The organism is Kitasatospora sp. NPDC059648 (assembly GCF_042734825.1).
Lineage (GTDB): Bacteria > Actinomycetota > Actinomycetes > Streptomycetales > Streptomycetaceae > Kitasatospora.
In genome coordinates, this window is sequence record NZ_JBHWDU010000033.1 from 1 (window position 1) to 56,585 (window position 56,585).

At 73.0% G+C, this 56,585-nt stretch carries 46 protein-coding genes, 1 tRNA gene and 4 pseudogenes; 13 read left to right on the forward strand and 38 right to left on the reverse strand.

All coding sequences use genetic code 11. From position 1 onward, the window contains the following. Positions 1–198: 198 nt before the first annotated feature. The 3 genes from ACFV1W_RS20615 to ACFV1W_RS20625 form a co-directional block, all read right to left on the reverse strand. A complete protein-coding gene (locus ACFV1W_RS20615; protein ID WP_380418502.1) occupies positions 199–702 on the reverse strand; it encodes a metallophosphoesterase family protein in 504 nt (167 codons plus the stop codon). A gap of 21 nt (positions 703–723) precedes the next feature. Next, positions 724–1,542 carry an SDR family NAD(P)-dependent oxidoreductase gene (locus ACFV1W_RS20620; protein WP_380418504.1) on the reverse strand — a complete coding sequence of 273 codons (819 nt, stop codon included), beginning with the start codon at positions 1,540–1,542 and terminating at the stop codon, positions 724–726. 116 nt (positions 1,543–1,658) lie between these two features. Then, positions 1,659–2,363, reverse strand: a complete 705-nt coding sequence (locus ACFV1W_RS20625) for a metal-dependent hydrolase (protein WP_380418506.1) — start codon at positions 2,361–2,363, stop codon at positions 1,659–1,661. 190 nt (positions 2,364–2,553) lie between these two features. Here ACFV1W_RS20625 and ACFV1W_RS20630 point away from each other — a divergent pair, with 190 nt between their 5' ends. Continuing rightward, positions 2,554–3,471, forward strand: a complete 918-nt coding sequence (locus ACFV1W_RS20630; RefSeq protein WP_380418507.1) for a hypothetical protein — start codon at positions 2,554–2,556, stop codon at positions 3,469–3,471. 241 nt (positions 3,472–3,712) lie between these two features. On the opposite strand, the gene ACFV1W_RS20635 is transcribed toward ACFV1W_RS20630, so the two are convergent. The 18 genes from ACFV1W_RS20635 to ACFV1W_RS20720 all read right to left on the reverse strand — a co-directional run bounded on the left by ACFV1W_RS20635 (position 3,713) and on the right by ACFV1W_RS20720 (position 21,383). Next, on the reverse strand, positions 3,713–5,389 hold the full coding sequence (locus ACFV1W_RS20635) for a DUF885 domain-containing protein (RefSeq protein WP_380418509.1): 1,677 nt from the start codon (positions 5,387–5,389) through the stop codon (positions 3,713–3,715). A gap of 329 nt (positions 5,390–5,718) precedes the next feature. Further along, a tRNA-Met gene (locus tag ACFV1W_RS20640) sits at positions 5,719–5,795 on the reverse strand. A gap of 147 nt (positions 5,796–5,942) precedes the next feature. Then, on the reverse strand, positions 5,943–7,025 hold the full coding sequence (gene hypE, locus ACFV1W_RS20645) for a hydrogenase expression/formation protein HypE (RefSeq protein WP_380418511.1): 1,083 nt from the start codon (positions 7,023–7,025) through the stop codon (positions 5,943–5,945). Further along, the gene (gene hypD, locus ACFV1W_RS20650) at positions 7,018–8,142 is read right to left on the reverse strand and encodes a hydrogenase formation protein HypD (protein ID WP_380418513.1); all 1,125 of its coding nucleotides are present in this window, start codon (positions 8,140–8,142) and stop codon (positions 7,018–7,020) included. Before hypD ends, hypE begins: the two co-directional genes overlap by 8 nt. Further along, positions 8,139–8,432 carry a HypC/HybG/HupF family hydrogenase formation chaperone gene (locus ACFV1W_RS20655; protein ID WP_380418515.1) on the reverse strand — a complete coding sequence of 98 codons (294 nt, stop codon included), beginning with the start codon at positions 8,430–8,432 and terminating at the stop codon, positions 8,139–8,141. The genes hypD and ACFV1W_RS20655 overlap by 4 nt, the downstream gene beginning before the upstream one ends. A 6-nt stretch (positions 8,433–8,438) precedes the next feature. Beyond that, the gene (gene hypF / locus ACFV1W_RS20660; protein WP_380418517.1) at positions 8,439–10,745 is read right to left on the reverse strand and encodes a carbamoyltransferase HypF; all 2,307 of its coding nucleotides are present in this window, start codon (positions 10,743–10,745) and stop codon (positions 8,439–8,441) included. Then, positions 10,742–11,506, reverse strand: a complete 765-nt coding sequence (gene hypB / locus ACFV1W_RS20665; RefSeq protein ID WP_380418519.1) for a hydrogenase nickel incorporation protein HypB — start codon at positions 11,504–11,506, stop codon at positions 10,742–10,744. Before hypB ends, hypF begins: the two co-directional genes overlap by 4 nt. A 5-nt stretch (positions 11,507–11,511) precedes the next feature. Beyond that, complete coding sequence (locus ACFV1W_RS20670) at positions 11,512–11,892, reverse strand: hydrogenase maturation nickel metallochaperone HypA (protein ID WP_380418521.1); 381 nt, start codon at positions 11,890–11,892, stop codon at positions 11,512–11,514. 116 nt (positions 11,893–12,008) lie between these two features. Next, positions 12,009–12,113: a DUF6893 family small protein gene (locus ACFV1W_RS20675; protein WP_380418523.1), complete on the reverse strand. Its 105-nt coding sequence runs from the start codon at positions 12,111–12,113 to the stop codon at positions 12,009–12,011. After that, positions 12,107–12,631, reverse strand: coding sequence for a hydrogenase maturation protease (locus tag ACFV1W_RS20680; protein ID WP_380418525.1), 525 nt, complete (start codon positions 12,629–12,631; stop codon positions 12,107–12,109). Before ACFV1W_RS20680 ends, ACFV1W_RS20675 begins: the two co-directional genes overlap by 7 nt. Further along, positions 12,628–13,998: a hypothetical protein gene (locus ACFV1W_RS20685; RefSeq protein WP_380418527.1), complete on the reverse strand. Its 1,371-nt coding sequence runs from the start codon at positions 13,996–13,998 to the stop codon at positions 12,628–12,630. Before ACFV1W_RS20685 ends, ACFV1W_RS20680 begins: the two co-directional genes overlap by 4 nt. A 73-nt stretch (positions 13,999–14,071) precedes the next feature. Continuing rightward, the gene (locus ACFV1W_RS20690; protein ID WP_380418529.1) at positions 14,072–14,716 is read right to left on the reverse strand and encodes a DUF6084 family protein; all 645 of its coding nucleotides are present in this window, start codon (positions 14,714–14,716) and stop codon (positions 14,072–14,074) included. Then, the gene (locus tag ACFV1W_RS20695) at positions 14,713–15,360 is read right to left on the reverse strand and encodes a DUF5947 family protein (protein WP_380418531.1); all 648 of its coding nucleotides are present in this window, start codon (positions 15,358–15,360) and stop codon (positions 14,713–14,715) included. The genes ACFV1W_RS20690 and ACFV1W_RS20695 overlap by 4 nt, the downstream gene beginning before the upstream one ends. Beyond that, complete coding sequence (locus tag ACFV1W_RS20700) at positions 15,357–15,824, reverse strand: thioredoxin (RefSeq protein ID WP_380418533.1); 468 nt, start codon at positions 15,822–15,824, stop codon at positions 15,357–15,359. Before ACFV1W_RS20700 ends, ACFV1W_RS20695 begins: the two co-directional genes overlap by 4 nt. After that, entirely contained in the window at positions 15,821–17,608 is a 1,788-nt protein-coding gene (locus tag ACFV1W_RS20705; protein ID WP_380418535.1) for a nickel-dependent hydrogenase large subunit, read from the reverse strand. The genes ACFV1W_RS20700 and ACFV1W_RS20705 overlap by 4 nt, the downstream gene beginning before the upstream one ends. Before the next feature lie 69 nt (positions 17,609–17,677). Beyond that, a complete protein-coding gene (locus ACFV1W_RS20710; protein WP_380418537.1) occupies positions 17,678–18,760 on the reverse strand; it encodes a hydrogenase expression protein HypE in 1,083 nt (360 codons plus the stop codon). Positions 18,761–18,892: 132 nt separating this feature from the next. Beyond that, entirely contained in the window at positions 18,893–20,584 is a 1,692-nt protein-coding gene (locus ACFV1W_RS20715) for an enoyl-CoA hydratase-related protein (RefSeq protein ID WP_380418538.1), read from the reverse strand. A 385-nt stretch (positions 20,585–20,969) separates the two neighbouring features. Further along, positions 20,970–21,383: a cupredoxin domain-containing protein gene (locus ACFV1W_RS20720; RefSeq protein WP_380418540.1), complete on the reverse strand. Its 414-nt coding sequence runs from the start codon at positions 21,381–21,383 to the stop codon at positions 20,970–20,972. Between the two features lie 290 nt (positions 21,384–21,673). Here ACFV1W_RS20720 and ACFV1W_RS20725 point away from each other — a divergent pair, with 290 nt between their 5' ends. From ACFV1W_RS20725 to ACFV1W_RS20735, 3 genes are all read left to right on the forward strand, one after another. Next, on the forward strand, positions 21,674–22,096 hold the full coding sequence (locus tag ACFV1W_RS20725) for an SsgA family sporulation/cell division regulator (RefSeq protein WP_380418542.1): 423 nt from the start codon (positions 21,674–21,676) through the stop codon (positions 22,094–22,096). Positions 22,097–22,200: 104 nt separating this feature from the next. Continuing rightward, positions 22,201–22,575 (forward strand): cupin domain-containing protein, encoded by a 375-nt coding sequence (locus ACFV1W_RS20730; protein WP_380418544.1) that lies wholly within the window; start codon positions 22,201–22,203, stop codon positions 22,573–22,575. Between the two features lie 274 nt (positions 22,576–22,849). Continuing rightward, positions 22,850–23,602, forward strand: a complete 753-nt coding sequence (locus tag ACFV1W_RS20735) for a maleylpyruvate isomerase family mycothiol-dependent enzyme (protein ID WP_380418546.1) — start codon at positions 22,850–22,852, stop codon at positions 23,600–23,602. Between the two features lie 2 nt (positions 23,603–23,604). Here the strand turns inward: ACFV1W_RS20735 and ACFV1W_RS20740 are convergent, their stop codons facing one another. Further along, positions 23,605–24,774, reverse strand: coding sequence for a TIGR03364 family FAD-dependent oxidoreductase (locus ACFV1W_RS20740; RefSeq protein WP_380418548.1), 1,170 nt, complete (start codon positions 24,772–24,774; stop codon positions 23,605–23,607). Between the two features lie 162 nt (positions 24,775–24,936). Here ACFV1W_RS20740 and ACFV1W_RS20745 point away from each other — a divergent pair, with 162 nt between their 5' ends. The 3 genes from ACFV1W_RS20745 (at position 24,937) to dnaE (ending at position 30,085) form a co-directional block, all read left to right on the forward strand. Beyond that, positions 24,937–25,698 carry a GntR family transcriptional regulator gene (locus tag ACFV1W_RS20745; protein WP_380418550.1) on the forward strand — a complete coding sequence of 254 codons (762 nt, stop codon included), beginning with the start codon at positions 24,937–24,939 and terminating at the stop codon, positions 25,696–25,698. Between the two features lie 4 nt (positions 25,699–25,702). After that, entirely contained in the window at positions 25,703–26,392 is a 690-nt protein-coding gene (locus tag ACFV1W_RS20750) for a phosphonatase-like hydrolase (protein ID WP_380418552.1), read from the forward strand. Positions 26,393–26,518: 126 nt separating this feature from the next. Continuing rightward, complete coding sequence (gene dnaE, locus ACFV1W_RS20755) at positions 26,519–30,085, forward strand: DNA polymerase III subunit alpha (protein ID WP_380418554.1); 3,567 nt, start codon at positions 26,519–26,521, stop codon at positions 30,083–30,085. Between the two features lie 105 nt (positions 30,086–30,190). Here the strand turns inward: dnaE and ACFV1W_RS20760 are convergent, their stop codons facing one another. From ACFV1W_RS20760 to ACFV1W_RS20785, 6 genes and pseudogenes are all read right to left on the reverse strand, one after another. Further along, positions 30,191–32,941: a bifunctional YncE family protein/alkaline phosphatase family protein gene (locus ACFV1W_RS20760; RefSeq protein ID WP_380418556.1), complete on the reverse strand. Its 2,751-nt coding sequence runs from the start codon at positions 32,939–32,941 to the stop codon at positions 30,191–30,193. A gap of 106 nt (positions 32,942–33,047) precedes the next feature. Continuing rightward, positions 33,048–34,427: pseudogene (locus tag ACFV1W_RS20765) on the reverse strand (ABC transporter permease). Then, positions 34,424–35,386, reverse strand: a complete 963-nt coding sequence (locus ACFV1W_RS20770) for an ABC transporter ATP-binding protein (RefSeq protein ID WP_380418558.1) — start codon at positions 35,384–35,386, stop codon at positions 34,424–34,426. The pseudogene ACFV1W_RS20765 and the gene ACFV1W_RS20770 overlap by 4 nt, the downstream one beginning before the upstream one ends. 294 nt (positions 35,387–35,680) lie before the next feature. Further along, positions 35,681–36,466 (reverse strand): MerR family transcriptional regulator, encoded by a 786-nt coding sequence (locus tag ACFV1W_RS20775; protein WP_380418560.1) that lies wholly within the window; start codon positions 36,464–36,466, stop codon positions 35,681–35,683. Positions 36,467–36,951: 485 nt separating this feature from the next. Then, the gene (locus ACFV1W_RS20780; RefSeq protein ID WP_380418562.1) at positions 36,952–37,410 is read right to left on the reverse strand and encodes a hypothetical protein; all 459 of its coding nucleotides are present in this window, start codon (positions 37,408–37,410) and stop codon (positions 36,952–36,954) included. Between the two features lie 134 nt (positions 37,411–37,544). Continuing rightward, positions 37,545–39,422, reverse strand: coding sequence for a putative Ig domain-containing protein (locus tag ACFV1W_RS20785; protein WP_380418564.1), 1,878 nt, complete (start codon positions 39,420–39,422; stop codon positions 37,545–37,547). 873 nt (positions 39,423–40,295) lie between these two features. On the opposite strand from ACFV1W_RS20785, the gene ACFV1W_RS20790 reads away from it, so the two are divergent. Next, positions 40,296–41,846 (forward strand): RICIN domain-containing protein, encoded by a 1,551-nt coding sequence (locus tag ACFV1W_RS20790; protein ID WP_380418566.1) that lies wholly within the window; start codon positions 40,296–40,298, stop codon positions 41,844–41,846. 76 nt (positions 41,847–41,922) lie between these two features. Here the strand turns inward: ACFV1W_RS20790 and ACFV1W_RS20795 are convergent. Both ACFV1W_RS20795 and ACFV1W_RS20800 read right to left on the reverse strand, forming a co-directional pair. After that, a pseudogene (locus ACFV1W_RS20795) lies at positions 41,923–42,224 on the reverse strand (glycosyl hydrolase family 18 protein); the annotation flags it as partial. A gap of 108 nt (positions 42,225–42,332) precedes the next feature. Beyond that, complete coding sequence (locus ACFV1W_RS20800; protein ID WP_380418568.1) at positions 42,333–43,493, reverse strand: citrate synthase/methylcitrate synthase; 1,161 nt, start codon at positions 43,491–43,493, stop codon at positions 42,333–42,335. Between the two features lie 151 nt (positions 43,494–43,644). Between ACFV1W_RS20800 and ACFV1W_RS20805 the strand changes: the two genes are divergently transcribed. Continuing rightward, on the forward strand, positions 43,645–44,907 hold the full coding sequence (locus ACFV1W_RS20805; RefSeq protein ID WP_380418570.1) for a citrate synthase: 1,263 nt from the start codon (positions 43,645–43,647) through the stop codon (positions 44,905–44,907). 58 nt (positions 44,908–44,965) lie between these two features. Here the strand turns inward: ACFV1W_RS20805 and ACFV1W_RS20810 are convergent, their stop codons facing one another. Both ACFV1W_RS20810 and ACFV1W_RS20815 read right to left on the reverse strand, forming a co-directional pair. Then, positions 44,966–45,691: a hypothetical protein gene (locus tag ACFV1W_RS20810; RefSeq protein ID WP_380418572.1), complete on the reverse strand. Its 726-nt coding sequence runs from the start codon at positions 45,689–45,691 to the stop codon at positions 44,966–44,968. A 155-nt stretch (positions 45,692–45,846) separates the two neighbouring features. Next, entirely contained in the window at positions 45,847–47,640 is a 1,794-nt protein-coding gene (locus ACFV1W_RS20815; protein WP_380418573.1) for a serine/threonine-protein kinase, read from the reverse strand. Between the two features lie 195 nt (positions 47,641–47,835). Between ACFV1W_RS20815 and ACFV1W_RS20820 the strand changes: the two genes are divergently transcribed. Then, the gene (locus ACFV1W_RS20820) at positions 47,836–49,050 is read left to right on the forward strand and encodes a saccharopine dehydrogenase family protein (protein ID WP_380418575.1); all 1,215 of its coding nucleotides are present in this window, start codon (positions 47,836–47,838) and stop codon (positions 49,048–49,050) included. Positions 49,051–49,136: 86 nt separating this feature from the next. On the opposite strand, the gene ACFV1W_RS20825 is transcribed toward ACFV1W_RS20820, so the two are convergent. Then, on the reverse strand, positions 49,137–49,523 hold the full coding sequence (locus ACFV1W_RS20825) for a YybH family protein (protein ID WP_380418577.1): 387 nt from the start codon (positions 49,521–49,523) through the stop codon (positions 49,137–49,139). A gap of 111 nt (positions 49,524–49,634) precedes the next feature. Between ACFV1W_RS20825 and ACFV1W_RS20830 the strand changes: the two genes are divergently transcribed. Next, complete coding sequence (locus ACFV1W_RS20830; RefSeq protein ID WP_380418579.1) at positions 49,635–50,522, forward strand: helix-turn-helix domain-containing protein; 888 nt, start codon at positions 49,635–49,637, stop codon at positions 50,520–50,522. Between the two features lie 87 nt (positions 50,523–50,609). Here the strand turns inward: ACFV1W_RS20830 and ACFV1W_RS20835 are convergent, their stop codons facing one another. After that, positions 50,610–51,710: an alanine racemase gene (locus ACFV1W_RS20835; RefSeq protein WP_380418580.1), complete on the reverse strand. Its 1,101-nt coding sequence runs from the start codon at positions 51,708–51,710 to the stop codon at positions 50,610–50,612. A gap of 466 nt (positions 51,711–52,176) precedes the next feature. Between ACFV1W_RS20835 and ACFV1W_RS20840 the strand changes: the two genes are divergently transcribed. Then, positions 52,177–52,677 carry a hypothetical protein gene (locus ACFV1W_RS20840; protein WP_380418582.1) on the forward strand — a complete coding sequence of 167 codons (501 nt, stop codon included), beginning with the start codon at positions 52,177–52,179 and terminating at the stop codon, positions 52,675–52,677. 81 nt (positions 52,678–52,758) lie between these two features. Then, positions 52,759–53,067 (forward strand): annotated as a pseudogene (locus ACFV1W_RS20845) (cytochrome P450); the annotation flags it as partial. Positions 53,068–53,169: 102 nt separating this feature from the next. On the opposite strand, the pseudogene ACFV1W_RS20850 reads toward ACFV1W_RS20845, so the two are convergent. The 4 genes and pseudogenes from ACFV1W_RS20850 to ACFV1W_RS20865 all read right to left on the reverse strand — a co-directional run. Beyond that, a pseudogene (locus ACFV1W_RS20850) lies at positions 53,170–53,424 on the reverse strand (flavodoxin family protein); the annotation flags it as partial. A 128-nt stretch (positions 53,425–53,552) separates the two neighbouring features. Then, on the reverse strand, positions 53,553–54,335 hold the full coding sequence (locus ACFV1W_RS20855) for a hypothetical protein (RefSeq protein ID WP_380418584.1): 783 nt from the start codon (positions 54,333–54,335) through the stop codon (positions 53,553–53,555). Positions 54,336–54,468: 133 nt separating this feature from the next. Continuing rightward, positions 54,469–56,040: a CATRA conflict system CASPASE/TPR repeat-associated protein gene (locus ACFV1W_RS20860; protein WP_380418586.1), complete on the reverse strand. Its 1,572-nt coding sequence runs from the start codon at positions 56,038–56,040 to the stop codon at positions 54,469–54,471. Next, positions 56,030–56,362 carry a CATRA system-associated protein gene (locus ACFV1W_RS20865; RefSeq protein ID WP_380418588.1) on the reverse strand — a complete coding sequence of 111 codons (333 nt, stop codon included), beginning with the start codon at positions 56,360–56,362 and terminating at the stop codon, positions 56,030–56,032. The genes ACFV1W_RS20860 and ACFV1W_RS20865 overlap by 11 nt, the downstream gene beginning before the upstream one ends. Positions 56,363–56,585: the final 223 nt, after the last annotated feature.

Below are 56,585 nucleotides of genomic sequence, written 5' to 3' on the forward strand. Positions count from 1 at the left end.
TGGCTTCTTCTTCCCCATGCTCTCCATGATGGACATCATCCTTACCGGGGCCGAAGCCCCTGATCAGGGGTGTCCGTCAAAGCGAATCAAGCCCAGTCGAACGGTCACTGGAGGACAGCCTGGCCCGGCTGGAGGAGCAGGTCCGCCTACGGACCGACTCCAGCGGCTGACCCCACCCGGGCCCCACCCGGGCAGGGGTCAGGAGCGCGGCGGCAGCCGGTGGAGCCGCACCTCGGTGAGGTGTCCGTCGTCCGCGCGGGCGGTCAGGTAGGTGGCGAAGGGCTGGCGGCGCCGGTCGGTCGGGGAGCCGGGATTGAGCAGCCGCGGGCCGCCGGGGGCGTGGCTGTCCCACGGGATGTGGCTGTGTCCGAAGACCAGGACGTCCGTGTCGGGGAAGCGCGACCGGCACCGCTGTTCGCGCCCCCGGGCGGGGCCGGTCTCGTGGACGACCGCGAACCGCAGGCCCGCCAGTTCGACCCGGGCCACTTCGGGCAGCCGTTCGCGCAGCTCCTGCCCGTCGTTGTTGCCGTGGACGGCGACCAGTTGCCGGGCCCGGGCCTCGAACAGGTCGAGCGTGGCGGTGTCGACCCAGTCCCCGGCGTGGAACACCGCGTCGGCCTCGTCGAGGGCGTGCAGCAGCGGGGCGGGCAGGGAGCGCGCCCGGGTGGGGACGTGGGTGTCGGAGGTGAGGAGCAGTCTCACGCTGGAGGACTCCGGTTCGGGTCAGGGCCTCGCGGACGGGTGTCGGTCGTCGCCCGAGCCGGGTTCGGCCGCGGTGCGGTGCACCTGCGCCTTGGCGCTGTCGGGCAGCACCTTGTTGGTCGCGGCCTGGGCGCGGGTTTTGAGGGAACCGGCGGTCACCTTGTCCTTGCCTGCCATGAGGGCCTCGAAACCCTGCCGGGCGACCTGGGCCGGATCGTCCTTGTCCTGTTGGCCGAGCTTGGTGCCGGTCATGTCGGCGCGGCGGAAGAAGTCCGTGTCGGTGGGGCCGGGCATCAGCGCGGTCACGGTGACGCCGGTGTCCTTCAGCTCGTTCTGCAGGGCCTGGGCGAAGGACTGGAGGAAGGACTTCGAGGCGTTGTAGACGGCCTGGAACGGGCCGGGCATGGTCGCGGCGACGGAGGAGGTGATGAGTACGCGGCCCTCGTTGCGGGCGGTCATGTCGCGCAGGACGTGCTTGGCCAGGCGGACGGTCGAGGTGATGTTGAGGTCGATGATCTCCAGTTCGTCGACGAGGTCGGTGTCGACGAAGGCGCCGCCCCGGCCGACGCCGGCGTTGAGGGCGACCGCCGCGACGGGTCTGCCGGTGGCGGTGATCGCCGACCACAGGGTCTCCACTCCGTGGCGGGTGCGCAGGTCCGCGTGGACGTCGGTCACGACGGCACCGTCGGCGCGCAGGCTCTCGGCGGCCGCGGCGAGGCGGCCGTCCTCGGCGTTGATCAGGAGGTCGAAGCCGTGGTCCGCGAACTGGCGGGCCAGTTCGTAGCCGATGCCGCTGGAGGCGCCGGTCACCACGGCGAGGGGTCGGGTGGGAGTCGTCATGCCGCACGACTACCCAAGCCGATCGCATGCGAATCACGCCGGGCGTGCCGCCAGGCGGCGCCGCCTCGGGCAGGCCACGGGCCCGCCGGTCCGGCCCGGCGGCATCGTCGTGGTGCTCAGTTCGCGGCCAGGCCTGGGGCGAAGACCGAGAACCACAGGGCCGCGAACGTGGCGACGGTCATCGCGGGCACGAGGAGCCGGGTCTCCAGCTTTCCGCCGGTGCGCCGGATCAGCACGAGTTCGAAGCGCTTGGGGTAGGGCCACAGGAGGGGCGCGCCCCGGCGGGTCAGGCAGTCGCCGAGCAGGTGGGACACGGTCCCCAGGCAGACCGTGTAGGGCAGCCAGACGGCGATGCCGGTGAACCAGGCGGCCACCGTCGCCGTTCCGACACCGGCCAGACCGACGGAGGTCACCCATGCCGTCAGCCCGTGTCCCGGCGGGTGCAGGTGCAGGGCCCGCGCCGCGAGACCGAAGAGGACGAAGGTGAGACCCAGGGTGAAGCCACCGCCGAGGCGGGTGACGCCCATCCAGGTGCCCCAGCCGGTGAGCGCCACGAACAGCAGGGAGTGCGTCGCATGGCGGTGTCCCCCGCACAGCCTGCCCACCAGACGGCACAACCCCTTCGACAGCGGGCCCAGCAGGTGTGCGGGCGTCGCGTCGTGGTGGTCGAGGTCCGGCAGCAGTGCGGCCCCGGCGCAGAGCAGCGTGCCGACCAGTACCTCGCTCGGCCGCGGCTGCACACCGAACAGGGCCTCCGGCAGGAACGGCGCGGTCGCCGCGTAGAGCAGTGCCCCGCTGACCGCATGTGACTGACCCAGCACGACGACCCGTCCCCCTCCCGTTGCGCTCCCTCCCGCACCACCTGCCCGGACCGCCGTCCGGGACCCGCGGAGATCCCTCTGCTACCCGCGTCGCCCCTTGCTACTCCCGGCCCCCGCGGGCAGGGGCGGGCTCCCGTTCTGAGTACGGATACTCATGTGCGCCCGGGCGTTGCCTGAGAGGCTCCCGGACATGATCAATCGCCGGGGGGCGCTGACAGCCCTTCATCTCTTCCTGGTCTGGGCGACGACGGTCGCCGTCGTACCGGCGCTCGGCTTCAACCTGGTGCTGACCGCCTGGGCCCGTGGGGTGGGTGCGACCGTGCCGGTCCTGGCGCTGGGCGGGTTGCTCATGGTGGGGCTGCTGACCGTGGCGGGTCTCCCGGCGCGGACGGTGGTGCCGCTGTGCGGTTCCGTCCCGAAACGCCTGCTCTGGGCGGTACTCGTCCTCGTCCTCGGCACGCTCGGCCTCCTGGCGGGTCTCGCCGCCTACGACGCGGGCGTCGACCTGGGGAACGCCGGTACCCGGATCGCGCTGACGGGAGCGCCGTACGCCGTGGCCGCGGCGTTCTTCGTGTCCAGCAGGTGGGTGCGGCTGGGCTCGCTGGCCGTGCTGGCGGCCGCGGTGGCCTACGGGGGCTTCATCGGCCCGTCCCGGGCGGAGCACCGCCGGGACGAGGCGGCCGTCGCGCGGTACCGGGAACACCCGGAGCTGCTGTACCTCGGCACCGCGCCGGCGGGCATGCAGGCGTCCCGCGTCCGGGTCGGCCCGGCCTCCTTCACCGTGGACTACCGGCCCGTCCGCGAGGGGTACGAGTCCGGGTACGCGGGTCTCGTGGTGCGCCCGTCCCACACACCGGCTCTCCGCTGCCCCGAGCCCCCGGACCAGGGCACGACCTGCACGGTGGACGCGCACGGCGGGATGGTCACGGTCCACGCCTCCACCCAGGAGGTCACCCTCACCCGGCGCTACCGCGACGCGGAGGTCTCGGTCATCAGCCAGACCATCGGCGAAGCCGGGCTGCGCGACCTCCTGAACACCTTGCACCCCTTGTCGGACGCGGAGTTGGACAAGCTGATGCAGGAGAAGAGGATCGACTACAGCTTCTGACCCTCCCCTCCCCACCCCGTCACACGGCCCGGGCCAGGACGGAACAGCGGCCGTCCGCTCGACCTCGTCCACTGCCGGCCGACCGGGCTACGCGGGGCTCCCGCCCGGTCCTGTCACGTCGTCCATGAGCCTCCTGGGAAGGGCTACGGCCCGTCCCGAGGTGCACTTCCGTTCGTCTTCGGCTTCTCCCTTCCCGATAGTCCCGGCGCCGGTGGGGTGTCACCGCCGCCGGAAGGCGCGGCTACGCCTCGGCGAGGCGGGTGGCCAGGTCGTCGAGGCCGAGGGAGCCCTGGGCGAGGACGGCGGTGTGCCAGGTCCGGAGGTCGAAGGCGGCGCCCTGGCGGCGACGGGCGGCCTCCCGGCCCCGGAGCCAGGCCCGTTCGCCCAGCTTGTAGCCGATGGCCTGGGCCGGCCAGCCGAGGTAGCGGTCGATCTCACTGGTGCGGCGCGGGAGTTCGCTGCCGTGGTGGGCCGCCATGAAGTCGAGGGCGAGGGCCGGGCTCCAGCGTTCGCCCGGGTGGAAGCCGGCATCGGCGGGGATGGCCAGCTCCAGGTGCATGCCGATGTCGACGATCACCCGGATGATCCGCAGCATCTGCTTGTCCAGGTAGCCGAGGCGCCGGGCGGGGTCGGTGAGGAAGCCCAGTTCGTCCATCAGGCGTTCGGCGTACAGCGCCCAGCCCTCCTTGTTGGCGCTGACCGCGCCGAGGGTGACCTGGTAGGTGCTGAGCCGGTCGGCGCAGGCCGTCCAGCGGGCGGTCTGCAGGTGGTGGCCGGGAACGCCCTCGTGGTACCAGGTGCTGACGAGCTGCCAGGTGGGGAAGGTGCGTCGGCCGAGGGCGGGCAGGTAGGCGCGGCCCGGGCGGCTGAAGTCGAGGCTGGGGCCGTTGTAGTAGGGCGCGCCCGAGCTTCCCGGCGGCGCGATCACGGTCTCGACCCGGCGCATCGGTCCGGCGATGTCGAAGTGGGTGCCGTCGAGGGCGTCGATCGCCTCGTCCGTGATCTGCTGCAGCCAGGCTCGGACGTTCTCCTCGCCCTCGACGGCGTGGCCGTGGGCGTTGAGGTGGTCCATGGTGGCCCGGACGCCGGCGCCGGGAAGGATGCGCCCGGCCTCGGCCCGCATCTCGGCGACCGTCCGGTGGAACTCCTCCCAGGCCCAGGCGTAGGCCTCGGCCGGGTCGATCTCGGCGCCGTTGGCCCAGCGGGCGGAGCGCAGGTAGTGCTCGCGGCCGACGGCGTCCGGGGTGCCCTCGGCGGCGGGCAGGTAGGTGTCGGCCAGCCAGTCGCGGAAGGCGGCAGCGGCGGCGGTCGCCCGTTCGGCGGCGGCGTCCAGTTCGGGGTGCAGCGCGGCCGGGCCGTCCGCGACGAAGCCGGTGAACCAGCTCGTTCCGCCGCTCGATCGCCCCGTCCAGGCGTCGAGTTGGGCGATGGCGGCGCGGGCCTGCCGGGGTGCGCTGAGCAGTCCGCGGCCGATGCCCTCGGCCAGGGTCGCCCGGTAGCCGTCCAGGGCGCCGGAGACGCCGCGCAGCCGTCCCGCGACGGCCGCCCACTGCTCGGGGGTGTCGGTGGGCATCATGGTGAAGACGCCGCGGACCTTGTGCAGGGGCGAGTTGACGTTGCGCAGCTGGCGGTAGTGGTCCCCGGCCTCGTGGACGGCGAGTTCGGCGGTGAGCCGCTCGCGCAGCAGGCGGGCGCAGTCCAGGTCGGCGGGGTCGTCGGCGGGCGCCGCGGTGTCGAGGGCGGTCAGGGTCTGCCGGGCGAGTTCGGCGAGTGCCTCGAAGCCCTCCGGTGAGAGGTCCGGCTGCCGGTCGTCCTCGGGGTGGAGGCCGAGTCTGGTCGAGGTCGCCGGGTCGAGTGCCGCGACCCTGGCGACGTGGTCGTCGGCGATCCTGCGGGGCGACTTCGGCGTCTCGGGCATGTGCCCCATGCTGGCGCAGCCGCTGACCCGCCGTCCAGGGCGCCCGGGCCCCGCCGTCCGTGCCCCGGTCCCGGACGGCGGGTCAGCGGCTGCTGCGGCGGCCTACGGATACAGCTTGCCCGCGAGCAGGTCGAAGAGCCGCCCGTCGTAGCGGGGCATCGGCGGGCAGGTGCCGGTCACGTCCTGCCGGGAGACACGCCCTCCGGGGAACTGACGGGCCACCACTCACCGCTGCCGCCGACGGGTCCGACCGGTGCGGCGGTCGACGATGCACGGGAACGCGAAGGAGCCGGGGCCGACACGATCATCGTGTCGACCCCGGCTCCTGGTGGTAGCGGGGACAGGATTTGAACCTGCGACCTCTGGGTTATGAGCCCAGCGAGCTACCGAGCTGCTCCACCCCGCGTCGGTAGGACCACCATAGGCGATGACCCCACCGAAACGGAAATCGGTTTCCCCGCTCGCCCCCGCGCACCGGTCCACGGAGTCCTGGCGGCGAGGGCCTCGGCGATGAGGTTCACGGTCGGGCGGTACTTCACCGCCACGGCCCGGGTCAGCAGATCCGGGGCAGTTGTTCGCCCATCGGCAGGTCGACCACGCGGGTGCCGCCGAAGCCGGTGCGGGCGACGACCATGCCCGGGTGGTCCTCGACGCACTCACCGATCACCGCCGCCTCCGCACCGAGCGGGTGGGCGCGCATCGCGGCGAGCACGGCGTCGGCCCCGGCACGGGGGACGAAGGCGACCAGCTTGCCCTCGTTGGCGATGTACATCGGGTCCAGGCCCAGGACGGCGCACGCGTTGGCCACCGGCTCCGGGACGGGGACGGCGCGTTCGCTCAGCACCACGCCCACCCCGGCCGCCGACGCGATCTCGTTGAGCGCCGCCGCCAGCCCGCCCCGGGTGGGGTCGCGCAGCACGTGCAGGTCGCGGGTGGCGCCGAGCATCGCCTCGACCAGTCCGCCGAGGGCCGCGCAGTCGCTGCGCACCTCGACCCCGAACTCCAGGCCCTCGCGCACGCTCAGGATCGCCACCCCGTGCAGCCCGATCGGCCCGCTGACGATCACCACGTCGCCGGGCCGGGCCCGCTGCGGCCGGATGTCGACCCCGGCCGGGACGAGCCCGATGCCGGCCGTGTTCAGGTAGACGCCGTCCCCGTGCCCGGCCTCGACCACCTTGGTGTCGCCGGTGGCCACCTCCACCCCGGCTGTGCGGGCGGCCTCGCCGAGCGACCGGGCGATCCGGTCGACGACGGCCAGCTCCACCCCCTCCTCCAGGATGAAGCCGCAGGACAGGTAGGCCGCCCGGGCCCCGCTCATGGCCAGGTCGTTGACCGTGCCGTTGACGGCGAGGTCCCCGATGCAGCCGCCGGGGAAGAACAGCGGCCGCACCACGTAGGAGTCGGTCGAGAACGCCAGCCGCGCGCCGCCGAGTTCGAGCACGGCGGAGTCGCCGAGTCCGGCCAGCACCGGGCCGCCGAACGCGGGCGCGAAGAGGTTCTGCACCAGTTCGGCGGAGAGCGCCCCGCCGCCGCCGTGGCCCATCACCACCCGGGGGTGGTCGCGCAGCGGCAGCGGGCAGCTCCAGCCGGAGAAGTCCGGCGCGGCCGGGTCGGCGAGCAGTTCGGTGTCAGCCAACGGGGCTCGCCTCCTGGGCCGGGCCCGGCGTGCTCAGCCGCCGGTAGAGGTAGTACGCGGCGCAGGCTCCCTCGCTGGAGACCATGGTGGCGCCGAGCGGGGTCCGCGGGGTGCAGACCGTGCCGAAGGCCTCGCACTGGTGGGGCTTCAGCAGCCCTTGCAGCACCTCGCCGGCCCGGCACTGGTCGGGTTCGCGGGTGCGGATGCCCGCGACGTCGAAGCGGTGCTCGGCGTCGTGCTCCCGGTAGCGCGGCGAGAGCCTCCAGCCGCTCTGCGGGATCACGCCGATGCCCCGCCAGGAGCTGTCGGTCACCTCGAAGACGTCCTCCAGCATGGCGCGGGCCGCCGGGTTGCCCTCGGGCCGGACGGCTCGGGCGTAGGCGTTGTCGACGGTGTGCTCGCCGCGCTCCAGCTGCCGTACGGTCCGCCGGATGCCCTCAAGGATGTCCAGCGGTTCGAAGCCGGTGACCACGATCGGCACCCGGTGGCGCTCCGCGAGCGCCGGGTACTCGGCGGTGCCCATCACGCTGCACACGTGCCCGGCGGCCAGGAAGCCCTGGACCCGGCAGTCCGGCGAGGCCATGATCGCCTCGATGGCCGGGGGCACCCGGACGTGCGAGACCAGCATGCTGAAGTTGCGCACGCCCTGCTTCCGGGCCAGATGGACGGCCATGGCGTTCGGCGGGGCGGTGGTCTCGAAGCCGATGCCGAAGAAGACCACCTCCCGGCCCGGGTTCTCCCGGGCGATCTTCAGCGCGTCCAGCGGCGAGTACACCACCCGGACGTCGCCGCCCTCGCCCCGCACCCCGAACAGGTCGCGGTCGGTGCCGGGCACCCGCAGCATGTCCCCGAAGGAACAGAAGATCACCTCCGGCCGGGCGGCGATGGCGAGCGCCCGGTCGATCACCTCCAGCGGGGTGACGCACACCGGGCAGCCCGGCCCGTGGATCAACTCGACCTCGTCCGGCAGGAGTTGGTCGATGGCGTGCCGGATGATGCTGTGCGTCTGACCGCCGCACACCTCCATCAGCGCCCACGGGCGGGTGACCGTCGCCCTGATGTCGGCGAGCAGGCCCTCGGCCAGCTCGGGGTTGCGGAACTCCTCCAGGTACTTCACCGCTCGACCTCCTCAGCCGCTCCTGCCGCCTCAGCCGCCTCCCACGGGTCGCCGAACTCCTCCTGCAGCAGTCCGAGTTCCTCGAACAGCCGCAGGGTCCGCCGGGCCGACTCCTCGTCCAGGCGCTGCAGCGCGAACCCCACGTGGACGATCGCGTACTCCCCCACCGCCAGGTCCGGCAGGTACTCCAGGCAGACGTCCTTGACCACCCCGCCGAAGTCCATCACCGCCATCCTGGTCCCGTCGCGCTCCCCGATCTCCGTCACCCTGCCGGGCACCGCCAGGCACATCCGCTCTCACTCCTCCCGGCCGGCCGCCGAGCGGCCGGCCACCATCAGCTGGCCGAGCGCCAGTCCTCCGTCGTTGGGCGGCACCCGGCGGTGCCGCAGCACGGTGAAGCCGTCCTCCCCGAGGCCGCTCGCGCAGGCCGAGGAGAGCAGCGCGTTGGCGAAGACCCCGCCGCTGAGCGCCACCGCCGTGGCGCCGTACCGGTCCCGGACGGCCGCGCAGACCCGCCGCACGGCCTCGGCAACCGCGGCGTGGAAGCGCGCCGCGACCCGCCCGGCCGGGGCGCCCGCGGCCAGGTCCGCCACCACCCCGGCGAGCACCGGCCCGGGATCGACGACCCAGCCGCCCTCCCGCTCCGCGAGCCCGAAGCAGTAGCCCGCCGCCGGGCCGAACTCCGCTGCGGCGGCCTCCAGTTCGATCGCCGCCTGCGCCTCGTACCCGGCCCGGTGACAGATCCCGGCGAGCGAGGAGACCGCGTCGAACAGCCGGCCCATGCTGGAGGTCGGCACGCAGTTCAGTCCGCGCTCCAACTGCCGCTCCAGCAACCGCAGTTCCTCAAGGGAACAGGCCTCGACCGGTGGCAGCCCGGCGGTCCAGGGCAGCCCGGCCGCCCACAGGTGCGCCAGCGCCGTACGGTACGGGCGCTCGACGGCCGCGTCCCCGCCCGGCAGCGGCACGTACCCGAGGTGGGCGAGGCGGCGGAAACCGTCGTAGTCGGCGAGCAGCACCTCGCCGCCCCAGATCGCGCCGTCCTCGCCGTAGCCGGTGCCGTCGAAGGCCACTCCGAGGACGGGCCGGCTGCCGTCCAGGCCGTGTTCGGCCATCACCGCGGCTACGTGGGCGTGGTGGTGCTGCACCCGGCGCACCGGTCGGCCGGCGGCGGTGCGCTCGGCGTGGTGGAGCGAGCGGTAGCCGGGGTGCCGGTCGGCGACGAGCAGTTCGGGCCGCACCCCGCTGACCGTGCCGAGCTGGTCCACCGCCCGGTCGAAGGCGCGCAGCGTGGCCAGGTCGTCCATGTCGCCGATGTGGCCGGACAGCCATGCGTAGCCGTCCCCGGCCAGCGCGAAGGTGTTCTTCAGATCCCCGCCGACGGCCAGCACCGGCCGGACGGGCACCGGCAGCGGGAGCGGCAGCGGGGCGTACCCGCGCGAGCGGCGCAGCGGCAGCTGTTCGCCGTCGACCACCCGCACCACGGAGTCCTCGCAGGGCACCCGGATCGGCCGGTCGTGGCCGAGCCAGCCGTCGACCAGCGGGGCGAGCGCATCCAGCGCCTCCCGGTCGTCGGTGACGATCGGCTCGCCGGACAGGTTGGCGCTGGTCATCACTAGCAGGTCCGGCCCGGGGGCGGCGAGCAGCAGGTGGTGCAGCGGGGTGTACGGGAGCATCACCCCGAGGTCGGGGCTGCCCGGCGCGACGGCCGGGAGTTCCGCGGCGAACCCGCCGGGGCGGCGCAGCAGGACGATCGGCCGCACCGGTCCGGTGAGCAGTTCCCGCTCGACGGGCCCGAGCGGCATCAGTGCCTCGACGGTGGCGAGGTCACGGGCCATCAGTGCGAAGGGCTTGTCGCCGCGCCGCTTGCGCCGGCGCAGCAGGGCGACGGCCGCGCGGTCGCGGGCGTCGCAGGCGAGGTGGTAGCCGCCGATGCCCTTGACGGCGAGGACCGCCCCGTCGGCGAGCAGCCGCCGGGCCCCGTCGAGGGCGTCCTCGTCGCGGCGGGCGGCGTGCCCGGGGACGGTCAGGATGAGCCGTGGTCCGCAGCCGTGGCAGGCGACGGGCTGGGCGTGGAAGCGGCGGTCGGCGGGATCGGTGTACTCCCGGGCGCAGTCCGCGCACATCGGGAAGCCGGCCATCGTGGTGTTGGCCCGGTCGTAGGGCAGGCCGGTGACGATGGTGTGCCGGGGGCCGCAGTTGGTGCAGCTGATGAAGGGGTGCCGGTGGCGCCGGTCGGCGGGGTCGGTGAGTTCGGCCAGGCAGTCGGCGCAGACGGCGACGTCGGGCGGGATCAGGGTGGCGCGCGGGCCGTCGGTGCGGGAGGCCGTGATGGTGAACCCGGTGGCGCCGGTGGCGGCGAGCGGCTGGTGCTCGACGGAGGCGACCCGGGCGAGCGGCGGCGCGTCGCCGGCCACCCGTCGGCAGAAGGCGTCCAGGGCCTCCGGGCTGCCCTCGACCTCGGCGAGCACGCCCTCGCCGGTGTTGGTGACGCTTCCGGCCAGTCCGAGTTCCCCGGCCAGCGCGTAGACGAACGGCCGGAAGCCGACTCCCTGCACCAGGCCGCGGACGGCGACCCGGCGCCGCTCGACGCCGAGCGCCGTCACGACGGCTCCGGCACGGGGCGGTGGGGGCCCTCGTGCGCGTGTCCCCCGGGAGCCCCGTGCACGGCCATCACCGGCCGGTGCGGCGCGACGCCGTCCAGCACGGCGAGCGCCCGCTCCAGCAACGCGCCGACGCCGTCGCCGGTGCGGGCCGAGGTGGGCACCACCTCCACGCCGGGGTTGACCCGCTGCACGTTGGCGAGGAACGCCGCGTCGTCGAACTCGGCCGCCGCGGCGAGGTCCGCCTTGGTCACCAGCACGAGGTTGGCCAGCCCGAACGCGGTGGGGTACTTGAGCGGCTTGTCCTCGCCCTCGGTCACCGAGGCCAGGACTACCCGCAGCGATTCGCCGAGGTCGTAGGAGGCCGGGCAGACCAGGTTGCCGACGTTCTCCACGAACAGCAGCCGGCAGTCCCCGGGCAGCCAGCCGTCCAGGTGGCCGGCGAGCATCCGGGCCTCCAGGTGGCAGAGCCCGTCGGTGAGCACCTGCTTCACCGGTACTCCCGAACGGGCCAGCCGCAGCGCGTCGTTCTCGGTGGCGAGGTCGGCGGTGAGCGCGGCGACGGACACCCCGCGCCGCCGGGCGAGCCCCAACTCCGCCTCCAGCAGGGCGGTCTTGCCGCTGCCGGGGCTGGAGAGCAGGTTGACCGCGACCGTGCCGCGGGCGGTCAGCGCGGCCCGCAGCTCACGGGCGCCGTCGTCGTTGCGGGCGAGCACCGCCCGCCGCAGGTCGGCCGTCCGGCCCGCGTGTCCGTTCTGGCACATCGGTTTCAGCCTTTCTGTTCGGCCGGGACGTCGGGGCGTTCGGCCCACTCGACGTCGAGGATCTGGAGCTCGCGCCCGGACAGCAGCTCGACTCCCCCGCCGGTGCGGCAGTCGGGGCAGGCGAGGTCCGGCGGCATTCCGACGGCCCATTCGACGCCGCAGGGCGCGCAGCGGGCACGCGCCGCGACGGACTCGGTCTCCAGCGCCGCGCCCGCCACCAGCGTTCCGGCGCAGGCGAGTTCGAAGCAGAAGTCGAGGGCGTCGGGGACGACGCCCGCCAACTCGCCGACCCGCAGCCGCACTCGCGCCGCTCCCGGAGCCCCGTGCTCGCGCGCGGCCGTGTCCACCTGCTCGACGACGGCGGCGGCGATCGACATCTCGTGCATCGGTCCCTTTCCACGGCGGCCGGCAACGCGCCCCATTACAGGGCGCGGTGGCGGCGACGGCTCGAAGCCGCGCCGCCACCGCCTCCGGGGCTGCACCGTTCGCAGCAATCCGCGGCTCACATCCGCGAGATCTTCATGTACCGCTTGAGGTCGGGCAGGCTATGCCAGACCAGCGCGCCGATCCCCGCCAGCAGGGCCGCGCCGAAGAGCTTCCTCAGCATGGTGTCGTCCTCCTCTCCGGTGATCGGGCCTCCTCCACCGACAGGGCCCCCGCCACGGCCCGCAGGACCACCTGGACGGCCTCCTCGACGGCGGCGGCGACGGGCTCGCTCAGTCCGATGCCCTCCTCCAGCGACGCCGGTTCGCAGCCGACGACCAGCACCCGCCCGGGAGGCTCGCCCCCGGTGCCGGCCGCGAGCGTGGCGAGCAGTCCGAGCACGGCGTCCGGCCCCATCCGGTGCCCGTCCAGGACGGGCACCTCCAGCGGCTCGGCGGCCGCCTCGATGAGGTACACCGTGCCGGGCGCGCCGCCGCGGCAGGTCGCGTCGACCAGGACGGCGGTGCGGTAGCCGTCGAGCAGCCGGTACGCCAGGTCGACGCCGCGCACGCCGACGTCGACCAGCTCGACGCCCTCCGGCAGCCGGTGGGCGGCGAGGCGCCGGACGGTCTCCACCCCGAACCCGTCGTCGCCGAGGAAGATGTTGCCCACCCCGGCGACCAGCACGGTCGGCCGGGTCACGGCTCCTCCAGCGGGGTGATCTCGTCGGGCTGGAAGTAGCGGAAGCGCCCCTGGGCGCGCCAAAGGTCCGCGCCGGGGTCGTCCTCCACCGTGACGGCCAGGTGAACCGAGCCGTCGAGGTCGTGCAGCACGGCCTCGACCACGGCGGTGCGCCCGTCCAGGAAGAGGTCCTGGGCGTCGGTGCGCCGCCGCCCGGGCCGCAGCAGCACCCGGCTGCCCGCGCCGACCTGCCGGCCGTCGACCAGCACCCGGTCGTGCTCGGGGTCGACCTCCGGGTCGCTGCCCGGGTCCCACCAGGGCTGTTGCGGGTCCGGACCGCAGCCGCTGATCTCGCGCAGGCCGCGGATGGCGCCGTGCAGCCGCTCCAGCACCTCGGGTGGCATGGACTCGGCCAGGTCGATCACGGCGCCGGCCCGCTCGTCGGTGCCCCGGGCCTCCCGCTTCTCCCGGTCGGTCAGGGCCGCCGTCCGCAGCGCCAGGATCTCGTCGATCTCGGTGGCGTCGTACAGGGCTCCGAGGCTCTCCGGGGCGATCCGCGGGTGGTCCTCCAGGATGATCGGCGAGGACAGCACCACCTGGTACCCGCCGTCCGGCCCGGCCGGCACGGGCCAGGTGCGCTCGTTGCGGCAGCGCTTCACGGCCGCCCGGGCCCACTCGGGCGGGTCGGCGACCGACAGGAACCGGCCGTGCTCCAGCCCGAGCAGCAGGTGGGTGGAGACCAGGGAGCGCGGCAGCGCCTCGTCGCGGCCGGCCCCGCGGCCCGGCGTCCAGTCGGAGACGTTCTCCACCTCGACGGTCAGGCGCTGCGCCTGGTACGGGCCGGGCAGTTCCTCGACCCTCAACCGCACCACCCCGTCGAGCTGTTCGCGCCGGCGCACCAGCCGGCCGACCGCGCTGCCGTGCTCGTGCAGCAGCTCCGTGCTGCCGACGCCCGGCAGCCGGAACCCGTGCTGCAACCCCTCGCCGGTCAACTCATCGACGGGCAAAAGAAGTTCGACCCGCTCCTCGACGGCCTCGTCCCACTCGACGAGCACCCGGTCGGCGAGCTCCAGCTCCTCCACCGGTTCGAACCCGCCGCCGTCGACGGCCCGTTCGACGGTTCGCCGCTGGACCCGCAGGAAGCGCAGCTCGACCGCCAGCCGGTCGTCGTGCCGCGCCTCCATGAGGCAATCGGTGCGCTGGTGGGAGTGTTCGCCGCCCTGCCTGGTGTACTCGGGCGGCACCAGTACGCCGAACTGCCAGCGCAGCCGGTTCTTGGCCGCGGAGGCGCGGTACGGGTAGAGCACGTAGCCCTCCATCAGCACCGCGTCGGCGATCTGCCGGGCGCCCGCGAAGCCGCGCTCGATCCCTTCCGGAAAGCCGCTCACGCGCCCACCCCGCCGCGCCCGGCGGGCGCTTCGCGCACCACGCGCCGCCCGGTGACGGACTCGCTCCGCACGCTCACCCGGCCCCCTCTCCGACCGCCGCCGTGGCGAGCAGCTCGCGCACCGTCGCCTCCCAGGAGGGCAGGGCCCGCCGGGAGCGGTAGGCCAGCAGCTCGTCCATCAGGCCCTCGGGCAGCCGCAGCCAGCCGCAGCCGGGGAAGTGCCGGTCGACCGCCTCCCGCCAGACCGCCACCGGCATCCGCACCCTGGCCTCCTTGTCCCACGGCACCGGGGTGACCTGGAAGCCGCCCGGCCCGGCGAAGGCGGTGCCGGAGAAGAGCAGCAGAAGTGGCACCTCGCCGCCCTCCAGCGCCCGGAAGTACCTGGCGCAGGCCACCTCCAGGTCGTAGCTGCACGGCACCGGGAGGTCGGCCTCGGTCTCCCCGGTGAATCCGGGCACCAGCAGCGGCACGGTCGCGAACTGGATCGGGTTGAGCGTGCCGGCCCAGCGCTCCCGCTCGCCGAAGAGGTCACCGAGCCGCTCGCCCTCGGCGTCGCCGTACGACCGGCGGCCCGGTTCGATCCGCAGCTGGCACTGCAGGGCCAGGGCGTGCACCCGGGTGTCGGCGGGAGCGGTGATCCGCAGCCGGAAGACCAGGGTGGGCACGGCCGCGTACGGGTCGGAGCGCACTCCGGTGCAGGCGAAGGCAAGCGCTGTCACGCTCTCACCTCCGCGGGCAGCGGGCGGGCCCGTCCGGCCAACTGCGCGAAGAAGTCGTCGAGTTCGGCCCTGGCCTCGGCGCCGCCGTCGAAGCCGTGCCAGCACCGCCGCAGCCGGCCCACCAGCTCGTAGCAGACGTCGATCGGCACCAGGAAGCACTCGACCCGTCCCTCGGCCCGGCGCAGCAGCAGTGCCTCCACGTCGGGCTCCAGGGCGGCTGCCAGCCGGCTGGTGCCGAGGGCGCGCTCCCAGGCCTCCTGGTCCAGTTCACTCTCGGTGGCGCCGGCCGGCCCCGGGTAGAAGGCCAGCAGCCGGTCCAGCACGGCGTTGCGGAACAGGAACACCGTGCCGACCGGGACGCCCAGCACCGACCAGGCCCGCTCGTCCGGTTCGCCGTCCGGGTCGCTCAGATAGCGGTCCGGCACGGCGCGGTATCGGCCGCCGGCCGCGCCCGGCTGCCGGAACAGCAGGCCGCAGGCGGTGCAGGTGCAGGCCAGGGCGCGTTCCTCGACGTCCACCAGGTGGCGGTGGCCGGCCGGCAGGTCGTGGCCGCACAGGGTGCACTGCTCGGGCCGCGGCGGGGCCGGCTCGCGCAGCCGGCGCAGCAGGGCGGTGCCGTCCCGGGAGACCCGTCGCGTGTTCATCGCGCCTCCGCGGGCTGCGGCGGGCGGGTGCCGATCTGGAGCAGCTGCGGGGCGCGCTCCAGCTCCAGGGCCGTCACCTCGGGCGCGTGGCAGGCGAGGGCGGCCTCCACCTCCTGCTCCCCGCAGCCGCAGCCGGTGGCCGTGCGGCGCAGCCGCAGGGTGCCGGTCTCCGGCGCGAAGCCGAGCATCTCGACCCGCTCGGGCAGCGCGGCGAGCGCCCGGTCGATCCGGGCGGACACGTCCTCGGGGTGCAGGTCGTGCAGGAGCAGCAGTCCGGCCACCACCGGGTCGTCCAGCATCCGTTCCAGGGCGGGCGGGGGCAGCGCGGGGACGATCCTGGCCAGGCCCTCGCCGTAGAAGTCCATGAGGTCGCGGACGAGTTGCTCGCCCGTCTGCTCCGCGCCGCTGCCGGCCAGGGCGTCCAGGGCCTGCTGGATCCGCAGCCCGGTCTGTTCGGCCGTCATGCGGTGAGGCCGCTCAGGCCGGTGGGCACGTGCATGGTCTTCAGGGTGCGCCCGTTGCCCACGTACATGTGGACGCCGCAGGGCAGACAGGGGTCGAAGCTGCGCACGGCGCGCATGATGTCGATGCCCTTGAAGTTCTCCGGGGAGTTCTCCTCGAAGATCGGCGTGTTCTGCACCGCGTCCTCGTACGGGCCGGGCGTGCCGTAGCTGTCGCGCACGCTGGCGTTCCACGGGGTGGGCGGGTACGGGTGGTAGTTGGCGATCTTGCCGTCGCGGATCACCATGTGGTGCGAGAGCACCCCGCGCACGGCCTCGGTGAAGCCGCAGCCGATCGACTCGTCCGGCACCTCGAAGCGCTCCCAGGTCTGGCTGCGCCCGGCGCGGACCTCGTCGAGCGCCTTCTCGGCGAAGTGCAGGGCGGCGGCGGCCGCGTAGGCCTGGAAGTAGGTGCGGGCGCGGTTGCGCTCGATCGCGTTGCTCCACTGCGGGATCTTCCACTCGAAGGTGACCTCGGGCTTGGTCATCGAGCGGGGCAGGTTGATCTGGACGCTGTGGCCGGTGGCCTTGACGTAGCCGATGTCGACCAGCCCGGACAGCGCGGTGGACCACAGCCTGGCGATCGGGCCGCCGCCGGTGTCGAGGGCGAGGTGCTCCTTGCCGTCGAACCAGCGCGGGGACATCACCCAGCTGTACTTGTCGTCGAAGTTCCGCTTCTGGGGCTGCGGGATGGTGTGCTGGTTCCACGGGTGCCGGGGGTCGACGGGGTTGCCCAGCGGGTCGTGGGTGACGAAGAGCTCCTTGCCCTCCCAGTCCTCGTAGTAGGAGGAGCCGAGCAGGATGCGGATGCCGAGGTTGATCTGCGTCAGGTCGTTGGTGACGAGCTTGCCGTCGACCACCACGCCCGGGGTGACGAACATCCGCCGGCCCCAGTCCGTCATGTTGCGGTACGTGAAGTCGCAGTGGTCCGGGTCGTTGAGGCTGCCCCAGCAGCCGAGCAGGACGCGGCGGCGGCCGACCTCCTCGTAGCCGGGCAGCGCCTGGTAGAAGAAGTCGAAGAGGTCGTCGTGCAGCGGCACGACCTTCTTCATGAACTCGACGTAGCGCATCAGCCGGGTCAGGTAGTCGGTGAACAGCTGCACCGTCGCGACGGTGCCGACGCCGCCCGGGTAGAGCGTGGAGGGGTGCACGTGGCGGCCCTCCATCAGGCAGAACATCTCCCTGGTGTACCGGCTGACCTGGAGCGCCTCGCGGTAGAACTCGCCCTCGATCGGGTTGAGCGAGCGCATGATGTCGGCGATGGTCTTGTACCCGTGGTCGCCGGCGTGCGGGGCCTCGGTGCGTTCGGCGAGCTCCAGGACGCCCGGGTTGGTCTCCTTGACCATCTTCTCGCAGTAGTCGACCCCGACCAGGTTCTCCTGGAAGATGTTGTGGTCGAACATGTACTCGGCGGCCTCGCCGAGGTTGATGATCCACTCCCCGAGGTGCGGGGGCTTCACGCCGTACGCCATGTTCTGGGTGTAGACCGAGCAGGTGGCGTGGTTGTCGCCGCAGATCCCGCAGATCCGGCTGGTGATGAAGTGGGCGTCGCGCGGGTCCTTGCCGCGCATGAAGACGCTGTAGCCGCGGAAGACCGAGGAGGTGCTGTAGCACTCCGCGACCCTCTTCTGCTTGAAGTCGATCTTCGTGTGGATGCCCAGGCTGCCCACGATCCGGGTGATCGGGTCCCAGGACATCTCGGTCAGCCCGCTGCCGTCGCCGGTCGCCCTGGTGGTCGGTGTTGCCATCGTGTCCGCGTGTCCTTGTCTGCGAGGTCGACGGGGCCGCACACCGGGGCGGTGTGCGGCCCTTCCCTGTCACCAGGGCGGGCGGTAGCCCGTGGTCAGGTGGCGGCCGGTGTGGCGCCACTTCGGTTCCTTGTCGACGGTGTTCAGCGTGATCGCGCGCAGCCGGCGGATCAGTGGGCCGTACCCGCCGCTGACGCCGCTGGACACGCGCGAGCCGGGCGGCGGGTCCATGAAGGGCATGAACTTGTCCGGGAAGCCCGGCATGGTGCAGGCGATGCAGATGCCGCCCACGTTCGGGCAGCCGCCGACGCCGTTGATCCAGCCGCGCTTGGCGACGTTGCACTTGACGACCGGGCCCCAGCAGCCGAGCCGCACCAGGCATTCGGGGGTGCCGTAGTCGGTGGCGAACTGGCCCTGCTCGTAGTAGCCGCCGCGGTCGCAGCCCTCGTGCACGGTGGCGCCGAACAGCCAGGCGGGCCGCAGCTTGTCGTCCAGCGGGATCATCGGCGCGGAGCCGGCCAGCTGGTACAGCAGGTAGGTGAGCGTCTCGGCGAAGTTGTCCGGCTGGATCGGGCAGCCGGGCACGCAGACGATCGGCAGCCCGGCCTTGGACTTCCAGTCCCAGCCGAGGTAGTCCGGAACGCCCATCGCGCCGGTCGGGTTGCCGGCCATCGCGTGGATGCCGCCGTACGTGGCGCAGGTGCCGATCGCCACCACGGCGGTCGCCTTGGGGGCGAGCCGGTCCAGCCACTCACTGGTGGTGACGGGCTGTCCGGTGGCGGGGTCGTCGCCGAAGCCGCACCAGTAGCCCTCCTTCTTGATCTTCTCGTTGGGGATGGACCCCTCGATGACCAGGACGAACGGTTCGAGTTCGCCGCGGTCGGCCTTGAAGAACCACTCGACGAAGTTGTCCGCGCCCTGGACCGGGCCGCACTCGAAGTCGATCAGCGGCCAGTGCACCGCGACCTTCGGCAGGCCGGGCAGTGCGCCGGTGACGATCTCCTCGATGCTCGGCTGCATCGCGGCGGTCAGCGAGACGGAGTCGCCGTCGCAGCTGAGGCCGGCGTTGATCCAGAGAATGTGCACCACGTCGGTGTCGGTTGTTGCGGCGGTTGCGGCAGTTGCGGCGTTCGCAGCGGTTGCAGCACCCATGAGGAAGCCTCCTCGGGGATGGGAGCCGGACGAAATGGCTCGGACCCAGTCATAGCAACGGTCCGGTCCGCCCGCCCTTCCACGAGCCCGGCGGAGCGCCCGGGACGCGCGAGCCGGGCGCGGCCGTTCGGGTCACGTCCGGGCGAGGAGCCCGGCGGGCACCGGGCGCTTGCGCACGAACGCGGACCGCAGCGCGTGGTACGGCGATTCGGGTGTGAAGAACTGCCGGCGCATCACCGCGAGCTCCTCCTCCCGGTACGCGGCGAGCGGCTTCGCCCGCTCGTCGGCCTCGCGCGCGGCCTTCTTCGCCGCGATCCGCTGCTGGGCGGTGGGCGAGGCGGCGAGCAGCCCGGCCAGGCGGGCCGCGTTCGCCCCGAACTCGCCGGGCCCGCAGTCCAGCACCCGGTCGACCAGGCCGATCCGCTCGGCCGCCGCGGCGGACACCGGGAGGGCCTGGTCGGTCAGCCGTCCGGCCTCGGCCGCGCCCACCCGCCGCGGCAGGGTGTACGTCCAGTACTCCGACCCGTACAGGCCCATCAGCCGGTAGTGCGGGTTGAGCACGGAGCCGCCGCGGCACCACACCTCGTCGGCGGCCAGCGCCAGCATCATCCCGCCGGCCGCGGCGTTGCCGCCGAGGGCGGCGACCACCAGCCGGTCGGTGGTGGTGAGCACCTCGGCGACCAGGTCGTCCATCGCGGTGATGTTCGCCCAGGACTCGGCGGCCGGGTCCGGCGCGGCCTCGATGACGTTGAGGTGGATGCCGTTGGAGAAGAAGTCACGGCCGCCGCCGAGCACCAGCACCGTGGTCGGGCGGCCGAGCGCGAAGCGGTACGCCGCCAGCAGCCGGTGGCAGTGCTCGGTGGACATCGCTCCCCCGGGGAAGGCGAAGCGCAGCAGGCCCACCGGGCCGTCCTCGCGGTAGCGGATGTCCGACCAGCCGTCCTGTTCGCCCTCGCCCGGCATCAGCGGCGCGGGCTCCTCGGGCAGCGGCGGAAGCAGGGCGCCGAGCGCCGTGACCGCCGGGAGCTTGAAGGTCTCGGAACCGCCCGGGGTGCGGCGGCGGCGCAACTCGGGGATCCACACCGCGCCGTCCGAGGTGGCCCGGCAGACGGCGCCGGCCCGGGTGGCGAGCAGCTCGCCGGGCCGTCCGCGCAGCAGCGGCTCGTGGTGGCCGCCGTGCAGGTACCACTCGCCGCCGCACAGCTCGTCCAGCACCCCGGGCTGGGAGTCCGCCGCGCGGAGCCTGCGCAGCACCGTCTCGGTGGGGTCGGTCGCCCAGTCGATCCGGCGGTCCTCCTGGCGCAGGAAGGGCCGGGTGCGGACGGTCTCGCGCCAGCCCGGTCCGCGCTGCGGCTGCGGGGCGTAGGTGCCGGAGGCGACGCGCTCCACGGCGAGCAGGGCGGCGGCCACGGCGGCGTCGGAGACCTCGTTGCGGTAGAGGTCGCTCTTGCCGCGCTCGGGCAGCCCGCAGGGCTCCGCGGCCCAGACCGGCCCGGCGTCCAGCTCCGCCTCGGCCTGGAGCACGGTGACGCCCCACTCGGTGCGGCCGTCCTGGATCGCCCGGTCGAGCGAGGAGGGGCCGCGGTCGCCTGGCGGCCCGGGGTGGACGATCAGGCAGGTGACCCGCGACCAGACCTCCTGGGGGATCGCGGTGCGCAGCATCGGCGCGAGCAGTACGTCCGGCCGGAACCGGTCCAGTGTGGCGGACAACTCCTCGTCGTCACCGTCCAGTTGGAACTCGACCTGGTGGCGCCGGTCGCGCAGTTCGGCGTGCAGCCGCTGGCTGAGGCTGTTGAACGCGCTGGCGAGGAGCAGGATCCGCATGTCCGCCTCCGACGATGAGGGCCTCCGGGGTTCCGGCGATCATCGCCTCCGGCCCGCCCGTCGCCCGGCCCGCCCGAGCCCGCCGCGCCGCCCGTTCACCCGGGCGGCGGGGGCGGTGTCCGGTGCTGTCCGCGCGATCGGCCCCGGCGTCGGCGGTGGCCGACCGGCAGGGCGGTGAGCGCGGCGGTGGCGACGCCCTCCGCCCGGGCGGCGAGGGTCTTCTCGGCGGACCGGACCGGCTCGTACTGTCCGGCAGCGGGCCGAGGGGGGCGACGTCGACGCAGCGGTGGAGCAGCAGCGCGCCGAGGCCGGCGGCGGCCACCGCGCGCGGCAGGAGGCCGGTGAAGCCGCGCCGTCGGTCCGCTGCCGGGGTGGCCACGTGGCCTCAGGCCACGGTGAGGGTGCCGTGCATGAACGGGTGGATGGTGCAGATGTACGGGTGGTCGCCGGTCTGCTGGGGCGCGGTGAAGGTCGCGGTGGCGCCGGGCGCGATCGTGCCGGTGTCGAAGGACCTGTCGGAGGCGGTGAGGGTGTGGGCGGTGGTGTCCTGGTTGGTCACCGTGACCGTCCGGCCGGGGCCCGCCTTCAGGCTCGCGGGGGCGAACACGAAGTCCTTGACGGTGACCTGGAGGGCGGCGGCGCTGCTCTGCGTCGGGCTCGTCGCCACCGTGCTGACCTGCACGGGGCTCGTCGCGCCCGTCGATGGCGTGCCGGAGCCGCCGCCCGCGCTGGAGCAGGCCGCGAGCAGGGCGGGGAGCAGCAGCGCGGCGGCTGCCCGGAGGGGCCGGGATCTGGTCACGTTCGGGCTCCGTTCGGGAGGGAGGGCGGCGGGAGCGGCCCGTCCCCCAGCCTCCTCCGGCGGGTGGGCTTCGCGATCTGGTCCAGGGCTCCGGACAGCCCGCCATTTCCTTCGTAGGAGTGAAAGTGAGGGCTCGGAGTTGACGAGTGTCGGCTGCGGTACAGGCCGCGGATGCAAGGGAATTGTGGAGATTCGTCCGCTCCTGGCTGCCTGTGGACGCACCGGGTAGGCGCCCCGGGCGCACCGGGCCGTCCCGGTCCGGCGCGTCGCTATCACAGGAGGCCGTACCGATGCAGTTGTCCACCGTCCGCCCGGTGCCCGTGACCTTCCCCGAGAGCGCGGCGCCCGACGTCCCGGTCGAGGCGGAACTCCGCTTCGACGCGAGCCTCCCGTACGCGGCCTGCCTGGCCTTCCCGCTGACCCCGTGCCAGTGCACCGGCGAGGCCGCCCGGGTGTGCTGGTACTTCAGCCGCGAACTGCTGAACGAGGGCCGGCTCGGCCCGGTCGGCAACGGTGACGTGAAGGTCCGTCCGGGGCCCGCGGGCGAGGTCCTGATCACCCTGCGGGGGCCCGGCGGCGGCTCCCTGGTCAGCGCGCCGGAGGATCTCGTCACGGCCTTCCTCTCGGACTCCTTCACCCTGGTGCCCGCCGGATCCGAGTCCGAGCACCTGGACGTCGACGCGGCCCTGGCCCGGCTCCTGGCCACCGGCTGACCTCCGGCTGAGCCCACCGCCCGGTCCCGCCGGCCGCCCGTCGGGGCGCACGCGATCCTCCGTAGAATCCACGGGCCGATCCCACTCGCCCGCAGGAGGCCGCGTTGACGTCCGACCCCGGACCCGGTGTGCTCACCCGCCTGGAGACCCTGCTCCACCAGGCTCCCGCCGACCGCGGAGGGGCGCTGTGGCGCCTCCAGGAGGAGGGCCGCCAGCTGGACGCGAACATCGTCCGCCTGCCGGCGAACGCCGGGGTCGCCGGGCACGTGGAGCCGGACCTGGACGTCCTGGTCCAGGTGCTCGACGGGAGCGGCCTCCTGGAGACCGACAACGGCCGGCAGGAGCTCTCCCCGGGGTGCACCGCCTGGCTGCCGCACGGCGCGCGGCGGTCGGTCACGGCGGGCGGGGAGGGCCTGGTCTACCTCACCGTCCACCGCCGCCGGCCCGGCCTGTCCATCCGCTCGGCGCCCCTCGGGTAGGCACCGCGGCCGGAGCGGGGGCAGGCCGCCGCGCGGGAGACCGCCCGCCCACCGCGCCGAGCCCCGAGTACGCGCACCGGAGGGCAGTCCGGGCTCCACCAGGTGCGCCGAAGAGGCTCCCCACCAGGAGGGGCGGGTCGCGGAAGCCGCCCGGGCGTCGGGGCGGAGCGGGTCACCCCGTGCCTCCGCGGCGAGTTACTTGACAGCCTCAACCTTTCACGCCTAGCGTCGTCGCCAATTGCTTCAGCTGATGAAGGATTGAGGGACAGCCCTGATGACCCCGCTGGACCGCGGCACCGCCGTCGCCGCCGAGACCGCCCGCTTCGTCGCCGCCGTACGGCAGGCCGACCCCGCCCTTCCGGTGCCCGGCTGCCCGGGGTGGACGCTGGCCGACCTGGTCCGCCACACCGGCAGCGTGCAGCGCTGGTTCACCGTGCTGCTGCGCCAACGGATCCAGGAGCCGCCGCGCAGCCGGGACGTTGACCTGCGGCTGCCCGAGCGGCCCGAGGAGTACCCGGCCTGGCTCGCCGAGGCCGCCGAGCAGGCCGCCGCGGTGTTCGCCGAGGGCGACCTCGACGCGCCGATGTGGGCCTGGGGCGCCGACCAGCACGCCCGGTTCTGGGTGCGCCGGATGCTGTTCGAGACCCTCGTCCACCGGGTGGACGCCGAACTCGCGCTCGGCCTGGAGCCGGACGTCGACCCGGACCTCGCGGCCGACGGGGTGGACGAGTTCCTGACCAACCTGCCCTTCGCCGCCTTCTTCGCCCCCGGAACGGCCGAACTGCACGGCGAGAACCGGACCATCCGCTTCGCCCGCACCGACGGCGAGGGCGACTGGCTGGTCCGGCTGCGCCCCGACGGCTTCGGCCTCGACGGTGCCGACGGGGAGGCCGACGCGACCGTCCGGGCCTGCGCCGCCGAACTGCTGCTGCTCCTCTACGGGCGCCTCGACCGCACGGCGGCCGGCGTCGAGGTCTCGGGTGACGAGGACCTGCTGGCGCACTGGTTCGCCCACTCCTCCTTCTGAGCTCAGGCCGTCGCGGCGAGGGTGCCGTCGAAGGTGGCGGCCGCGAGGCCGAAGGAGAGGGTCATCCCGATGCCGGAGGTGACCGAGACGGCCCGTACGCCCGGAGCCAGGTCGCGCACCAGCAGCGGACCTCGGGGGCTGCTGGCGTAGACGCCCTGCCAGCGCTCCAGGATCCGCAGGCGCGGCACGCCCAGCACCCGGGCGACGGCGTCGATCAGCAGCTCGTAGGTGCGCTCGTCGACGAACGGCGGGGTGGTGGCGTCGTAGTGGTGCGAGTCGCCGACCAGCAGGGTGCCGTCCGGCTGGCGGGTGAACATCACGTTGGCGCCGATCTCCAGCAGCTCCGCGCTGTGGCCGAGCACCTCCTCCCGCAGCCGGGCGGCCGACGGCCGGGCGGTGAAGGCGTCGTAGCGGAGCATCGAGGTGGCGGTCAGCACCGCGGACTCGGTACGGAAGCCCTTCGGGGCGGCGGCCCGGGCCATGGTCAGCCTGCAGCGCTGGATCCCGTGGTCCTCGGCGATGTCGGGGAACAGGTAGTCCAGGTCGTGGCCGACGCAGACCAGGACGCGCTCGCCGTGGACCGGGCCGCGGGTGGTGTGCACGGTGCCGGGCTCGACGCCGGTGACGGCGGTGCCCCACAGGACGCGGCCCCGCGGCTGCTCGGCCACCCAGCGGGCCAGGCCGGGCGCCGCCTCGCGCGGGTCGACCCGCAGGTCGGCGGGCAGCACCGCGCCGCCCACCAGGTCGCCGTCCGCGCCCGCCCCCCGGCCGAGCGCCTCGGCCGTCTGCGCCGCACTGCGCAACCGCACCGCGTCGCCACCGCGTTCGGCGTGCAGCTCCTCCAGGACGGCCGCCTCGGTCGCCGACCGTGCGACCACCAGGGTGCCGGCCTCCGCGGCCCAGATGCCGGCCGCCTCGGCGGCGCGCAGCCAGCCCGGCCGGGAGCGCTGGGCGAGGGCGAGCAGTTCGCCGTCCTGGGCACTGATGCAGCAGTGGCCGAAGTTGCGGACCGAGGCGCCGACCGGCCGCCGGTCGCGGTCGACGACGGTGACGGAGAGTCCGTTGTCCAACGCCTCGAAGGCGTGGGCGAGGCCGATGATGCCGGCGCCGACGATCACCACGTCGCTACGGGGGGCGGTGGCGGAGGTCACGGGTGGGGTGCTGCTGCTCATGGGGCCAGCTTCCGGGCTTCCGTGCCCCGAAGTCAATACATGTATGTACAAGTTACCGGCTGTTCATTCAGTCGACGGCCACCGGGGCCCGCTTGTTGAACAGGGGGATCCACAGATCGACCGACCTTGAGAAGTTCCGAGTCCGGATGCCATAGTCGACTTGTGAAGACAAGTGAGGACCTCCCTCTCCACCAACGGCTCGGCGCGGAGTTCCAGCGCCGCATCGAGTCCGGCGAGTGGCCCGAGGGCAAGCCGGTGCCCAGCGAGTCGCAGCTCTGCGCCGAGTTCGGCACCTCCCGCGGTCCGGTCCGCCAGGCCCTGGCCATGCTGCGCAGCGCGGGCAGCCTGGTCGGCGGGCGAGGCAAGCCGCCCGTGGCCGTGCGCACCACGCCCTCCCAGCCGTTCGACACCTTCCTGTCCTTCACCCAGTGGGCCCGCAGCATCGGCCGCGAGCCCGGGCAGAGCACCGTCGAGGTCGCCCGCCGCCGGGCGTCCCCGGGGGCGGCGGCCCGGCTGGGCCTGGCGGAGGGCGAGCCGGTCGTCGAGCTCGTCCGGCTGCGGCTGCTGGACGGCGTCCCGGCCATGCTGGAGCGCTCCACCTTCGTCCACGAGGTCGGCCGCATCCTGTTCGACTTCGACCCGGACACCGGCTCCGTCTACCGGGAGCTGCTGCGCCGGGAGGTCGACCTGCACCACGCCCGGCACACCATCGACGCCGTCGCCGCCGGGCCGCGCGACGCCGAACTGCTGCGGGTCGACACCGGAGCCCCGCTGCTGCGGGTGCGCCGGCTCACCACCTCCCGCCTGGGTGTGCCGCTGGAGGACGCCGACGACCGCTACCTGCCCGCCATGGCCACCTTCACCGTCGAGAACACCGTCGAAGGCCGTACCGTCATCGGCCGCTACCGCACCGAAGAGGACTGACAAAGTGATCGAGCTCGCCGCCCTGGACATGGCCGGGACCACCGTCAACGAGTCCGGCGCCGTCTACCGGGCGCTGCGCACCGCCGTCGAGCGGAACGGGGTGTCCGTCGCCGAGGCCGACCTCCAGACCTGGATGGGCACCGACAAGCGCGAGGCCATCGCCGCCCTGGTCCGCCTCGGCGGCGGCGCCCCGACCCCGGAGCTGGTGGAGGAGAGCTACGCGGCCTTCGCGGAGTACCTGCGCGAGGCGTACCGTGCCACTCCCCCGCAGGCCGTCCCGGGGGTCGAGGAGGCGCTGGCCGAGCTGCGCCGGCGCGGGATCAAGGTCGCGCTCACCACCGGTTTCAGCGACGACGTCGCGTACCCGCTGCTGGAGTCGCTCGGCTGGTCCACCGGCGAGGGCGGCAACCTGGACGCGGTGGTCACCTCGGACGAGGTGCCGCGCGGCCGCCCGGCGCCGTACATGATCCACCTGGCGATGCAGAAGACCGGGGTCATCGACACCCGCCGGGTGCTGACCGCCGGCGACACCGTGGTGGACGTCGAGGCCGGCCGCAACGCCGGGGCCGGCGTGGTCGTCGGAGTGCTGACCGGGGAACTCACCCGCGCCGACTTCGACGGGCACCCGCAGACCCACGTGCTGGCCAGCGCCGCCGAGATCCCCGGCCTCGCCGAGGCCCGGCCGGGCGCCTGACGCCTCCTCCCGTACGGGCTGCCGGACGCCGCGGGACGGTCCGGCGGCCCGTTGTGCACCGCGCGCGCCGACCCGCTAGCGTGGACCGCTTCGCCCCTACCGAGGCCCACCGAGGAGAGCAGCGCCGTGTCCGACAGCTTCGCGCACCTGCACGTCCACACCGAGTACTCGATGCTGGACGGGGCGGCGAAGAACGGCAAGCTCTTCGCCGAGGCGGAGAGACAGGGCATGCCCGCCATCGCCATGAGCGACCACGGCAACATGTTCGGCGCGTACGAGTTCTTCCACGCGGCCGCGAAGACCGGGGTGAAGCCGATCATCGGCATCGAGGCGTACGTCGCCCCCGGCTCGCGCTTCCTGAAGAAGCAGGTGTTCTGGTCGCCGGGCGGCCAGCGCCCGACCGGCGCCGACGGCGAGGGCGGCAAGGACGTCTCCGGCGGCGGCCGCTACACCCACATGACGATGTGGGCGCAGAACGCGACCGGCCTGCGGAACCTCTTCAAGCTCTCCTCGCTCGCGTCGATGGAGGGCTACTACATGAAGCCCCGGATGGACCGCGAGCTGATCGCCGCCAACGCGGGCGGCATCATCGCGACCACCGGCTGCCCCTCCGGCGAGGTGCAGACCCGGCTGCGGCTGGGCCAGTACGAGGAGGCGGTCAAGGCCGCGGGCGCGTACCAGGACATCTTCGGGAAGGAGAACTACTTCCTGGAGCTGATGGACCACGGCCTGGACATCGAGCGCGACGTCCGCGAGGACCTGCTGCGGCTGGCCAAGCAGCTGAACATCCCGCTGCTGGCCACCAACGACTCCCACTACGTCACCGCCGACCAGGCCGACGCCCACGACAGCCTGCTCTGCGTCGGCGTGGGCAAGAACAAGGACGACCCGAACCGCTTCAAGTTCCAGGGCACCGGCTACTACGTCAAGACCGCCGAGGAGATGCGCGAGCTCTTCCGCGAGCTGCCGGAGGCCTGCGACAACACCCTGGCGATCGCCGAGCGCGTCGAGTCGTACGAGGAGGTCTTCACCTACGTCGACCGGATGCCCCAGTTCGACGTGCCCGAGGGCGAGACCCAGGCCTCGTACCTGCGCAAGAAGATCGAGATCGGCCTGAAGCACCGCTACGGCGACAACCCCAGCCAGGAGGTGCTGGACCGGATCGAGCTGGAGATGGGCGTGATCACCCCGATGGGGTTCGACGCCTACTTCCTCGTGGTCGCCGACATCTGCCAGTACGGCCGGGACAACGGCATCCCGGTCGGCCCGGGCCGTGGCTCGGCGGCGGGCTCGATGGTCGCCTACCTCACCGGGATCACCCAGCTGGACCCGCTGGAGCACGACCTGCTGTTCGAGCGCTTCCTCAACCCCGAGCGCATCAACCCCCCGGACGTCGACATCGACTTCGACGACCGCCAGCGCGACCAGATGGTCCGCTACGTGACCGAGAAGTACGGCGCCGCGTACACCGCGCAGGTGAACACCTTCGGCACGATCAAGGCCAAGGCCGCCGTCAAGGACGCCAACCGCATCCTCGGCTACCCGTTCTCGATGGGCGACCGGATCACCAAGGCGATGCCGCCGGACGTCATGGGCAAGGGCGTGCCGCTGGCCGACCTGTTCGACGAGAAGCACGCCCGGTACAACGAGGGCACCGAGATCCGGGCGCTCTACCAGAACGAACCGGACGTCAAGAAGATCATCGACACCGGGCGCGGCATCGAGGGCCTGATCCGCGGCACCGGCGTGCACGCGGCCGCCGTCATCCTCTCCTCGACCCCGCTGCTCGACCTGATCCCGCTGCACATGCGGGACAAGGACGGCGTGATCATCACCGGCTTCGACTATCCGTCGTGCGAAGCCATGGGCCTGATCAAGATGGACTTCCTGGGTCTGCGGAACCTGGGCATCATCGACCACTGCATCAAGATCGTGAAGGCCAACCGGGGCATCGACGTCGACATCGAGAAGATCCCGATCGACGATCCCACCACCTACCAACTGCTCGCCCGGGGCGACACCCTGGGCGTGTTCCAGCTCGACGGCGGCCCCATGCGCGCCCTGCTCAAGTTGATGAAGCCCACCGAGTTCGCCGACATCTCCGCCGTCTCCGCGCTGTACCGCCCCGGCCCGATGGGCATGAACTCGCACACCAACTACGCGCTGCGCAAGAACGGCCAGCAGGAGATCATCCCGATCCACCCCGAGCTGGAGGAACCGCTCAAGGACGTCCTCGGCCCCACCTACGGCCTGATCGTCTACCAGGAGCAGGTCCAGCGAGCGGCCCAGGTGCTGGCCGGCTACTCGCTCGGTCAGGCAGACCTGCTGCGCCGCGCGATGGGCAAGAAGAAGAAGGAGGTGCTGGAGAAGGAGTTCGTGCCCTTCCACGCGGGCTGCAAGGAGCGCGGCTACTCCGACGAGGCCATCCAGGCCGTCTGGGACGTCCTGGTCCCGTTCGCCGGCTACGCGTTCAACAAATCGCACTCCGCCGCGTACGGCCTGGTCTCGTACCAGACCGCGTACCTCAAGGCCAACTACCCGGCCGAGTACATGGCCGCGCTGCTCACCTCCGTCGCCGACGACAAGGACAAGATGGCCGTCTACCTGGCCGAGTGCCGGCAGATGGGCATCAAGATCCTCTCCCCCGACGTCAACGAGTCGGTGGTCGACTTCACCGCCGTCGGCAGCGACGTCCGCTTCGGCCTCAAGGCCGTGCGCAACGTCGGCGTGCCCGTGATCGAGTCGCTGGTCGGCACCCGGGAGGAGAAGGGCAAGTACACCTCCTTCGCCGACTTCCTGGACAAGGTCGAACTGGTGGTCTGCAACAAGCGCACCGTCGACTCCCTGATCAAGGCGGGCGCCTTCGACTCGCTCGGCCACACCCGGCTCTCGCTCAGCAGCGTGCACGAGAGCGCGATCGACTCCGTCACCGGGCTCAAGAAGCAGCAGGCCATCGGCCAGGACGACCTGTTCGGCGCCCTCGACGCCGGCGACGGCGGCGGGCCCGGCATCGGACTGGACTTCCAGCTCACCGACAACGAGTGGCCCCGACGCCAACTGCTCGCGCTTGAACGAGAGATGCTCGGCCTTTACGTCTCCAGCCACCCGCTCGACGGCGCCGAACACATCCTCTCCCAGAACCGCGACACCTCGATCGCCGAACTCCTCGGCTCGGGCCGCTCCGAGGGCGAGGTCCGCCTCTCCGGGCTGATCACCGCCGTCGACCGGCGGATCAACAAGGCGGGCAACGCCTGGGCGATCATCACCCTCGCCGACCGCGACGGCTCGGTCGAGGTGCTGTTCTTCCCCGCGACCTACAACCTGATGGCCGACCAGATGATCGAGGACAACGTGATCTCGATCCGCGGCCGGCTCAACGAGCGCGACGGCTCGCTGAGCGTCTTCGGCCAGGAGATCACCACCCTCGACGTCTCCTCCGCCGAACTGGGCACCAAACCGCCGGTCCAGATCACCGTGCCGGTCCACCGGATCACCCCCCAGATGGTCGCCGAGCTCAAGCTCGCCCTCCAGGCCCACCCCGGCGACGTCCCGATCCGGCTGCTCACCACCAACTGGGACAAGAACACTCTCTACGAGCTGGGCTTCCTGGTGAACCCCGACAACGGGCTCGCCTCGGACATCAAGACCCTCCTCGGCAACCGGGCCTGGACGGGGGCGGCGGTCCGCGCGTAGGGCCTCGTCCTCGGACTCCCGTGACGGGACGAACGGGCCCCGGGCCGGCCGTGCGGGCCGGGCCGGGGCCCGTTCGCGGGTCCTCGGGGCGAGGGGTCGGCCGTCTCAGCCGTCGTTCTCGGCGGAGGGGATGTAGGCGCCGGGGACGTCGTTCGGAGCGTGGATCTCGTCCTCGCCCGGGTAGGGGGTGGTCCAGCCGTGGGTCTGGTACCAGGTCAGGTGGTTCATCTGGGCCGGGTTCGCGCGGTCCGGGGCGGCGTTGGGGCCGGTCAGGTGCTGCTGGGACTTCCAGGCGTCCCACTGGGCGGCGACGCCCTGCTCGGCGGCCGGCGGGGCGGCGGTCACCGGCGCCGCCGCCGCGCTGCGGTCCTGGGCACCGGGGACGTCGACGCCGCAGGTGGGCGGGGTCTTCAGGCCGTCGGTCAGCGAGGTCCGGTTGGGCACCGCGGTGAACGGCGTGTAGTCGGGCCTGTCGGTGAAGGCCGTGGCCATCGGGGTGGCCGCGCTGTCCTTCTGGTTCATCGGGTGCATCCCGAGGATCTGCTCGATGGTGCGGATCATGGTGATCTGCGAGTAGTAGCGGCTGTCGACGGCGCCGTGCTGGGCCCAGGGGCTGATGATCTGGATCGGGGCGCGGTGGCCGTCCACGTGGTCCAGGCCCGCCTGGGAGTCGTCCTCGACCACGAAGATCGCTGAGTCCTTCCAGTACTCGCTGTGCGAGATCTCCTGGACGATCCTGCCGACCGCCAGGTCGTTGTCGGCGACCTGCGCGGCCGGGCCGGCCGGGCCGCCGGTGTGGTCACTGGACAGCCAGAGCATGTTGAGCGCGGCCGGGCCGTTCCGCTCGAAGTCCTGCTTCCAGATCTGGTAGCGGTACTGGTCCGGCACGTCGAGGTCGAACTTGGGGAAGCCGGGCACCGACACGTCGTTGAGCGAGGGGATCGGCGAGGAGGAGTTGAGCGGGTAGGCGGTGTCGTCGCCGGTCGCCTCCATGTTCTTGGCGTCGCAGTACAGGTTCTGCCAGTTCGCGCCGGCGGGCTTGGTCAGGAACTGGTGGAACTCGCCGAAGTCGCGCACGTCCCGGCCGGCCGCCTGCGCGCCCGTCCACAGGAAGCCCGAGCGCTGGTGGCCCAGGGCGTCGTCCTCGGTGTCGTAGCTGCGCTCGTACTCGCCCGCCGAGGACTCGGTGTACTCCGGGTTGTCCGCCTGCATCAGCCAGTTGTGGCCCTCGGCGGAGTTGGTGCCGATGTCGTAGGTGTTGTCGTAGAGCCCGAACTGCTTGGCCAGCGCCTGCTGGTTGGGCGTCACGTCGGCGCCGAACTGGGCCAGCTTCGGGTCGCCGTTGCCCTTGCCGATGTCACCGAAGACCTGGTCGTAGGTCCGGTTCTCCTTGACGATCAGGAAGACGTGCTTGATCGTCGACGGGTCGCCGATCCGGGCGGGTACGGCGACGGGCTTCGCCCTGCGCCGGTCGGCGGTCCGGACCGCGTCCCTGGTCCAGCCGTTCTGCTCGAAGACCTTGTCGGTCTGGGAGCGGATCTCCTTGTCGCCCGGCAGGGTGAACTGGGTGAGGCTGGAGGTGGTGTCGTGGGTGTTGTGGGCGCCGGTGGAGTTGGGCCGCCGGGCGTCGATGCCGCGGGTGTTGGAGACGACCACCTTCGAGCCGACGGTGGTGACCTCGGCCGGGAAGTAGTCGGTGGGCAGCAGGCCGACGTAGCTCACCGGCTCCTGGGCGCCGGTGAAGCGGTAGACGGCCACCGCGTCGGCGCGGCCGAGGGCGACCAGCAGCCGGCCGTCGTCGGTGAGCGTCACCGAGGTCGGCTCGTAGCCCACCGAGGCCTCCGGCCACGGCTTGGTGGAGATCCGCTGAACGACCTTGTCGTTCCTGGTGTCGATGACCGACACCTGGTCGGAGGAGGTGTCGGCGACGAAGACCGTCCCGTTCTTGGCGTACACCGCGGTCGGGTGCAGGCCGACGTCGATCGAGCCGACGGCGGCGGAGGGGGCGGAGAGGTCGATCACGCTGACGGTGCCCGAGGTCGCGGCGCCGGTGTCCGGGTCGGCCGGGACCTGGGTGCCGTAGGAGTTGAGCGTGTCGTCGTCGGGGGTGGCAGCCCGGCCGCCCTCGTTGCTGACGTAGAGCTTGTGCCCGACCTGCACGATGCCGCGCGGCGCGTTGCCCACCGTCCAGCTCCGGCCGGGCGCACCGGTGGCCGTGTCGATCGCGACCACCCGGTTCTGGCCGTTGACGGCCGCGTACAGCGTCGAGCCGTCGGCGGAGAACACCGCGCCGGAGGCCAGCGCGTGCTTGTCGCCGTCGGCGGGGATCGCCACCTTCACCGGGTCCGCGAGCGAGCCGTCGGCCTTGACGGTGAACCGGGTGTAGCCGTCGAGCTGGCCGAGCCACAGCTGCTTGCCGTCCGGCGAGTAGACCGGGGCCTCCTGGCCGACCGAGCCGTCGGTCAGGTGCAGGTCGGCCGTCCTGGCCTTGCCCGCGCGCTGCTGCACCTTGCCGGTCCTCAGGTCCACCACGACCAGTGAGGCGTCGCCGTCGGCGAGCGAGGCGGCCAGGTGGGTGCCGTCCGGGCTGACCCGGGAGCCCATGAGCTTGCCGTTGTCGATCACCAGCCGGTCGCCGTACGGGGCTATGTACTGGTCGCTGGACATCACCTGGCCGCCGGCGGTGACCTGGCCGACCTGGTCGTTGCCGAACTGGTGGGTGGCCGCGAAGGCCGTGCCGGTGGCCACGGCCACCGCCGTGATGCACGCCGTGGCCAGAGTGGCCCGGCGGCCGACCCGCCGGGCGAGCAGTACGGACCGCTCCTTCTGGACACGTCGACGACGCGTTACCTGCATGGCGTCAGCCCTTCGTTGTGAGTGCGCGCTTCGTGGTGAGTGCGCTTGGTGGTGAGTGCGCGGGGATGCATGGGCGGGAGGGGGCGCGAGGGGGCGGCGGGCCCGGTCAGTCCGTCGCGGGGGCGAGCAGGTCGATCTGGCCGTCGAACTGCCACAGCGGGTTCGGCGCGTCGCCGGCCTCGGTGTGCACCAGGAAGTAGCCGTTCACTTCCTTCGGGCCGTCACCGTCCGCCGTCACCCGCCCGTCCGGGGCGACGTCCAGCTGGTAGACCGCCGTCCCCGGGGCGGCCGTGCCGGGCAGGTGCCAGGTGACGGTGCAGCGCCAGTCGTTGCCCGGTCCCTCCGGGTCGACCTGGCCGTCGCCCCGGCCGCAGTCCGCCGTGACCCGCAGGCCGGCCTCGGTGACGGCAGGGCGGTGCAACTGCTCGGTCTGCAGCCGGTACAGGTGCGCGAACACGGTGGTGACGGTGCGCTGCACCTTCGCCCGGGTGATCCCCGACCCGGTCGAGGGCGTGGCCACGGCGACCGCGCCGAAGGCCAGCACCAGCAGCCCGGCCAGCGGCGCCACCCCGAAGACGAGCGCCCGGCGTCCGCCGCCGTCCTCGCTGCCGTTGGTGAAGTCCCGCCGGACGAACAGCAGGTACGCCGCCGTGGTCGCCACCACCGCCCACACCAGGCTCACCCCGACGGCGATCAGCGGCTCGGCCGGGCGCGCCGGGCCGGCGAACAGCCCGTTCCAGGAGACGAAGGCGTAGCCGGGCAGGGCGAGGCGCAACGCCACCGGCAGCGGCAGCATCTAGGCCAGTTGCATCGCGACCGCGGACAGCGCGGGGACGAGCAGCCCCATCGGGGAGCGGCCCAGGACGACGGAGCCGAGCAGCCCGAGCGCCGCCAGTGCCAGGGTGGGCGCCAGCGCGCAGGCCCAGGCGAGCAGGACGCCCACGGCCGCGTCGGACGGCGCCAGCCGGTGCCCGTCGACTCCGACCAGCGGCTGGTTTCCGACCGCCGCCAGTCCTCCGACGGTGCTGGAGACCACCAAGCCGGCCACCAGCAGGGCGAGCACGGTCCCGGCCGCCAGGGCCTTGGCCAGGAAGATCCGCCGCGGCGATCGGACCGCCACCAGGAGGTGCCGCCACGTCCCGAGGCGGTCCTCGGCGGCGAACACGTCGCCGGCGACCACCGAGGTCAGAAGCGGCAGCGCCCAGGAGCCGGCGAAGCCCAGCACCACCAGCGTGCCGGCCCAGCCGGTGGCGTGCATCCAGCGGCCGAACAGGGTGTCGGAGGGCAGCGTCCCCTGCTGGGCCACGGCCGCCACGAACAGCCCGGGCAGCGCCCAACAGGCGAGTGCCAGCAGGCGGAACCGCCACTGCGAGACGAGCTTGACCAGCTCGAAGCGGTACACCCGGCCCACCGGCACCCGGCGCGCCCCGACTGCGACGGCGGGGCCGGCCCCGGCCGCCGCCCTTCCGGCCGTGACCGTGCTCATCGCCCGCCCTCCTGATGTTCCGCCGTGCGCTGCTCCTGGGTGAGGGCGAGGTACGCGGCCTCCAGCGGCGACACCACGGGGGCGACCTCGCGCACCCGTACGCCCTCCCGCACCAGGGCCGCCACCAACCGCTCGACTGCGGGCCCGGAGGCGCGCACCACCAGCGCCTCGGTGCCGCGCCACTTCCCGGCGCCGTCCACGACCCGCACTCCCGCGGTCTCGTCGGCCACCCGGCGGGTGGTCGGCGGGTCGGAGGTGAGCAGGCGGTGGTCCAGCTCGCGGGTCTCGGCCGCCAGGCCGTCCAGCGGTCCGGAGAAGCGCACCCGCCCGGTGGCGAGGATCGTCACCTCGGAGCAGAGCGCCTCCAGGTCGTCCATCCGGTGGCTGGACAGCACGACCGTCACGCCGTCGTCCGCGAGCCGGCGCAGCGCCCCGTGCACGTGCTGCTTGCCCGCCGGGTCCAGGCCGTTGGAGGGCTCGTCGAGCACCAGCAGGCGCGGTTCGGTGAGCAGCGCGGCGGCCAGTCCGAGCCGCTGGCGCATGCCCAGCGAGAAGCCGCGCACCCGGTCGTCGGCGACGTCGGTGAGCCCGACCTCGGCCAGTACCCCGTCGATCCGCCGGGCCCCGGTGTCCTGACCGCGAAGCGCCGCCAGCGCCGCCAGGTTCTTCCGGGCGGTCAGGGACGGGTACAGCCCCGGGCCGTCGACGAATCCGGCGACCCCGTCCGGTGCGGCGAGTGCCCGTCCGACCGGTCTGCCCAGCACCTCCAGCTCGCCCGCGTCGGCGACGGCCAGTCCGAGCAGCAACCCCAGCAGGGTGGTCTTCCCGGCGCCGTTCGGCCCGGCCAGCCCGTGGATCCGCCCGGGCACCAACTCCAGCCCGACCTCGTCGAGCGCCACGACGTCATCGAAGCACTTCGTCAATCCGCTGGCCCGTACGGCAGGTTGGGTGTCTTCCATGGCTCCTTCTCGCAGTCCCCCAGGCAAGGTAGGGGGTTGACGGGGCGGAGTCAGGAGCACACGGTTGAACACCGGTGGAACAACCGATGGAACGGCCGGCGGCCGGCTCGGAGGCTGCCGGGGCCCGGAGGGAGCGGAGGGCTCACCGGCCCAGCGGGCTCAGCGGGCTCAGCGGGCTCAGACGGTGACGGTCTCGGCTTCCACAGGACCCCGGGGTTCGGCTCCGGGGCGGCCACCCTCTCGCTGACCGGTCTGCAGGGTGTCCCGGGCGCGACGCCCGGCCGGGGCTCCGGTTCACCGGCGTGGCAGGCGTGGGCCCGCCACGCCGGCGGCCCGGAGCCTGGCCTCGGTCAGCGCGGTCAGCCGGGCGGAGACCGGCGCCCGCTCCTCCCCGTGCCGGTCGATCAGCCGGTACTGGGTGGCGGCCCTGCTCCAGGCCTCCAGACTGCCCGGGTCCCCCAGCAGAGCGGGGTTGGCGAGGTAGCGGTCGGCCATGGCGGCGGCGAGTTCCTCGATCCCCGGGTCGTCCGGGTCCCGGTCCCGGGCTTCCCACCCGCGCTTGGCCAGCTCGACGAACTCGGCGTCGTCGAGCTGGTGTTCCAGCTGGCTGAGGAAGCCGTCGAAGCCTTCCGGCACCAGCACCCGGGCCAGCACCAGCGCCTCGCGCTGCGCGGCCACGTAGTCCGGGTCGAAGCCGAGGCCGGGCATCCGGTCGAGGATCGCGCAGGCGCGGTCGGGCAGCAGGGCCCGGTCGCCCTCGGCGAGCCGGTGCAGCGTCTCCCGGCGCGCCGTCAGCTCGGCGATCCGTTCGGCGAGCCGCCGCTCGACGTCGGCCAGGGCGGCGGCGAACTCCTCGGCGTCGGCGTCGAGCAGGGGCCCGATCTCGGCCAGCGGCACCCCTGCGGTGGCCAGGGTCCGGACCTGCACCAGCCGCAGCAGCTCGTCCGAGCCGTACCGCCGGTAGCCGGAGGCGTCGCGCCGCGGTTCGTCGACCAGCCCGTGCTCGTGGTAGTGCCGCACGGTCTTCACCGAGACCCCGAGGAACGCCGCGGCCTGACCGATCGTGACTCCGCTCATCATGTGCCCAGCCTCTCGTGCGTTCGGAGCGGGCGGCCGACCACCCCCCGGTTCGGGGCCCTTCCGTGGTAGTGGTCGACCGGGGTGTCCCACGCGATCCTGCCCTCCGCCACCAGCAGCAGCACCGAGCCCGCGATGGAGCCCTGGTGCCGCTGCCGATGCGCAGGTGCCCGTCGGTCAGCGGCTCGGCGTCGCCGCCCAGCTCGCGCGCCCCGACGCTGCCGGCCCACTCGCCCCGTTCGTCGGCCACCCGCAGCTGCACGCCGACGAAGCCGGATCCGACGAGCTCCCCGATCGCCTGCCGCGGTGCCGGGCGGTCCCGGTCGGGGCGGGTGGTGGCCAGGGGCCTGGGGACGGTGGTGGACATGGTGTTCCTCGGGGTCCGCCGGGTCCGGATCGGCGTCCGGCTGCTGCGACGAATCTCCACCCTGCCCCAGGGGCCGGCTCAAGCGTGTCCCGGCTCACGGTCCGGGGGGCAACGGACGTGCTCAGCCCGTCACCTCGATCGTCACGTCGTAACTGCGCTGGTCCGGCGCGCAGTTGAGGGCCTCGCCGCAGGCGGTGCGGGACGCGGTGAGGTGCGCCGTGCCCGCCGTCCGGGCGGCGAAGGAGGTGGTGACCGTGCCGCAGCCACCGCCCGGGCGGCAGGACGGGGAGGGCGCGGTGGTCGGGGCGCCCGCCGGGGTGAGGACGTCGGCGGCGGAGCTGGCGACGGCGGACCAGTAGGTGCCGTGCAGTTGGACCGAGACGGTCGCGCCGACGGCGACCTTCAGGGTGGTGCGGTTGGCCTTTTCGTCGGCGGTCACGGCGGCCGGGGCGGTCACGGCCTTCGTGGTGGGCGCCGGGGCGGAGGCGGCCGTCGCAGCGCCCTTCGAGCCGCAGCCGGTCAGGGCCAGCAGGGCGGCGGCGCAGGTCAGGGCGAGGGCGGCGGGTCTTCTCAGGTTCATGGTGGTTCCTTGGTGCAGAGGTGGAAGCGGTACCGGTTCGACGCACCGGAGGCCGGATCGGATCCCCCCGAAACCGAAGAAACGCACCGGAGCGGGCACGAGGCCCACCCCGGTGCGTCGAGCCGAGGCGATCGTCAGGAGACGGTCACGTTGTCGTAGTAGGTGTAGGTCGGGTCACCCGCGTAGTCGTCGTCGTGGTTGCTCAGGGTGAGCGTGTACGAGTGACCGGGGGTGACGGTCGCGGTCTGGTTGGTCCAGCTCGCGGCGGAGGAGCAGGTCTTGGCCAGGACCGTCTTGGTCGTGCCGGCGGTGTTGTCCTTCAGGGTCGCGGTGGCCCAGTCGTAGGTCACGGTGTCCGGGCAGGTGTTGCTGTACCAGAAGGACAGCGTGCTGGAGCCGGCCGGCGCGGTGAAGGTCTGGGCCGCGGTGGAGTCGGTGCTGGGGCTGCTGGAGCCCAGCTGCAGGCCGTAGCTGCCACTGTGGGCGGCCGCGCCGAGGACGGAGGCGCTGCCGGTGGTGCTCCAGCCGGTCGCGTTGCCGTTCTCGAAGCCGCCGTTGGTGACGGCGCCGCCGCCCGAGGTGGAGGACTCGGTCCAGGTGAAGGTGGTGTTGCCCGCGGCGCCGGTGGTGTCGGTCGCGGTGACCGTCACGCTGGAGGTGCCGGCGGCGGTCGGCGTGCCGGAGATCAGACCGGTCGAGGAGTTGATCGACAGGCCGGCGGGCAGGCCGGTGGCCGAGTAGCTCAGGGTCTGGCCGGAGGCCGAGTCACTGGCGTGGATCTGCAGGCTGGCCGCGGTGCCGACGGTGCCGGACTGGTTGCCCGGGTTGGTGACGGTGACCGTGTTGCCGTGGGTCAGGATGGCGTGCGAGATGGCGCAGGAGTTGGTGTCGTTCGACCAGCTGGCCTGCTCGGCGAAGGTGCCGTAGGAGCCGAAGGAGACGTTGGCGGCGCCGCCGGCCGAGCCGGGCTGGATCCAGGCGCACTCGTCCGAGTTCTCCTGGCCGTTGTACGAGCTGCCGCTCACGTGGTTGGTCCAGCCGCCGGCCGGGTTCTGGTCGGACATCATCTCGTGCCACTCGTGGCCGAGGGTCATCGTGTAGCCGTCCAGCGTGCCGGGCGAGTTGACGAAGCCGACGCCGCAGGTGGAGCCCTGGTCGATGTTGTACGGCTGGTTGGAGAAGGCGATGTCGCCGTAGGGCGAGTTGGCGGCGCCGCCGGTGAGGGTGGTGTCGCCGTTCCAGTCGTGCCAGGCGCAGTACCCGGTGGTCGGGTTCTGGTAGTCGTCCGGGTTGGTGCCGTGCGGCGACAGGATGACGTAGTACGCGTCGCGGTTGGCGGCGGCCGTGGTGTTGCCGAAGTGGCCCGCGGCCTTGACGGCCTCCTGGGCCAGCTGGTTGCCGGTGGCCTGGGCTGGCGAGGCGGCCGCGTTGTCGTACCAGACGCCGGCCAGGACGCCGCCGCTCTGGTACGGGATGAAGTTGGCGTTGGACGGGCAGCTGGTGGCACCGGTGGCGACGTTGGGGCCGTCGCACCACTGGGTCAGGTCGGCCGACCAGGTCTCGCCGTTGGTGCCGATGCCCTTGAACATCTGCTGGGTGGCACCGGCGGCGCCGGCCGAGTCGCCGGAGAACTTCGCGTTCCCGTTGGCGTCGGTGGTCTGGGTGCCCCACTGGGTGCCGTAGAAGACCAGGTAGACCTTGGAGTGGCCGCTCTGCACGCCGATGCCGTCGACGCCGCCGCCGTAGGAGAGCGTCTCCTGGCCGGTAGCCGCCGCCTGGTTCTTGGCGGCGAGCCACTTCTTGTACTTCTCCTGCTGCTGCTTGCCCGGGACCGCGCCGTGGCGGTACGGGTGGCCGTTCTGCGGGCTCCAGGGGTTGAACTCGTTGCCGACGCTGCCCGAGGAGCTGGAGATGTCCTGCGCGGCGGCCGGGCCGGCCGCACCGGCCAGGCCGGCGGCGGCGAGGGCGAGGGACGCCAGGCCGGTGAGCGCCGCGTACTTCGCACGCCGCATTCTGTGGGAGTGACCCATGAGGTGGGGGTGCCTCTCTCGTACCGATCGCCCGCACGGCCGTTGGGGGGCCGCGAACGATCCCTTTGTGGGGAAGGAGCAGACGGCGGAATCCGCCCGAACGCCAAATCCGGTCATTTCTTCCGGGCAACCGGAATTGACTGTCTTTCGGTGGGGCTGCCTGCTGGGCATGAAGGAAAGCAGAGTTGACGAACGCAGGTCAACGGCCAGGGGTAAGGAAACATTAAGAACGGGGTCCGGGCAGGTGAAGTACCTGATCCAGAACTCTTCCGAAGGGTCCGGCATTCACTGAATAACGGTCAGAACACTGTTTCCGCATTCAGTGAAAACGTCGCGGTTTCAACATTCCTTCACAGATCCGACCGATTGGTTCGATCACGACTGGCCGACCCGGCCCCGGAGACCGGGATCGCCGGGCGGAAGCTGCAGGACGGCTTCGGTCGCGGCCGCTGGCGCACCGGCGGGGGAGATCCTCGGGCTGTTCGACGGCCCTCGAACTGCTCGAACCGGGCCCGGTCCCCCGCTCCTTGTGGCGCCCGGAACCCGAGGCGGACGGTACCGCAGCCCCGTCCGACGAAGCCGAACTGTCGGCGTGGGAGCGGCTGGTCTCCTGCACCCCGGCCCGCATGCCCTGCCCGTTCCCGAGCAGGGCGTACACGGGCGCGCCAACGGCGCTCGGGGCGTGCGGCGTTGAGTTCGCCACCGAAGTGCTTCCATCGGACTACCGGCTCGTCATCCCACTCCCGCGCGCTCTTACCCCGGGGGGTGTCCGGCCTCGATCCTGGCTGCGGACTCGGTCGTCATCGAACCGTTCCGTCACTCCCAGGCGTGTTCCCCACGAGAGGAAACCCCCTCATGGCCATCGGGATTCGACTGCCGCACACCTCCGCCGCCCTGGGCGCCGTCCTCCTCGCCGCCACGGCCGCCGTTCCGCTGGCGGCGACACCCGCCCGGGCGGCCAGTCCCATCTGCCTGAGCGGCACCCTGCAGTACGACTACCAGTCGGCCGAAGCCGGGCCGACGAAGCCCACCCAGACCAAGCCGGCCCGCAACGCCGACATCCAGCTGTGGGGCGCGGAGAAGACCACCGACACCTCGCACCAGCTCACCGCCGACTACCAGCTCACCAACAGCACCGACGGCAGCTTCAACCTCTGCTACACCCCCACCTCGACCACCTCGATGAGCAGCATGTGGGTGCGGTTCCGGACCGAGAGCGGGCAGTACTGGAAGGTCGCCGACACCACCGGCACGCCGTACACGCTGGACTCGGCCACCCAGACCAACATCGCCGGCAGCACCTCGCTGGGCACGGTCAAGCCCCCCGCCGCAACCGCCCGGGCCTGGCACGCCTTCGACACCGTCAACCTCCTGTACCAGCACCGCGGCAACGGCAGCAGCGCCTGCTGGTCCTCCCGCGAGGCGAACAACGCCTGCACCGAACTCACGGTCCGGTGGACCGCCAACTCGGCCGACGGCCCGTACTACGACCTCGCCAACACCGTCCACCTCTCGGCCGCCGATCCCGACTCCGAGCACACCGTGCTCCACGAGTCCGGCCACTTCTTCATGCACCGCCTGTACAACGGCTCGTTCCCGGCCGTCACCAACTGCAGCCCGCACTACATCCAGCTGGTCAGCTCCGGCACGTGCGCGTGGACCGAGGGCTTCGCCGACTCGACGGCCGCGTACCTGCTCGGCGACTACCGCTACGTGTGGTCCGACGGCAGCAGCTACCCCTTCACGTACACCACCGGCTGGAACACCGGGGACCAGGTCCAGGGCAACGTGGACGGCTCGCTGCTCGACCTGTGGAACAACGTCGACGGCGGCTGGAACGGCACCATCGCCCTGCTGACCTCGAAGGCGCCGTCGACCTTCGCGGACTACTTCAAGACCGACCGCGCGGCCGGCAACCTCGCCACCACCGGAAGCGCCCTCAGCTACCTGGCGGCCCACACCATCGACTACGGCCCCGGCATCGTGGGCGACAACCAGTACCACGGCCTCACCAACGGCGGCGGTCTGGCCCTGGAGCACGCCGGGCAGTGCGCCAACGCCACCAACGTCGTCGCCGACCTGAACGCCTACGACCCCACCCACGCCTCGGAGAAGTGGAAGTTCGACCCGAACGCCGACGGCACGGCGCGGATCTACGACAGCTGCCCGACCCCCCTCACCCTGACCGCCCCCGCCACCGCCGGCGCCCAGGCCACCCTGCAGGCCTTCAACTCGGCCAACCAGTACCAGAAGTGGCAGGTCACCCAGAACGGCAGCGGCACCCTGACGATCACCAACCCGGCGACCGGCTACGTGCTCGACAGCAGCGCGGTCAGCGCCGGCGCCGCCGTGGTCGTCAACCCGACCCGCAACGCCAACTCCCAGAACTGGGCAACCCTGAGCTGACGAGCCGCACCGAGCGGAGATCCGGGGAACTCCGTGCGGGACCGCTTCGGCGGCCCCGCACGGAGCTCTGTCAGGCGTCGGGGGCCATCGTCAGGCCGAAGCCGGCGGGCATCTGGGCCAGCACGCCGTCGATGATGCGGATCAGGTTGGCCTGGGAGGCGGACAGCGTGTTGATGCTGCCGCTGCCGGACAGACCGGTCTCGATGTCGATGTCGATCCCGTCGAAGTTGTACTTCTTGACGATCGGGACGACGGTCGCCACGAACCTGTCGGCGACGGTACTGGAACTCAGGTCGATGCCCGCGGCGGGCCGCCGATCGACATCAGGATCGTCGCGCCGGCGGCCTCGGCCTGAAACATCCCTGCCCGTTCAGCCACGACGCCCTCCCGGCCGCGCCGCGCCCCACGCCCCCGTGCCGGCCGCCTCGCCACCGCCTCTTCGTTGCCCGCCGGGTGGCCGCCGTGCGTGCTGCGCGGGCAGGCTGCTCAGGCCGTCGGCAGCGGCGCCGGCGCAGCCGGGCCGGTGTAGCGGGCAGACGGGCGGATGATCTTGGAGTCGGCGGCCTGTTCCAGGATGTTGGCACTCCAGCCGATCACCCGGCCCGCGGCGAAGGTGGGGGTGAACATCTCCCGGGGCAGGCCGCACAGGTGCATCACCACGCCGGCGTAGAACTCCACGTTGGTGTGGAGTTCGCGCCCCGGCTTCAGCTCCGCCAGGATCGCCTCGACCCGGGCCTCGACCTGGACGGCGAGGCCGACCAGTTCGCCGCCGAAGGACCGCGCGACACCGCGGAGCATCCGGGAGCGCGGGTCCTCGGTGCGGTAGACGGCGTGGCCGAAGCCCATGATCCGGTCGCCGGCCAGCACGCGCTCCCGGATCCAGCCGTCGATCCGGTCCGGGGTGCCGATCGCGTCCAGGGTGTCCAGCGCCCGGCTGGGGGCTCCGCCGTGCAGCGGTCCGGAGAGTGCCCCGAGCCCGCCGACCAGACAGGCCACCAGGTCGGCCCCGGTGGAGGCGATCACCCGGGCGGTGAAGGTGGAGGCGTTGAAGCCGTGATCCACGGTGGATATCAGGTACTGCTCGATCGCCCGGGCCTCGGCCGGCCCGGGCTCCCGGCCGGTCAGCATGTAGAGGTAGTTGGCGGCGTGGCCGAGGTCCTCGCGCGGCTCGACCGGCTGCTCGCCGTTCTGCAGCCGGTACAGCGCGGTGAGCACGGTGGGCACCAGCGCGGTGGCGAACAGGGCGTCCTCGACGCGCCGTTCGGGGGCGGTGTCGTACAGCGGCCGGATGCCGCGGTCGGCGGCGGCGATCGAGAGCGCGGCGCCCAGGGCGGCGAGCGGGCCGCCGTGGGCGGTGCTCGCCGCGAGTGCGGGCAGCACCGGACGCAGCGCGTCGGGCAGTCGGCGCAGCGGTGCGGTACGGGCCAGGAAGGCGGCGCGGCGGGCCGGGTCGGGGAGCGCGCCGAGCAGCATCAGGTGCCAGACGTCCTCCAGGGTGCGCTGCTCGGCGAGGTCGATCGCCGAGTACTGGCGGTAGTGGTAGAAGCCCTCCCGCCCGCGGACGTCGCCGAGTTCGGTCTCGGTGACCACGACGCCCTTGAGTCCGCGGGGGACCTCGATCTCGGTGGTGCTCGGGGTGGTCGGCATGGCGACAGTCCTTCCGGTGGGTGTTCGTTCCCGTTGACGTTCTGTACTCTCCGATCGTTGATCCATGCTGTCAATATTGATTGAAATCAATGTGGAATACTGTGGATCGATCGATCATCATCAAGACGCGGGACGAGGACAAGGGCGGACCATGGCCGAACGCTTGACCACCCAGCAGGTCGCCGAGCAGCTCGGCGTCAAGGTGGAGACGGTGTACGCCTATGCCAGCCGCGGCCAGCTCAGCAGCGAGCGGGCCCCGGGCGGCAGGGGCAGCACGTTCGACGCCCGCGAGGTGGCCGAACTGGCCGCCCGCGGCCGCCGCGCCCCGGTGCGCCCACCAGCCGGCGAATCGGCAGCCGTCGATCGCCCGGGCGCCGAAGCCTGGCCCGGTGGACCGGTCACGGTACGGACCGGACTGACCCTGATCGAGAACGGCCGGCTCTACTACCGGGGCCGCGACGCCGTCCGGCTCGCCGCCGAGCACGGCTTCGAGGCCGCCGTCGCCTGGCTCTGGGGTCAGGGCACCGACGCGCCGGTCTCCCTGCGGGTGCCGCCCGCCACCGCCGAGGCCCTCACCCGGGCCGCCGCCGCGCTCCCCGACGGGATCCGGCTGCCCGACCGGCTGCGGATCGCGGCCACCGTCGGCGCCGCGCTCGACCCGCTCCGCTTCGACCTGCGCGAACAGACCGTACTGGCGGCCGGGTCCGCACTGATCGCCGGAATGGTCGAGGCCCTGCCCCGCACCGCGCCCGACCCCGGGCCGGACGCCACCCTCGCGGCGCGGCTGTGGAGCCGGCTCGCCACCACCGCGCCCACGCCCGAGGCGCTGGCCTGCCTGGACCGCGCCCTGGTGCTGCTCATCGACCACGAGCTGGCGGTGTCCACGGTGGCGGCCCGGGTCGCGGCCTCCGCGCGGGCCCATCCGTACGCGGTGGTCTCGGCCGGCCTCGGTGCCACCGACGGCCCGCTGCACGGCGCGGCCAGCCCGCTGGCCCAGCGGATGCTCGCCGAGGTGCTGGCCGATGGCGCCGTACCCGTGGTCTCCGACTACCTGCGCACCGGCCGGGCGATCCCCGGTCTCGGCCACCGCCTCTACCCGGACGGCGATCCCCGGGCGGTCGCCCTGCTCGACGCGGTCGCCCGGCTCGACGGCGGCGCGGCCGTGGTGGCGGCGGTCGCCGAGGTCGAAGCGGCGGCGGGCCCCGCCGGGCGACCGGCCCTGCGGGCCAACATCGACCTGGCCCTCGCCGCGATGGCCCTCACCGCCGGCCTCCCGGCCGAGGCCGGCGAGGTGGTCTTCGCCGTCGCCCGCACCCCGGGCTGGCTGGCCCACGCGGTGGAGGAGTACCGCGAGGAGCCGCTACGGATGCGCGCCCGCGGCAGCTACACCGGGCCACCGCCGCAGCGGAGCTGACTCCGCGTCACCGGCATCGCGTTCCACTGGGAGTCGACGTCCACCCGCTCCCGGGACGTCACACGCCCGGCGGGTTCCGGTCCAGGTAACGCAGGCCCTGCTTGAGGTACGCCCGCGGGTTGGTGGTCAGATGCCCCGCCCAGGCGGGCTCGGTCTCGCCGCGCCGGTGGGCGTAGCAGGCCAGGGCGTAGCCGAGCATCCGCTCGCTCAGGTAGCCGAGCCGCGAGTACGACCAGCCCTGCTTGCCCTGACGGAAGTCGAAGGCGGAGTTGGCGGCGAAGATGCCGAGTCCGAAGTGGACCGTCAGAAGGTCGGTGAGCGGTTCCTGGTCGCGCCGGTCGGCGGGGATGCGCTGCTCGTCGAGGAGGCGGACGTGCCCGAGCTCGTGGGCGATGGTGGCGACCAGGGCGACCGGACGGGCGGCCTGGCGCTGGTCGATGGCGATCAGCGGCCGCCCGTTCTCGCGCCGGTAGTGCCCCGCGGCGTAGCGGGACCTCCGGGCGAGCCGGAGGTCCGCGACCATGGCGTCCTCGCCGTCATCCGGCTGGATCTCGATGGTCAGCCGGTTGGGCGCCACGCCCAGGTATCCGCAGATCTGGGCGATCACGCCCCGGATGTCCTCCTCCGAGCCCCGGTACGGCCCCGGGAAGTACTCGGCGGTCGGCAGCACCGGCGCGCGGTCCAGCACGCCACGCCCGAACTCGGCCGCCAGCCAGGCCATCGACTCCTCGATCCAGGCCCGCTCCTCCGGCCCGACCGGGCACTTCGGCGAGAACAGCGCCATGACACCCCCCTGATGATCACGGCCATCATGCCAGTCCCTGCCCGGGCCCTGTTCGTGCCCCCTGACGGGACGTCGGGTCGGACGGCCCGTCAGAGGCGCGATGGGAACTGCAGCAGTCCGAAGGCCTGCGGAAGCGCCTGCCGAACGTCCCTTGCCTACCCGGCGGGCTTCCAGAGGGAGAGCAGGAAGCTGTACGCCGGGGGGTCGAACGGCTGGCCGGTCGGCTTCACGTCGGTGAGCTTGAGCATGGCGAGGTTCCCCTTGTCCGTGACCGTGCAGAGCACGTCGCCCTTCTTCAGGGCCTTCTGGTCGATCAGCGCCGTGTTGCTGAGCTCCGCGGGCAGGGGGGCGGTGTCCACCGACTGCCGGCACTGCTCGGGTGACGTGCCCGGGCTCTTGGCCATGGGGGTGCGGAAGTGCATCAACTGGAGGAGGTAGTAGAAGTCGGCCTGGTGGTCGCCGAGATCGCCGTTCGGCACCACCTTGGGCGTGTCCAGGTCGACGGTGATCACCGCGCCGATCACCGGCGGGCCGACGAGCAGCGGGCGGTCGGCGAAGACCGGCTCGTAGCCGCCCTTGGAAGCGGCGGTGGCGGACGCCGCGGCGGGCGGGGCGTCGGCGGGCCGCGTGCCCGGGGCCGCGGTCGCAGCAGCGGTGGCGGCTGCTGATGGGGCGGACGCGGTCGTCGTCGGGGCGCCCGTGGCCCCGGTGGTACCGGACTTGTCGTCGCCCGACAGGAACCAGGCCGTGCCGGCGGCGATCACGGCCAGGGCCGCCACGAGGGCGACGGCCATCGGCGTCCGTCGGCGGGGCGGCCGCCCCGCCGCCGCGGCCGGGGGTGCGGCCGGAGCCGGAGGTGCGGCCTGGGTGGGCGCGCTGTGCACGTCGTCGCCAGGACGGCTCGCCACCTGGGTGGGCACGTAGGTGGCCGCGCCCCCGTCGGCTCCCGCTGCCGACGCTACGGAAACGGGGGGTACGGACACCTGGGGTACGGACGCGGGGTGCGCGGGCGCGCCCGCCAGCAGCCGCTCCGCCTCGCGCCCGCGCTCGGCGACGGCCGCGGTGACCGGCCCCGGCAGCCAACCCTCGCCGGGCTTCAGGGCGCGGCCCAAGGAGCGCTCGCACAGCTCCGCCAGCTCGCTCGGCGTCGCCCTGACCGCCGGGTCGGCGATGACCGTACGCTCCAGCAGCGGCCGCAACTGCTCCGGGTACCCGGTCAGATCCGGCGGCCGCAGCTCGGTGTTGGCGATCTGGGTGGCCACGGTCAGCGCGCCGCCCGAGCCGTACGGGTGCCGACCGGTGGCCGCGACGGCGGCGATCAGGCCGAGCGAGAAGACGTCGGCGGCCGCAGTGACCTCGGCCCCCGTGCCGTGCTCGGGCGACATGAACTGCGGGGTGCCGATGAAGCCGCCGCTGCGCGTCAGCTGGGTGGACTCGGCGGCCCGCGCGATCCCGAAGTCGATCACCCAGGGGCCGTCCGCCCCGAGCAGGATGTTGGCGGGCTTGAGGTCGCGGTGGACGACCCCGGCCGCGTGCACGGAGGCCAGCCCGCGTGCCACGCACCCGACGAGCTCCAGCGCCGCGGGCACCGGCAGCGGGCCGAACGCCGCCAGCACCTCGTCCAGCGGCATACCCGGCACGTACGCGGTCGCCAGCCACGGCTGTCGCCCGCCCGCGTCGTGGTCCATCACCGGCACCAGGTGGTAGCCCCGCACCTGCTGCGCCGCCCTCACCTCGTGCTGGAAGCGGCGGCGGAACTCCGCGTCGTCCGCGAACTCCCGGCGGATCACCTTCAGCGCGACCGGCTGCTTCCCGCGCGTGCACGAGAGGTACACCGATCCCATGCCGCCCTCGCCGATCCTGGCGAGCAGCCGGTAGCCGGCGATCTCCCGCGGTTCATCCGCCCCGAGCGCACCCAGCGCACCACTGTTCCCGCTGATGGAACCCACCCCCGATCACGTTGAAGATCAACAATAGCCGCCGGGCGCGGCCGGTCGCGCGGCACGGCCCGACCGCCGAACGCACTCCGGCCTCGGTGGACCTCGCACCGAGGGGGGACCGGGGGCTCGGAACCGGAACCGTTGACAGTGCCACGACGGGCTCCTAGCGTGGCGCAGTCGATCACCCGCACGTAGGGACTGCTGATGGCCGAGCCCCGCCCGTACGATCTCGTCCTGTTCGGTGCCACCGGCTTCACCGGCGGACTCACCGCCGAGTACCTGGCCCGGGCCGCGCCCGAGGGGTGCCGCTGGGCACTCGCGGGACGGGACGAGGGCAGGCTCGCCGCCGTCCGGGCGAAGCTGGTGCGGATCGACCCGCGCTGCGCCGAGCTCCCCCTCCTGATCGCGGACGCCGCCGACCGCGAGGCGCTGCGCGCCGTGGCCGCCGAAGCCCGGGTGGTGATCTCCACGGTCGGCCCGTACCTGCGGCACGGCGAGCCGCTGGTGGCCGCCTGCGCGGACAGCGGCACCGACTACGTGGACCTCACCGGCGAGCCGGAGTTCGTCGACCGGATGTACCTGCGGCACCACGAGCGGGCGCTGGCCACCGGCGCGCGGCTGGTGCACGCCTGCGGGTTCGACTCGGTGCCGCACGACCTCGGCGTGCTGTTCACCGTCGAGGAGCTGCTGCGCCGCGGCGGCCCGGCGGCCCGGGTCTCGGTCGAGGGCTTCGTCCGCGCCGGCGGCACCGTCTCCGGCGGCACCTTCGCCTCGGCGATGACGGCCTTCTCCCGTCCGCGGGCGATGGCCCGGGCCGCCCGGGCGCGCCGCGCGGCGGAGCCCCGGCCGAAGGGACGGCTGGTCCGCACCCCGGCCGGCCGCCCGCACCGGTCGCGGGCGGCCCGGGCCTGGGCGCTGCCGTTGCCCACGATCGACCCCCAGGTGGTGTCCCGTTCGGCCGCCGCACTGGACGAGTACGGCCCGGACTTCGGCTACGCGCACTACGCGGCGGTGCGGCGGCTGCCGATCGCGCTCGGCGGTGTCGCCGCGGTCGCGGCGCTCGCCGTCGCCGCCCAACTGCCCGTGCTGCGCCGGGCCCTGGGGCGGCTGCGCAAGCCCGGCGACGGTCCCGGCGCGGAGCAGCGGGCGCGGTCCTGGTTCGCCGTCCGGTTCGTGGCACGGGCTCACGACGGGCGGACGGTCCTCACCGAGGTGTCCGGGGGCGACCCCGGCTATCAGGAGACCGCGAAGATGCTCGCGGAGTCCGCGCTCTGCCTGTCGTACGACGATCTGCCGCCCCGGGCGGGGCAGTTGACCACGGCGGTGGCGATGGGCCGGCCGCTGATCGACCGGCTGATCGCGGCGGGCATCTCCTTCCGGGTGCTGGACACCCCACCGACGACCGCCCCCGGCCGTTAGGGGGCGGGGCCGGGTGGCCAGGGGCGGGGCCGGGGGCGGGGCCGGGTGGCCCGATCACCTTGCCGTGCCCCGGCCACCCGACCGCCTCAGGCGGTGCCGAGCGGGTTGAGGAGGGCGAAGCGCCAGCCGCCGTCGGAGGGGTCCCGACGGGCGATGTTGGCGGTGGTACCGGTCGGTGCGACGCGGTCGCCTGCGGGGGTGTCGATCTCCAGGGTCCAGTCGGTGACCAGCAGCGCGGTGCCCGCCCCGACGAGCGTGTGCCGCTGGATGTTCGTCAGGCGGCCGCGGGCGGCGACCGTCCCGCCGATCTCGGCGCGCAGCGCCGTGGGGCCGGAGATGAGTTCGCCGGAGACCGTACGCATCGCCGCACCGGGCGCGAACAGGGCCAGGGCGGCGTCGACGTCCCCGGAGTTCAGGGCGTCCTGGAAGGCGGAGGGAAGCTGCGCGGGATCGGTGATCAGGGGGGTGGACATGGTGAACGGGCCTCGCTTCTCGCGGATTCGACAGTCGCGGCGGCACTCTGCCGCCGTGACTCCACGATCCCGCCGGGGCCGCCTCCGGGCGAGGTAGGGTCGGGACTCGTGATGGTCGAAAATGGACAGCACGAGGTCATCGACATCGCCTACGACAACCCGGACCGACTGCGCACGGGCATCGAGGTGCTGACCTTTGACGCCCTGAAACCCCGGCTCAAGCGCTCGGTGGCCCGTCGGCCGAGCCGCCTCGACTTCCACCAGCTGCTGCTCGTGCGGGGCGGCGAGGGCACGGCGATGGTTGATTTCGTCACCCACCCGTGCACTCGCGGCACCCTGCTGCACCTGCGGCCGGGCCAGGTCCAACGGCTGCCCCAGGACACCGACGGCCGTCTCGCGGACCTCGACGCCGTACTGGTCCTCTTCACCGCCGACTTCCCGCCGCCGCTGCCCTCGACCCGCTCCGCGCTCGACGGGTTCGGGCCCGTCGCCTGGCAGCTGTCACCCGCCGACCTCGCCGCCTTCGACCGCGCCACCACGGAGTTGGCCGCGGAGTACGCGACGCTCCAGGCCGTGCACTCCACCGCCGAGCTGACGGGCGTCCTCCTGCGCCAGCTCCTCGGCGCGCTCCTCGTCCGCGTCGCCCGCCTCCCCGCCCCCGCCGCACACCCCGCCCCCGGCACCGAACTCCACCTCGCCTTCCGCTGCGAGCTGGAGCGCTCCTTCGCCACCACCCGTTCCGTCGGGGACTACGCGGCTCGCCTCGGCTACTCCCCCCGCACCCTCACCCGCGCCTGCCTGGCCGCCACCGGCCGCACCGCCAAGCAGCTCGTCGACGCCCGCGTGGCCCTCCAGGCCCAACGCCTCCTCGCCCACACCGACCTGCCCGTCGCCACGATCGGCCGCATCCTCGGCTTCACCGAACCCACCAACTTCGGCAAGTTCTTCACCCGCGAAACCGGCCGGACCCCGGGCGCCTTCCGCCGCACCCAGCGCTGACCCGGCGCCGAGGCGCGCAGCTCGAAGGGGTGGAGCCTCTGCTGCCGCCCGGCTCCCTGGGCCCGGCGCCCACCGCGGCCGCCGCCGTCAGGCGTTCCTGCCGCGTGCGGCCACGCGCCAACGGCCGACGAGCTCGCCACCGGCGACCACGGCGACGTCGTCGACGAGGTTCACCGCCACGCAGACGTGGTTGGGGATCACGCGCAGTCGCTCGCCGAGCCCGGGAAGGTCGCTGTCGGCGGGCCAGACCACGGTGGCATGGTGCTCGGAGAGCGCCGTGATGCGGGCCCCGGGGTGGTCCATGAGCCGCCCGAAGCCCGTTGCCCACGCGGGCCGGTCGCCGCCGAGGACCTTGCTGCCCGCATCGAGGACGACCCGCCGGGGCGTGGTGCCGTCTCCCTCGTGACGGCTGACGACGGTCGCCGCGACCGTCAGCGCGATGTCCGCCGTGGAGCACCGGCCGAGTTCGAGCTGCTGGGCGTCTCCGAACACGTAGACGCCAGGCCGCGCCTCGGTGATCGCCGAACTCCCGGTCAGCTCCGCGGTGGGGGTGGAGCCACCGCTCACCCGCGTCACCTCGAAGCCCGCGGCGGTGAGCGCCTCGACGGCCTCCCCGAGGGCCTTCTCCTCCTCCGCGGCGGCCCGTTCGGGCATGTCCGGCGCGTAGCCGTGGCCCGGGAAGGTGAACACTCCCCCGACGCGGAGCCCGGCACGGGCCGCCGCGCCCGCGACCTCCACCGCCTGGGCCGGACGGACGCCGCTGCGGTGGTGGCCGCTGTCGATCTCCACCAGCACCTCGACGTCACCGGCCGCGGCCCCGAGGCGGCGGCCCGCCGCCTCGGCCGCTTCGACGGAGTCCGTGCCGATCGCGATCCTGGCCCGGGTGGTGAGCCTGCGCAGCCGCTCCGCCTGCCGGGGCCCGATCCAGAGCGGGTAGGCGACGAACAGATCGGTCGCGCCGTGCTCGGCGAAGACCTCGGCCTCCCCGATGGTCGCCACCGTCAGCCCGACCGCCCCAGCCGCGAGCTGCCGCGCGGCGATCTCGGGCATCTTGTGGGTCTTCACATGGGGGCGCAGCCGCAAGCCCTTGGCGGACAGCGCGGCCGCCATGCGCTCGATGTTCCTCTGGAGCACGTCCAGTTCGACCACGATGTCCGGCGTGTCGATCTCCACCGGGATTCCGCTCATCTCGTTCCTTTCCGACTCGAATCGCACCGGATGCATTCTCGCTGGCCCGGGCTCGGTTCGGGTAATCCGCTGTCCTGGTCGGGACGGCCGCCCGGGAACTCGACGCGCCCGACACCGCGCTCTCCCGGCACACGCCCGCACCGTCGCCCGAGCCCGGCGACGAGGGTTCAACGGTGGCGCGGACGATTGACCGGATGCACGAGGGGGGCATATTTTGAACGCGTTCAATCCTATGGAGGGGGGAACGACCATGGCGCAGGACGCCCATCCCGCGACTTCGGCCGGCAGTAGGCCGGCCGGGGAAGGGTTCGGCCGGTCCTCGACTACGGCACGTCCCGATGGTGCCGGCCTGCACCGCGGACGGTCCGACAGGGGCGGGGGGAGCGAAAGTCGTAACCTCTGCTGCGACACCGGGCGCTCCTTCACCATCGCACTGCTCGCCGGACTGCCCGCGGCCTACCTGACGGTGTTCGAGCTGGACGACGGCTACCCCGGCGGGGATCCGGCGATGTCGATCCTGTGCATCCTGCCGCTGCTGCTCCTCCCGTTCGCCGTCGGCGCCCGTGGCCGGACCGATCACGGCAGGGCGGCCCTGCGCTGGTTCCTACGGGCCGTCGCGCACTACGCGATCCGGTTCCTGGGACCGACGGTGCTGCTCCTGAGCCTGGTCGGGGCGGCCTACGGCGGCGGCACGTGGGGTTCCGGCGAGTCGATGCCGGAACTGGTCCTCCTCACCGCGCTGGTGATCGGCGGCCCGGTCGCCCTGGCCCTGCTCATGGTGGCCCCCTGGGCGGCACGCGGCAGCGATACCCGTCTCGCTCTCGCCGTGCTCGCCAACCTCGTGCCGTTCCTCCTGGTCATGCTCGGAGGCCTTCCCGCCGTGCTGGTGATCGTCGTCCACGTGGTCTTCGCCTGCCGGGTCGGGCCTGCCGCCCCCCTGCGGGGCTCCCGATCCGACGGGGCGTGAGGGCTGTCCGCCTCCTGGAACGCGGAACAGGACGCTCGGCGGTGCGGTCCGCGAGTTACCCACCGCACCACCTGGGACCTGTTGCGGGACCGCCGCGACCTGGTCGACGCGGGCGTGGAGGAACTGCTGCGGGTGAACCTGTCCATCGGTGACGCCCTGCCTCGGCTCGCCCTCGCCGACGTGCGGCTCGGAGACGTCGACGTCACGCGGGGGGAGCTGGTCCTGGTGCCGGTCGAGGGCGCGAACTTCGACCCGGAGGCCTTCCCCGATCCCCATCGCTTCGACCTGGACCGCGCCAACGCCGCCGACCACGTCTCCTTCGGCGGCGGCTCCCACTACTGCCCCGCCACCGCGCTCGGGCGCGTCCACGCCCGGATCGCCCTGGCGACCCTGCTTGACCGACTGCCAGCCCTCGAACTCGCCGTTCCGGTCAGCCAGTTGGTCTGGCGAACGGGCTTCATGAAGCGGATCCCGGAACGGCTGCCGGTGACGGTACGAGGGGCCCGGGCCTGCTTCGCCGACCCAGCCGGCGTCGGCCTGGGGCGGGACGGTGCAGCCGAGGTGCTGGAGGCTGTAGAGGACGTTCATCGCGCAGTGCTTGGCGCCGTCCTCGTTGCCGGTGATCAGGCAGCCGCCGACCCGGCCGTAGTAGGCGTACTGCCCGTCGGGGTTGAGGGTCGAGGAACAGGCGTACAACCGCTCGATGACCTTCTTCATCACGGAGGAGTTGTCCCCCAGCCAGACCGGCGGAACACTCTGGCACCCTACCTGACCAGCCACGAAATCGGTCATGCCCAATGCTGCTTCAACCGGCCGAAGCAAGGGGCGGAAGCCGGGCTCTCAGGTGGCCGGGCCGAGGTACCCGCGACCATGGATCAGGCCGTTCCCGCCGCCCCGGTGGGGCTACCGGTGGCGATGGATGACTCGTCGGCGCGCCACGCCGCAGCGGTCAGAACGGTGGCGCCCATCGCCGCGAAGCCCGAAAGCGCGTAGAAGGTAAGGATGACGACCGCGCACCAGAAGAAGCCGACGTCGGCCCAGGAGATGTCGTCGGAGCCGAAGACGGCGAGCAGGCCGTAGATGAGCGTCGCGAGGACGGCGAACAACAGCAGTAGCACCGCTGACAGGGCCGGCAGGACAGCGGGCAGGACACCGAGCGCCGGGGTCATCTCCCGGTTGCCGGTGATGGTCAGCGCGTACGCCGCCACCAGGAGCAGCAAGCAGCCGACGGTGTAGTAGCCGTTGACGCCGCCCCATCGGAGCAGATCGCGCAGATCGCCGACCGGCGCGCCGCCGAACATGGAGCGCACGTTGGCGACGAGCACACTGACGAAGAAGTACGTCCCTGCGAGCCACAGGGCCTGCAGGACGAGGACCGCCAGGGTCGTCAGGCTCGCGTAGAGCTTCTGGTGTCCCGGGATGCGTCCCAGGTGACGAGCGCTGAAGCGGGCGGCGGCCACGACGGTGCGACCACCGGCCCGGGCCGCCCGGTAGCCCTCCCGCCCTGCCAAGTACCACATCCGCACCGCGATGAGGGTCGCGGTGATGGTGGCAGCCACGCTGCCGACGCCGAACCACGAGGTGAGGACGTCGCTCACGACATCCCAGAACTGAGGGGCGCTGGGCAGGAGGCTGTCGTTGTCGGCGAGGGTCGTCACCTGGGTCTCCACACATCGGTTGGGGATGGTCCGTCCGCAGATGGCCGGATCATCGGCTTGCGGTCGGCTGGCCGGGGCGTTCACCGCGCCGCGGTGCGGTCCTCCGTCTCGGTACGGCAGCGGGGGACGGAACTCATCGGAACGCGCGGCGCGCGTGCCACGCGCCACCAGTGCCGAGCAGGACGGCGCCGGCGACCGCGAAGGCAGCCGTCACCACCGGGGACCAGTCTCCGTGGCCGGCCCCGCGAGCGAGCAACCATCCCACCGCGGCACCGGCCCCAGCCAGACCGGCTATCTCGAAGGCCGCTCCCGGCCGTCCCCCATCCCCGCCGCTCCAGCGCCGGATGATCACTGCGGGCAGCGAGACCGCCAGCGTGGCGAGCAGGGCGATGAACGGCCCCTGAAGGTGCTCGGCCAGCGGAAGCCTGAACCCCAGCGTCTGCACGGCGGTGAGCGCCATGAGTAGCCCCCCGATCACGGAGGTCTGCACGAGCGACAGGTACTGCTGGTGGCTCTGAAGGCGCTGCGTGGCCGACTCGGTCGCGATGCGGGCCGCTTCCTTGACGCGCTCGCGCTCGATGCCGAAGGAGAAGGCGTCCTCCTCCAGCACGTCCGCCAGGCGCGTCGCGCACTGCGCGTCCGAGAACAGGGGGCGGGGGTTGGGGTCGGCAGGCGTGCTCAACGCGGCTGTCATCGCGGCGGAATGGACCCCGATCGTTCGGCCCATCGTACGCAGCTTCAGCTCCCTGTCGGCGGCGATCCCGTCCTCGACCAGGAGCCGGTGTGCCCGCTCCGCCAGTTCCTCCCAGCGGGCCAGCTCCCGCCGTGCGGCACGTCTGTGGTAGCCGCTCGTCGAGAGCAGCCGGTGACAGTCCAGGAGCAGGAGCTGGCCGTCCTCCCGCAATGCGGTCCTACGTCGCGTCAAGCCTGGGTCGGCGGCTTGACGGACCTGGTGCTGGTCCCGGATGGCGGCGGCGTGCAACAGGTACCTGGTGACCGGCGCCATCGGGCTGAGGACGTCGAACCACGACCATGTGTCCAGCGAGGCCTCGTCGGTATCGGTGGCTCTCGTGGTGGTGACGAATGTCCGATCCACGTGGTCCTCCCCGGTCCTTCGGGACGCCACCTCCCGTATGGAGAGTTCGGCCGGCAGCGACAACCGTTCGGAGATCCGGTCGGTCCCGTCCGTCGCTGCACCCGGCACGATCCCGGCGAGTCGGCCGGCCACGGCATCGAGGTCGAGGGCCCCGTCGGGACTCGCATCGGCGAGGGCGCGGTACATGCGGGCGCTGCCGATCAGCGGGTCCACGCCCCCTTGCGTCGGTGGCGTGTAGGCGCCGTCCCATGCCCGCTCCAGGTCGGCCCATATCGTCGCCGTCTCCGCCATGCCGTGCGAGGCGCCGGCGTCCGGTGGCGCGAGCATCACGACGAGGCCCGCGATCCCGCCGAGCACGTACACCCGGGCCTCGAACACGCCGGGCCCACTACTCCGGCGACTGCTCACCGGGTGGAAGCTCGAGGACGCGTCGATTGTGTGGGGCAGGACCATATCGCCAGTCGACGGAACCGGTCGGTCCATCCCGATCCGCCCGCAGGCGGACCAGAGGGCGTCCAGCACGGTCCGGCCCGGGCCGGTGAGTTGCTGAACGTCCATGAAGTAGTGGAGTTGCAGAGCCTCCCGAGCGAAGCGGACCTCAGTGCTCATCGGTGCCGTCCTGCGAGCTCCCGCCGCCGTCGGTGTCCTCCAGCGTCCGGATCAGCACCCCGTGGGCTTCGAGGAGTTGTGGCGGCATGGGCTCGTTCTCCCCCTCGGCCATTGACCGGGGGGCCCGCCAGACGTCGACGAGGTCGGAGAGCCGCCCGGTCGCACGCCTGAGCGCCGTCGGGTCGCCCGCTTCGGCACCGGCCTGGAGGGCCGCCAAGCACTCCCCCACCCGGGACCACCCACGGGAGGAGAGCCGCCACGTCGGCGCCTCGGACAACAGATCAACGGCCTGCCGACGGACTGCCCGGATGTCGTACGACATGCACCCCCCTCACCCATGCGCTCGTGATCGCCCCACAGGATAGGGCAACAACGGGCTTGTGAGTGACGTGTACTGACGAACGTTAAGGTGTGCTCACTCTCCTGCCCGGGACAGGGCCGAGGACTCGGAGGTACTCGTGATGGACGTCTGGCCACGCCGGCACCGGTTCTCCGTCGAGCGGGGGTGGGCGCTGTTCCGCAGGTACGCGGTGAACGCCGACGAG

What these genes read in the sequence shown, in the direction of transcription:
- ACFV1W_RS20620 (WP_380418504.1), bottom strand. Translation starts at nt 1,542, where the DNA reads ATGACGACTCCCACCCGACCCCTCGCCGTGGTGACCGGCGCCTCCAGC.
- ACFV1W_RS20630 (WP_380418507.1), top strand. Translation starts at nt 2,554, where the DNA reads ATGATCAATCGCCGGGGGGCGCTGACAGCCCTTCATCTCTTCCTGGTC.
- ACFV1W_RS20635 (WP_380418509.1), bottom strand. Translation starts at nt 5,389, where the DNA reads ATGCCCGAGACGCCGAAGTCGCCCCGCAGGATCGCCGACGACCACGTC.
- ACFV1W_RS20655 (WP_380418515.1), bottom strand. Translation starts at nt 8,432, where the DNA reads ATGTGCCTGGCGGTGCCCGGCAGGGTGACGGAGATCGGGGAGCGCGAC.
- hypB (WP_380418519.1), bottom strand. Translation starts at nt 11,506, where the DNA reads ATGTGCCAGAACGGACACGCGGGCCGGACGGCCGACCTGCGGCGGGCG.
- ACFV1W_RS20670 (WP_380418521.1), bottom strand. Translation starts at nt 11,892, where the DNA reads ATGCACGAGATGTCGATCGCCGCCGCCGTCGTCGAGCAGGTGGACACG.
- ACFV1W_RS20675 (WP_380418523.1), bottom strand. Translation starts at nt 12,113, where the DNA reads ATGCTGAGGAAGCTCTTCGGCGCGGCCCTGCTGGCGGGGATCGGCGCG.
- ACFV1W_RS20695 (WP_380418531.1), bottom strand. Translation starts at nt 15,360, where the DNA reads ATGAACACGCGACGGGTCTCCCGGGACGGCACCGCCCTGCTGCGCCGG.
- ACFV1W_RS20700 (WP_380418533.1), bottom strand. Translation starts at nt 15,824, where the DNA reads ATGACGGCCGAACAGACCGGGCTGCGGATCCAGCAGGCCCTGGACGCC.
- ACFV1W_RS20705 (WP_380418535.1), bottom strand. Translation starts at nt 17,608, where the DNA reads ATGGCAACACCGACCACCAGGGCGACCGGCGACGGCAGCGGGCTGACC.
- ACFV1W_RS20710 (WP_380418537.1), bottom strand. Translation starts at nt 18,760, where the DNA reads ATGGGTGCTGCAACCGCTGCGAACGCCGCAACTGCCGCAACCGCCGCA.
- ACFV1W_RS20715 (WP_380418538.1), bottom strand. Translation starts at nt 20,584, where the DNA reads ATGCGGATCCTGCTCCTCGCCAGCGCGTTCAACAGCCTCAGCCAGCGG.
- ACFV1W_RS20725 (WP_380418542.1), top strand. Translation starts at nt 21,674, where the DNA reads ATGCAGTTGTCCACCGTCCGCCCGGTGCCCGTGACCTTCCCCGAGAGC.
- ACFV1W_RS20735 (WP_380418546.1), top strand. Translation starts at nt 22,850, where the DNA reads ATGACCCCGCTGGACCGCGGCACCGCCGTCGCCGCCGAGACCGCCCGC.
- ACFV1W_RS20740 (WP_380418548.1), bottom strand. Translation starts at nt 24,774, where the DNA reads ATGAGCAGCAGCACCCCACCCGTGACCTCCGCCACCGCCCCCCGTAGC.
- ACFV1W_RS20760 (WP_380418556.1), bottom strand. Translation starts at nt 32,941, where the DNA reads ATGCAGGTAACGCGTCGTCGACGTGTCCAGAAGGAGCGGTCCGTACTG.
- ACFV1W_RS20770 (WP_380418558.1), bottom strand. Translation starts at nt 35,386, where the DNA reads ATGGAAGACACCCAACCTGCCGTACGGGCCAGCGGATTGACGAAGTGC.
- ACFV1W_RS20775 (WP_380418560.1), bottom strand. Translation starts at nt 36,466, where the DNA reads ATGATGAGCGGAGTCACGATCGGTCAGGCCGCGGCGTTCCTCGGGGTC.
- ACFV1W_RS20780 (WP_380418562.1), bottom strand. Translation starts at nt 37,410, where the DNA reads ATGAACCTGAGAAGACCCGCCGCCCTCGCCCTGACCTGCGCCGCCGCC.
- ACFV1W_RS20785 (WP_380418564.1), bottom strand. Translation starts at nt 39,422, where the DNA reads ATGCGGCGTGCGAAGTACGCGGCGCTCACCGGCCTGGCGTCCCTCGCC.
- ACFV1W_RS20790 (WP_380418566.1), top strand. Translation starts at nt 40,296, where the DNA reads ATGGCCATCGGGATTCGACTGCCGCACACCTCCGCCGCCCTGGGCGCC.
- ACFV1W_RS20800 (WP_380418568.1), bottom strand. Translation starts at nt 43,493, where the DNA reads ATGCCGACCACCCCGAGCACCACCGAGATCGAGGTCCCCCGCGGACTC.
- ACFV1W_RS20805 (WP_380418570.1), top strand. Translation starts at nt 43,645, where the DNA reads ATGGCCGAACGCTTGACCACCCAGCAGGTCGCCGAGCAGCTCGGCGTC.
- ACFV1W_RS20810 (WP_380418572.1), bottom strand. Translation starts at nt 45,691, where the DNA reads ATGGCGCTGTTCTCGCCGAAGTGCCCGGTCGGGCCGGAGGAGCGGGCC.
- ACFV1W_RS20820 (WP_380418575.1), top strand. Translation starts at nt 47,836, where the DNA reads ATGGCCGAGCCCCGCCCGTACGATCTCGTCCTGTTCGGTGCCACCGGC.
- ACFV1W_RS20825 (WP_380418577.1), bottom strand. Translation starts at nt 49,523, where the DNA reads ATGTCCACCCCCCTGATCACCGATCCCGCGCAGCTTCCCTCCGCCTTC.
- ACFV1W_RS20830 (WP_380418579.1), top strand. Translation starts at nt 49,635, where the DNA reads ATGGTCGAAAATGGACAGCACGAGGTCATCGACATCGCCTACGACAAC.
- ACFV1W_RS20835 (WP_380418580.1), bottom strand. Translation starts at nt 51,710, where the DNA reads ATGAGCGGAATCCCGGTGGAGATCGACACGCCGGACATCGTGGTCGAA.
- ACFV1W_RS20860 (WP_380418586.1), bottom strand. Translation starts at nt 56,040, where the DNA reads ATGAGCACTGAGGTCCGCTTCGCTCGGGAGGCTCTGCAACTCCACTAC.
- ACFV1W_RS20865 (WP_380418588.1), bottom strand. Translation starts at nt 56,362, where the DNA reads ATGTCGTACGACATCCGGGCAGTCCGTCGGCAGGCCGTTGATCTGTTG.